Annotated in this window: 56 protein-coding genes and 2 tRNA genes (1 of these 58 only partly in view); 27 read left to right on the forward strand and 31 right to left on the reverse strand. The window is 67.6% G+C overall.

Annotated features, from left to right (window positions below; all coding sequences use genetic code 11):
• Positions 1-94: 94 nt before the first annotated feature.
• Together nirB and nirD are read left to right on the forward strand one after the other, a co-directional pair.
• Positions 95-2,611 (forward strand): nitrite reductase large subunit NirB, encoded by a 2,517-nt coding sequence (gene nirB / locus ACF8ME_RS01030; protein ID WP_392414946.1) that lies wholly within the window; start codon positions 95-97, stop codon positions 2,609-2,611.
• A 32-nt stretch (positions 2,612-2,643) separates the two neighbouring features.
• Positions 2,644-2,985: a nitrite reductase small subunit NirD gene (nirD, locus tag ACF8ME_RS01035; RefSeq protein ID WP_046987618.1), complete on the forward strand. Its 342-nt coding sequence runs from the start codon at positions 2,644-2,646 to the stop codon at positions 2,983-2,985.
• Positions 2,986-3,026: 41 nt separating this feature from the next.
• Here nirD and ACF8ME_RS01040 read toward each other — a convergent pair whose 3' ends face one another.
• Entirely contained in the window at positions 3,027-3,797 is a 771-nt protein-coding gene (locus tag ACF8ME_RS01040; RefSeq protein WP_392414947.1) for a hypothetical protein, read from the reverse strand.
• A 286-nt stretch (positions 3,798-4,083) separates the two neighbouring features.
• Positions 4,084-4,419 (reverse strand): hypothetical protein, encoded by a 336-nt coding sequence (locus ACF8ME_RS01045; protein ID WP_392414948.1) that lies wholly within the window; start codon positions 4,417-4,419, stop codon positions 4,084-4,086.
• Between ACF8ME_RS01045 and ACF8ME_RS01050 the strand changes: the two genes are divergently transcribed.
• The 3 genes from ACF8ME_RS01050 to ACF8ME_RS01060 all read left to right on the forward strand — a co-directional run bounded on the left by ACF8ME_RS01050 (position 4,418) and on the right by ACF8ME_RS01060 (position 6,598).
• Positions 4,418-4,882 carry a low molecular weight protein-tyrosine-phosphatase gene (locus ACF8ME_RS01050; protein ID WP_209803437.1) on the forward strand — a complete coding sequence of 155 codons (465 nt, stop codon included), beginning with the start codon at positions 4,418-4,420 and terminating at the stop codon, positions 4,880-4,882. The two genes, ACF8ME_RS01045 and ACF8ME_RS01050, sit on opposite strands and share 2 nt — an antisense overlap.
• Before the next feature lie 22 nt (positions 4,883-4,904).
• Positions 4,905-5,672 carry a hypothetical protein gene (locus tag ACF8ME_RS01055; RefSeq protein WP_046240903.1) on the forward strand — a complete coding sequence of 256 codons (768 nt, stop codon included), beginning with the start codon at positions 4,905-4,907 and terminating at the stop codon, positions 5,670-5,672.
• A 248-nt stretch (positions 5,673-5,920) separates the two neighbouring features.
• Positions 5,921-6,598 (forward strand): hypothetical protein, encoded by a 678-nt coding sequence (locus tag ACF8ME_RS01060; RefSeq protein ID WP_392414950.1) that lies wholly within the window; start codon positions 5,921-5,923, stop codon positions 6,596-6,598.
• A 181-nt stretch (positions 6,599-6,779) separates the two neighbouring features.
• Here the strand turns inward: ACF8ME_RS01060 and ACF8ME_RS01065 are convergent, their stop codons facing one another.
• The 4 genes from ACF8ME_RS01065 to ACF8ME_RS01080 form a co-directional block, all read right to left on the reverse strand.
• Entirely contained in the window at positions 6,780-8,618 is a 1,839-nt protein-coding gene (locus ACF8ME_RS01065) for a diguanylate cyclase domain-containing protein (RefSeq protein WP_047325975.1), read from the reverse strand.
• A gap of 226 nt (positions 8,619-8,844) precedes the next feature.
• Positions 8,845-9,510 (reverse strand): SCO family protein, encoded by a 666-nt coding sequence (locus tag ACF8ME_RS01070; RefSeq protein WP_034367807.1) that lies wholly within the window; start codon positions 9,508-9,510, stop codon positions 8,845-8,847.
• A 123-nt stretch (positions 9,511-9,633) separates the two neighbouring features.
• On the reverse strand, positions 9,634-10,002 hold the full coding sequence (locus tag ACF8ME_RS01075) for a DUF2946 family protein (protein ID WP_016450071.1): 369 nt from the start codon (positions 10,000-10,002) through the stop codon (positions 9,634-9,636).
• Between the two features lie 25 nt (positions 10,003-10,027).
• On the reverse strand, positions 10,028-10,765 hold the full coding sequence (locus tag ACF8ME_RS01080; protein WP_223275176.1) for a YafY family protein: 738 nt from the start codon (positions 10,763-10,765) through the stop codon (positions 10,028-10,030).
• 86 nt (positions 10,766-10,851) lie between these two features.
• Here ACF8ME_RS01080 and ACF8ME_RS01085 point away from each other — a divergent pair, with 86 nt between their 5' ends.
• The gene (locus ACF8ME_RS01085; RefSeq protein WP_026063043.1) at positions 10,852-11,472 is read left to right on the forward strand and encodes a hypothetical protein; all 621 of its coding nucleotides are present in this window, start codon (positions 10,852-10,854) and stop codon (positions 11,470-11,472) included.
• Between the two features lie 108 nt (positions 11,473-11,580).
• Positions 11,581-12,345, forward strand: a complete 765-nt coding sequence (locus ACF8ME_RS01090) for an alpha/beta fold hydrolase (protein WP_126312787.1) — start codon at positions 11,581-11,583, stop codon at positions 12,343-12,345.
• A 57-nt stretch (positions 12,346-12,402) separates the two neighbouring features.
• Here the strand turns inward: ACF8ME_RS01090 and ACF8ME_RS01095 are convergent, their stop codons facing one another.
• The 3 genes from ACF8ME_RS01095 to ACF8ME_RS01105 are packed head-to-tail and all read right to left on the reverse strand — an operon-like array spanning position 12,403 to position 15,881.
• Positions 12,403-14,094, reverse strand: coding sequence for a cobalt chelatase (locus ACF8ME_RS01095; protein ID WP_392414952.1), 1,692 nt, complete (start codon positions 14,092-14,094; stop codon positions 12,403-12,405).
• Positions 14,084-15,061, reverse strand: a complete 978-nt coding sequence (locus ACF8ME_RS01100) for an AAA family ATPase (protein WP_392414953.1) — start codon at positions 15,059-15,061, stop codon at positions 14,084-14,086. Before ACF8ME_RS01100 ends, ACF8ME_RS01095 begins: the two co-directional genes overlap by 11 nt.
• Positions 15,054-15,881, reverse strand: a complete 828-nt coding sequence (locus ACF8ME_RS01105; RefSeq protein ID WP_012203918.1) for an IclR family transcriptional regulator — start codon at positions 15,879-15,881, stop codon at positions 15,054-15,056. The genes ACF8ME_RS01100 and ACF8ME_RS01105 overlap by 8 nt, the downstream gene beginning before the upstream one ends.
• Positions 15,882-16,012: 131 nt before the next feature.
• On the opposite strand from ACF8ME_RS01105, the gene xsc reads away from it, so the two are divergent.
• The 4 genes from xsc to ACF8ME_RS01125 all read left to right on the forward strand — a co-directional run bounded on the left by xsc (position 16,013) and on the right by ACF8ME_RS01125 (position 20,497).
• Positions 16,013-17,824 carry a sulfoacetaldehyde acetyltransferase gene (gene xsc, locus ACF8ME_RS01110; protein WP_017407835.1) on the forward strand — a complete coding sequence of 604 codons (1,812 nt, stop codon included), beginning with the start codon at positions 16,013-16,015 and terminating at the stop codon, positions 17,822-17,824.
• A gap of 212 nt (positions 17,825-18,036) precedes the next feature.
• On the forward strand, positions 18,037-19,011 hold the full coding sequence (locus tag ACF8ME_RS01115; RefSeq protein ID WP_310043230.1) for a bifunctional enoyl-CoA hydratase/phosphate acetyltransferase: 975 nt from the start codon (positions 18,037-18,039) through the stop codon (positions 19,009-19,011).
• Positions 19,008-20,054, forward strand: coding sequence for a YeiH family protein (locus tag ACF8ME_RS01120; protein ID WP_016450079.1), 1,047 nt, complete (start codon positions 19,008-19,010; stop codon positions 20,052-20,054). Before ACF8ME_RS01115 ends, ACF8ME_RS01120 begins: the two co-directional genes overlap by 4 nt.
• 137 nt (positions 20,055-20,191) lie before the next feature.
• Entirely contained in the window at positions 20,192-20,497 is a 306-nt protein-coding gene (locus ACF8ME_RS01125) for a hypothetical protein (protein WP_016450080.1), read from the forward strand.
• Between the two features lie 27 nt (positions 20,498-20,524).
• Here the strand turns inward: ACF8ME_RS01125 and ACF8ME_RS01130 are convergent, their stop codons facing one another.
• Positions 20,525-21,418 carry a LysR family transcriptional regulator gene (locus ACF8ME_RS01130; RefSeq protein ID WP_074923663.1) on the reverse strand — a complete coding sequence of 298 codons (894 nt, stop codon included), beginning with the start codon at positions 21,416-21,418 and terminating at the stop codon, positions 20,525-20,527.
• 101 nt (positions 21,419-21,519) lie between these two features.
• Between ACF8ME_RS01130 and ACF8ME_RS01135 the strand changes: the two genes are divergently transcribed.
• A complete protein-coding gene (locus ACF8ME_RS01135; RefSeq protein ID WP_392414956.1) occupies positions 21,520-22,488 on the forward strand; it encodes an NAD-dependent epimerase/dehydratase family protein in 969 nt (322 codons plus the stop codon).
• Positions 22,489-22,550: 62 nt separating this feature from the next.
• Here the strand turns inward: ACF8ME_RS01135 and ACF8ME_RS01140 are convergent.
• The 5 genes from ACF8ME_RS01140 to ACF8ME_RS01160 all read right to left on the reverse strand — a co-directional run bounded on the left by ACF8ME_RS01140 (position 22,551) and on the right by ACF8ME_RS01160 (position 26,963).
• Positions 22,551-22,627, reverse strand: a tRNA-Gln gene (locus ACF8ME_RS01140).
• 77 nt (positions 22,628-22,704) lie between these two features.
• Positions 22,705-23,685 carry a CobW family GTP-binding protein gene (locus tag ACF8ME_RS01145; RefSeq protein ID WP_392414958.1) on the reverse strand — a complete coding sequence of 327 codons (981 nt, stop codon included), beginning with the start codon at positions 23,683-23,685 and terminating at the stop codon, positions 22,705-22,707.
• Complete coding sequence (locus tag ACF8ME_RS01150) at positions 23,682-25,346, reverse strand: amidohydrolase (RefSeq protein WP_392414960.1); 1,665 nt, start codon at positions 25,344-25,346, stop codon at positions 23,682-23,684. Before ACF8ME_RS01150 ends, ACF8ME_RS01145 begins: the two co-directional genes overlap by 4 nt.
• A gap of 14 nt (positions 25,347-25,360) precedes the next feature.
• Positions 25,361-26,743, reverse strand: a complete 1,383-nt coding sequence (locus ACF8ME_RS01155; RefSeq protein ID WP_016450085.1) for a sodium:solute symporter — start codon at positions 26,741-26,743, stop codon at positions 25,361-25,363.
• A gap of 13 nt (positions 26,744-26,756) precedes the next feature.
• Positions 26,757-26,963: a DUF3311 domain-containing protein gene (locus ACF8ME_RS01160; RefSeq protein WP_392414962.1), complete on the reverse strand. Its 207-nt coding sequence runs from the start codon at positions 26,961-26,963 to the stop codon at positions 26,757-26,759.
• Positions 26,964-27,105: 142 nt separating this feature from the next.
• On the opposite strand from ACF8ME_RS01160, the gene ACF8ME_RS01165 reads away from it, so the two are divergent.
• Positions 27,106-28,026 (forward strand): LysR family transcriptional regulator, encoded by a 921-nt coding sequence (locus ACF8ME_RS01165; protein ID WP_047219220.1) that lies wholly within the window; start codon positions 27,106-27,108, stop codon positions 28,024-28,026.
• A 7-nt stretch (positions 28,027-28,033) separates the two neighbouring features.
• Here the strand turns inward: ACF8ME_RS01165 and ACF8ME_RS01170 are convergent, their stop codons facing one another.
• Positions 28,034-28,966, reverse strand: a complete 933-nt coding sequence (locus tag ACF8ME_RS01170) for a LysR family transcriptional regulator (RefSeq protein WP_026063002.1) — start codon at positions 28,964-28,966, stop codon at positions 28,034-28,036.
• Between the two features lie 138 nt (positions 28,967-29,104).
• Between ACF8ME_RS01170 and pdxA the strand changes: the two genes are divergently transcribed.
• Positions 29,105-30,838, forward strand: coding sequence for a 4-hydroxythreonine-4-phosphate dehydrogenase PdxA (pdxA, locus tag ACF8ME_RS01175; RefSeq protein ID WP_392414963.1), 1,734 nt, complete (start codon positions 29,105-29,107; stop codon positions 30,836-30,838).
• Between the two features lie 97 nt (positions 30,839-30,935).
• Here pdxA and ACF8ME_RS01180 read toward each other — a convergent pair whose 3' ends face one another.
• Positions 30,936-31,286 carry a DUF1304 domain-containing protein gene (locus ACF8ME_RS01180; RefSeq protein ID WP_017407778.1) on the reverse strand — a complete coding sequence of 117 codons (351 nt, stop codon included), beginning with the start codon at positions 31,284-31,286 and terminating at the stop codon, positions 30,936-30,938.
• A 99-nt stretch (positions 31,287-31,385) separates the two neighbouring features.
• Positions 31,386-31,766 carry a hypothetical protein gene (locus ACF8ME_RS01185; protein ID WP_016450091.1) on the reverse strand — a complete coding sequence of 127 codons (381 nt, stop codon included), beginning with the start codon at positions 31,764-31,766 and terminating at the stop codon, positions 31,386-31,388.
• Positions 31,767-32,167: 401 nt separating this feature from the next.
• Between ACF8ME_RS01185 and ACF8ME_RS01190 the strand changes: the two genes are divergently transcribed.
• The 4 genes from ACF8ME_RS01190 (at position 32,168) to ACF8ME_RS01205 (ending at position 33,928) form a co-directional block, all read left to right on the forward strand.
• On the forward strand, positions 32,168-32,524 hold the full coding sequence (locus ACF8ME_RS01190) for a PRC-barrel domain-containing protein (protein WP_016450092.1): 357 nt from the start codon (positions 32,168-32,170) through the stop codon (positions 32,522-32,524).
• A 119-nt stretch (positions 32,525-32,643) separates the two neighbouring features.
• Positions 32,644-32,994 (forward strand): four-helix bundle copper-binding protein, encoded by a 351-nt coding sequence (locus ACF8ME_RS01195; RefSeq protein ID WP_313284365.1) that lies wholly within the window; start codon positions 32,644-32,646, stop codon positions 32,992-32,994.
• A gap of 152 nt (positions 32,995-33,146) precedes the next feature.
• Positions 33,147-33,506 carry a hypothetical protein gene (locus ACF8ME_RS01200; RefSeq protein ID WP_016450094.1) on the forward strand — a complete coding sequence of 120 codons (360 nt, stop codon included), beginning with the start codon at positions 33,147-33,149 and terminating at the stop codon, positions 33,504-33,506.
• A 140-nt stretch (positions 33,507-33,646) separates the two neighbouring features.
• The gene (locus tag ACF8ME_RS01205) at positions 33,647-33,928 is read left to right on the forward strand and encodes an H-NS family nucleoid-associated regulatory protein (RefSeq protein ID WP_392414965.1); all 282 of its coding nucleotides are present in this window, start codon (positions 33,647-33,649) and stop codon (positions 33,926-33,928) included.
• A 118-nt stretch (positions 33,929-34,046) separates the two neighbouring features.
• On the opposite strand, the gene ACF8ME_RS01210 is transcribed toward ACF8ME_RS01205, so the two are convergent.
• A tRNA-Ser gene (locus tag ACF8ME_RS01210) sits at positions 34,047-34,136 on the reverse strand.
• Positions 34,137-34,169: 33 nt separating this feature from the next.
• Complete coding sequence (gene serS, locus ACF8ME_RS01215; RefSeq protein ID WP_016450096.1) at positions 34,170-35,486, reverse strand: serine--tRNA ligase; 1,317 nt, start codon at positions 35,484-35,486, stop codon at positions 34,170-34,172.
• A 137-nt stretch (positions 35,487-35,623) separates the two neighbouring features.
• On the opposite strand from serS, the gene ACF8ME_RS01220 reads away from it, so the two are divergent.
• Complete coding sequence (locus ACF8ME_RS01220) at positions 35,624-36,322, forward strand: HPP family protein (protein ID WP_016450097.1); 699 nt, start codon at positions 35,624-35,626, stop codon at positions 36,320-36,322.
• Between the two features lie 76 nt (positions 36,323-36,398).
• Here the strand turns inward: ACF8ME_RS01220 and ispH are convergent, their stop codons facing one another.
• Together ispH and ACF8ME_RS01230 are read right to left on the reverse strand one after the other, a co-directional pair.
• Positions 36,399-37,397 carry a 4-hydroxy-3-methylbut-2-enyl diphosphate reductase gene (ispH, locus tag ACF8ME_RS01225; protein ID WP_016454293.1) on the reverse strand — a complete coding sequence of 333 codons (999 nt, stop codon included), beginning with the start codon at positions 37,395-37,397 and terminating at the stop codon, positions 36,399-36,401.
• Between the two features lies 1 nt (position 37,398).
• Positions 37,399-37,869 (reverse strand): peptidylprolyl isomerase, encoded by a 471-nt coding sequence (locus ACF8ME_RS01230; RefSeq protein ID WP_016450099.1) that lies wholly within the window; start codon positions 37,867-37,869, stop codon positions 37,399-37,401.
• Positions 37,870-37,966: 97 nt separating this feature from the next.
• On the opposite strand from ACF8ME_RS01230, the gene radC reads away from it, so the two are divergent.
• Entirely contained in the window at positions 37,967-38,647 is a 681-nt protein-coding gene (gene radC / locus ACF8ME_RS01235) for a DNA repair protein RadC (protein ID WP_016454292.1), read from the forward strand.
• Positions 38,648-38,709: 62 nt separating this feature from the next.
• Complete coding sequence (locus ACF8ME_RS01240; protein ID WP_013803859.1) at positions 38,710-39,369, forward strand: Smr/MutS family protein; 660 nt, start codon at positions 38,710-38,712, stop codon at positions 39,367-39,369.
• Positions 39,370-39,399: 30 nt separating this feature from the next.
• Here the strand turns inward: ACF8ME_RS01240 and ACF8ME_RS01245 are convergent, their stop codons facing one another.
• Positions 39,400-40,683, reverse strand: coding sequence for an MFS transporter (locus ACF8ME_RS01245; protein ID WP_043824820.1), 1,284 nt, complete (start codon positions 40,681-40,683; stop codon positions 39,400-39,402).
• A gap of 36 nt (positions 40,684-40,719) precedes the next feature.
• Entirely contained in the window at positions 40,720-41,193 is a 474-nt protein-coding gene (locus tag ACF8ME_RS01250; RefSeq protein ID WP_392414967.1) for a MarR family winged helix-turn-helix transcriptional regulator, read from the reverse strand.
• 105 nt (positions 41,194-41,298) lie between these two features.
• Between ACF8ME_RS01250 and ACF8ME_RS01255 the strand changes: the two genes are divergently transcribed.
• The gene (locus ACF8ME_RS01255; protein ID WP_017406748.1) at positions 41,299-41,907 is read left to right on the forward strand and encodes a PaaI family thioesterase; all 609 of its coding nucleotides are present in this window, start codon (positions 41,299-41,301) and stop codon (positions 41,905-41,907) included.
• A 72-nt stretch (positions 41,908-41,979) separates the two neighbouring features.
• On the opposite strand, the gene ACF8ME_RS01260 is transcribed toward ACF8ME_RS01255, so the two are convergent.
• Entirely contained in the window at positions 41,980-44,058 is a 2,079-nt protein-coding gene (locus ACF8ME_RS01260; RefSeq protein WP_392414969.1) for a bifunctional 2',3'-cyclic-nucleotide 2'-phosphodiesterase/3'-nucleotidase, read from the reverse strand.
• A gap of 310 nt (positions 44,059-44,368) precedes the next feature.
• Between ACF8ME_RS01260 and ACF8ME_RS01265 the strand changes: the two genes are divergently transcribed.
• On the forward strand, positions 44,369-44,629 hold the full coding sequence (locus ACF8ME_RS01265) for a hypothetical protein (protein WP_310043195.1): 261 nt from the start codon (positions 44,369-44,371) through the stop codon (positions 44,627-44,629).
• A gap of 60 nt (positions 44,630-44,689) precedes the next feature.
• Here ACF8ME_RS01265 and ACF8ME_RS01270 read toward each other — a convergent pair whose 3' ends face one another.
• The 4 genes from ACF8ME_RS01270 to ACF8ME_RS01285 all read right to left on the reverse strand — a co-directional run bounded on the left by ACF8ME_RS01270 (position 44,690) and on the right by ACF8ME_RS01285 (position 48,709).
• A complete protein-coding gene (locus ACF8ME_RS01270) occupies positions 44,690-45,067 on the reverse strand; it encodes a hypothetical protein (RefSeq protein WP_012203822.1) in 378 nt (125 codons plus the stop codon).
• A 244-nt stretch (positions 45,068-45,311) separates the two neighbouring features.
• Positions 45,312-46,202 carry a LysR substrate-binding domain-containing protein gene (locus ACF8ME_RS01275; protein ID WP_154835337.1) on the reverse strand — a complete coding sequence of 297 codons (891 nt, stop codon included), beginning with the start codon at positions 46,200-46,202 and terminating at the stop codon, positions 45,312-45,314.
• 64 nt (positions 46,203-46,266) lie between these two features.
• The gene (locus tag ACF8ME_RS01280; RefSeq protein WP_256974532.1) at positions 46,267-46,596 is read right to left on the reverse strand and encodes a hypothetical protein; all 330 of its coding nucleotides are present in this window, start codon (positions 46,594-46,596) and stop codon (positions 46,267-46,269) included.
• A 724-nt stretch (positions 46,597-47,320) separates the two neighbouring features.
• Complete coding sequence (locus ACF8ME_RS01285) at positions 47,321-48,709, reverse strand: hypothetical protein (RefSeq protein WP_392414971.1); 1,389 nt, start codon at positions 48,707-48,709, stop codon at positions 47,321-47,323.
• Between the two features lie 145 nt (positions 48,710-48,854).
• On the opposite strand from ACF8ME_RS01285, the gene ACF8ME_RS01290 reads away from it, so the two are divergent.
• Positions 48,855-49,784 (forward strand): LysR family transcriptional regulator, encoded by a 930-nt coding sequence (locus ACF8ME_RS01290; RefSeq protein WP_012203818.1) that lies wholly within the window; start codon positions 48,855-48,857, stop codon positions 49,782-49,784.
• A 3-nt stretch (positions 49,785-49,787) separates the two neighbouring features.
• Positions 49,788-50,717, forward strand: coding sequence for a tripartite tricarboxylate transporter substrate binding protein (locus ACF8ME_RS01295; RefSeq protein WP_392414973.1), 930 nt, complete (start codon positions 49,788-49,790; stop codon positions 50,715-50,717).
• A gap of 45 nt (positions 50,718-50,762) precedes the next feature.
• Here ACF8ME_RS01295 and ACF8ME_RS01300 read toward each other — a convergent pair whose 3' ends face one another.
• Positions 50,763-51,626: a DMT family transporter gene (locus tag ACF8ME_RS01300; protein WP_012203816.1), complete on the reverse strand. Its 864-nt coding sequence runs from the start codon at positions 51,624-51,626 to the stop codon at positions 50,763-50,765.
• A gap of 123 nt (positions 51,627-51,749) precedes the next feature.
• Here ACF8ME_RS01300 and ACF8ME_RS01305 point away from each other — a divergent pair, with 123 nt between their 5' ends.
• Complete coding sequence (locus ACF8ME_RS01305; RefSeq protein ID WP_071954537.1) at positions 51,750-53,129, forward strand: PLP-dependent aminotransferase family protein; 1,380 nt, start codon at positions 51,750-51,752, stop codon at positions 53,127-53,129.
• Here the strand turns inward: ACF8ME_RS01305 and ACF8ME_RS01310 are convergent.
• Entirely contained in the window at positions 53,126-53,713 is a 588-nt protein-coding gene (locus ACF8ME_RS01310; protein WP_267179198.1) for a TetR/AcrR family transcriptional regulator, read from the reverse strand. The genes ACF8ME_RS01305 and ACF8ME_RS01310 overlap by 4 nt on opposite strands.
• 95 nt (positions 53,714-53,808) lie before the next feature.
• Here ACF8ME_RS01310 and ACF8ME_RS01315 point away from each other — a divergent pair, with 95 nt between their 5' ends.
• Positions 53,809-54,027 carry the beginning of an MFS transporter gene (locus tag ACF8ME_RS01315; protein WP_392414975.1) on the forward strand. Its footprint extends 978 nt past the window's final position, so the window shows 219 of its 1,197 coding nt (coding positions 1-219); its start codon is at positions 53,809-53,811; its stop codon lies beyond the right edge, outside the window.

The following is a 54,027-nucleotide window of genomic DNA, read 5'->3' on the forward strand; positions in this document are numbered from 1 at the left end:
AGCGGTGCTGGCACGGCACTTGCATTGGCAGCCCTGACCCGCCGGCCCTGGCCTGCGGCCCGCAAAACACTGGATGCGCAACGCAGGACGCCAGATGAACATCGTTGTGATCGGCCACGGCATGGTGGGCCACAAATTTCTCGAGCAGCTGCATGCCCTGGGGGTGGCAGATGCGAACGTCACCGTGCTGTGCGAGGAGCCGCGCGCCGCCTACGACCGTGTTCACCTGTCGGAATTCTTCTCCGGCAAGAGCGCCGAGGACCTGAGCCTGGTGGCGCCCGGCTTCTTCGAGGCCAGCGGCTTCACGCTGCGCCTGGCGGCCAGGGCGGCAGCCGTGGAGCGGCGCGAGCGCACCGTGACCACGGCCGATGGCGAAGTCATCCCCTACGACCGGCTGGTGCTGGCCACGGGCTCGGCGCCCTTTGTGCCGCCCGTGCCGGGGCGCGACCGGCCGCACTGCTTTGTCTACCGCACCATCGAGGACCTGGAGGCCATGCAGGCCTCGGCCGCGAAATCACGCGTCGGCGTGGTGGTGGGCGGCGGCCTGCTGGGCCTGGAATGCGCCAAGGCCCTGCGCGACCTGGGCCTGGAGACCCATGTGGTCGAGTTCGCCCCGCGCCTGATGGCCGTGCAGGTGGACGACGGCGGCGGCCGCGTGCTGCGCAGCAAGATCGAGGACCTGGGCGTGCAGGTGCACACGGGCCGCAATACGCTGGAGATCACCGACGGCGCCACGGCACGCCACCGCATGGTGTTTGCCGACGGCACGCACCTGGAGACGGACATGATCGTCTTCTCCGCCGGCATCCGCCCGCGCGACGAGATCGCGCGCCAGTGCGCCCTGGCCATAGGCCCGCGCGGCGGCGTGGCCGTGGACGACCATTGCCGCACCAGCGACCGCAGCGTCTACGCCATTGGCGAATGCGCCTCCTGGCGCGAGCAGACCTTCGGCCTGGTGGCACCCGGCTACGACATGGCGCGCGTGGCGGCACGCCACATTGCGGGCGAGGCCGAGGCCGCCTTCGGCGGGGCCGATCTCAGCACCAAGCTCAAGCTCATGGGCGTGGATGTGGCCAGCATCGGCGACGCCCAGGGCAAGACGCCGCGCAGCCGCAACTACCAGTTCATCGACGAGCGCAAGCAGGTCTACAAGAAGATCGTGGTCAGCGAGGACGGCCGCCAGCTGCTGGGCGCCGTGCTGGTGGGCAATGCCGATGAGTACGGCACGCTGCTGCAGATGACGCTCAACAGCATCGCCCTGCCCGAGGAGCCCGAGTTCCTCATCCTGCCCTCCAGCGACGGCAAGGCCAGGCCCGGCCTGGGCGTGGACGCCCTGCCCGACACGGCGCAGATCTGCTCGTGCAACAACGTCACCAAGGCGCAGATCTGCGCGGCCGTGGGCGAAGGCGCCTGCACCATGGCCGAGCTCAAGTCCTGCACCCAGGCCGGCGCCACCTGCGGCGGCTGCGTGCCCCTGGCCACCCAGGTCATGAAGGCCGAGATGGCCCGGCGCGGCATGGCCGTCAACAACCATGTCTGCGAGCATTTCCCGCACTCTCGCCAGGAGCTGTACCACCTGGTGCGCGTGGGCGACATCAAGACCTTCGACGAGCTGCTGCACCGACACGGCAAGGGCCTGGGCTGCGATGTCTGCAAGCCGCTGGCGGCCAGCATCCTGGCCTCGTGCTGGAACGAGTTCGTGCTGCAGCCGCAGCTCGCCAGCCTGCAGGACAGCAACGACTACTACCTGGGCAACATCCAGAAGGACGGCAGCTACTCCGTGGTGCCGCGCATGCCCGGCGGCGAAGTCACGCCGGACGGCCTGATCGCCGTCGGCCAGGTGGCCAAGAAATACGGCCTGTACACCAAGCTCACGGGCGGCGCCCGCGTGGACCTGTTCGGCGCGCGCGTGGAGCAGCTGCCGCTGATCTGGGAGGAGCTGATCGCGGCCGGCTTCGAGTCCGGCCATGCCTACGGCAAGTCGCTGCGCACCGTCAAAAGCTGCGTGGGCTCCACCTGGTGCCGCTACGGCGTGGACGACAGCGTGGGCCTGGCCGTGCAGCTGGAAAACCGCTACAAGGGCCTGCGCGCGCCGCACAAGATCAAGTTCGGCGTCTCGGGCTGCACGCGCGAATGTGCCGAGGCCCAGGGCAAGGACGTGGGCGTGATCGCCACCGACAAGGGCTGGAACCTCTACGTCTGCGGCAACGGCGGCATGAAGCCGCGCCATGCCGAGCTGATCGCCTCCGACCTGTCCAAGGACAGGCTGCTGCAGCTCATCGACCGCTTCCTGATGTTCTACGTGCGCACGGCCGACCGCCTGCAGCGCACCAGCACCTGGCGCGAAAACCTGGAAGGCGGCCTGGACTACCTCAAGGACGTGGTGGTCAACGACAGCCTGGGCCTGGGCGCAGAACTCGAGGCCCAGATGCAGCATGTGGTGGACACCTACCAGTGCGAGTGGAAGACCGCCGTCACCACGCCCGAAGTGCGCCAGCGCTTTCGCAGCTTCATCAACAGCGACCAGCCCGACGAGCACATCGTCTTCGTGCAGGAGCGCGGCCAGATCCGCCCGGCGCGCGCCGAGGAGCGCAGCGAGGCCACGGCCTGACACCCCCTAGAGACCCGCGACAAGGACCCGCCATGGCACATGCCTCCCAAGAACACTGGCTGCCCGTTTGCGCCACCCAGGACATCGTCCCCGACACGGGCGTCTGCGCCCTCGTCCAGGGCCGCCATGTGGCGGTCTTTCGCATCGGCGACGACCGCTTCTACGCCATAGACAACGTGGACCCGCGCTGCGGCGCCAGCGTGCTCGCGCGCGGCCTGGTCGGCAGCCTGGGCGAGCGCGTCGTCGTCGCCTCGCCCATCTACAAGCACCACTTCGACCTGTCCACCGGCGAATGCCTGGAAGCGCCCGAGCACTCCGTGCGCGCGCATGCGGTGCGCAATGAGAACGGGCAGTTGATGGTGGCGCTGCATTGAGATTCGTGCGGAGCACAGCCGCGCAGGAAGGTCCTGCGTGCCTACCTTCCCACACCATCCCTGCGCCGTTGCCACGCTGCAAGACCGGCCACGCCGCCCATCAGCGCCAGCAGCGCAGGCCACCCCAGCAGCGGCACCGCCACCGGGCCGGGCTGCGGGGGAATGTAGGGTTGCATGCTCCAGCTGCCTTGGGCAGGCGAAAAAGTGAATCCTGTACCACCATCAAGCACCTGGCTGCACACATTGCCATTCAACAAGACGCATGTGGTGTCCGAATGGTCACCAGCGATGTCCCCCGAGCCTGAGGCGATATTGAAAACGTCCACCGGCTGGCCTGGGACATGGGGCGCAGCAGGTGAAACCATCGCCAGGTTCCAGGCAGTGATATTGCCGCTGCCATCGGTAGAAACCTTGAAGCGTGGCGGATCACCGATCGAAATACCAGCCATGATCTGCGCATTGGCCTGCGTATAGGTATTCACGCCGTCGCTGAACGACCAACTGCTGATCGGGTAGGACGTTCCCGGGCCGATGACGATGTCCGTCTGGCTGGCCGGCAGGGTCGCAGGCAGGACCATCGAGCCGCTGAGGCTCATGGCTGTGGTGTAAGGGGCATGGGCATCGTTGTAGTTGACGCCGGCATAGGTGTACTGGGTATCTGCCCATGCAGATCCAAGGCCTGAGAAGGAAAGGCATACGCTGGCAACTAAAGGTCTTATTCTCATCAATCTTTCCTTCAGTGGCTGAATGAAGATAAAAACAGAATCAATGAAGCAACTATTCCAATCCATTGTCTCGGGAAGAAACGTCAAAAATATATCGTGGAAATTTCAGGGATCTCAATTGATTTAATCAATAGAAATTCACAGCCAATTAATGACTGGCGAGCGTTTATGTCTGGAGCGTGTCGTCCACTTTTGCGTGCCCGAGACGTTCGGGCGTGCCGAGCCGGGAAAGCGGCCGCCCATGTTTGATGCCTCGCCTGCGCCGTGATCGAAGCATCCGCACTGGAATGCGAGATGGCGCTGCATTGGGTTCGTCAGCTGCCCATGGCGCGGACCCCTGACAACCGGCACGACGGTACCCGGGACTGCGGGCTCAGGCGTGAAAGGACAGCAACGCCAGGCACACGATGACCACGATGGCCGCCGTGATGACCATCACCCTGAAGCCGCCGTCGCTGCTGCGCAGCAACCGCAACTCCAGCAGGGCCGCACCCACCCGGGCCATCCAGAAACAAAGCAGTTCCACCATGGGCGCAGCATAAGCGGCCCGGCAGATCAGGTGCGGGGCGTGGAAAATGCCGGCGAGCACCTGGGCATCGCAGGCCATCCAGATGTCGTGAAGCCCGTTACCCACAGGGAGATTTATGGAACAGATTCGGGAACAGTCAGCTGGCAGCAGGCCAGCCACCAAGAGGAAAAGAATCCTCATGGTCTGCACAGGGAACATCTGCCGCAGCCCCACGGCCCACGGCGTGCTCGAGAAAATGGTGGCCGACGCGGGCCTGGCGGGCCGCATCGAAGTGGACTCCGCAGGCACGCACGGCTACCACGTGGGCGAGGCACCCGACCGCCGCTCCCAGGCCCATGCCGCGCGGCGCGGCTATGACCTTTCGCAGCAGCGCGCGCGGCAGCTGCGGGCCGAGGACTTCATGGCATTCGACCAGGTGCTGGTGATGGATGGCGCCAACGAATCTGCCGCGCGCAGGATCTGCCCCGAGTCCGAATGGCACCGCGTACAGCGGCTGACGGACTTCTGCACCGAGCACTCCGCACGCGAAGTGCCCGACCCCTATTACGGCGGCGACCGGGGTTTCGAGGACGTGCTGGACCTGGTGGAGGACGGCTGCAGGGGGCTGCTGGCCACGCTGGGCATGGCGCCGCAAAAGCGCTGACAAGCCACTGCACTGCGACGATATGCGGGCTCTCATCCTGGTTTTCGGCATCGTGGGCACGGTTCTGTTCGGATCGGCCTTCGTGCTCTCGTTTTCCTCGCCATTGCTGGTCGAGAACCTGGGCAAGGAGATCATCCGCATCGAGATCGAGCACAGGCTGGGCACCCAGCTGGACACGCTGACAGGCTCGCGCATGGCGGACCTGGCCCAGAAAGCGCTTGGCAGGACAGATAGCGAGATCGCCGCAGTGCGGCGCGAGATCGAGGCAGGCATCCCCGACAAGCTGGCTTCGGTCATGACCGACATGCGCCGCGCCGACTGCGAATGCCGCAAGCGCAATGCCGTCTACATGCAGCAGCGCCAAGCCACCCAGCTGGCATCGCTGATCCAGATGCGCGCCCGGCTGGTGGAATTCATCGAGTCGGCCTACCACCAGACCACGGCCAGCCTGCTGCGGGAGTTCAGGATCTTCACTGCGTCCAATGCGCTGGTGTTTCTGGCCCTGACCGGCGTGACGGCGCGACGCAGGCGGGCGGGGCTGCAGCTGGCCCTGCCCGCCATCGTGCTGGTGACCGCCTCAGCGGTGACTGCCATGCTGTATCTGTTCGCACAGGACTGGCTGCACACCATTGTGTTTGGCAGCTACATCGGCCTGGCCTACATGGCCTATCTGGCCTTTGCCATCGCGCTGCTGTGCGACATCGCATTCAACCGGGCACGCGTGTGCACACGGGCCATCAACGGCCTTGCGTCGTCTTTTGGCTCGGCATTCGAGGTCTTGCCTTGTTGAGCCCACGGCCCCACTTGCCCCGGCACCACGGCCTCCATAGCCCTCCCCACCCGCCACCACAATCCGCCCCTTGCCCGCACGCTTGGCCGCGTGGGCACCGAAGGTGCGCGCATGCTGCTGCAATGGATGCGCGCAGAGGCCGGGGAATCGCCAAGCCTGGATCTGGGTCATGAGCTGGTGGTGCGACAAAGCAATTGACTGGCTGATGCCTGGCTATCCATTCGCATATTGAGATAGAGTTCGGCGGCTTGGCCATTCCCGCCCAAGCCATTCTTCTCCACTGCACCTGTGCAATGGAGATTTTTCATTTCAATCCATCTTCAAAGAACATGAACACCATTGCATTGGGAGGACGCCTGCGACCGCAAGGCCCAATCCGGACTCGCCGGATCATGGCCGCCTTGCTGGCTGCGAGCGCTGTACTGTGTGTGCCGAACGGAGCATCGGCGGCCGAGAACGATGCACTATCTGCCTCTCTGGCTGCATTCGGTGATGCCGCTGCGGCAAGACGCCTGGAGGACCAGATCGCGGATCTTGTGAAAAAGCGCAATCAGGCGGGCATGACCAAGCTGGTGGGGCAGATCGCGCAGAACGATGGGGCTTTCATGGAAAAGATGGACAGCCTGACGCAGGCCAAAAATCGCGTTCCTGATCCTGAAATGACCAGGATTGCCATGGCCCTCGGCCCTTGCCACCATGCCGGTTTTCTTCTCAGGAAAATGGCCTTCGCCCTTGCCGATGGTCAGGCAAAGCCCATCATTCGCAATGGGGTGATCATGATTGACGGCACGCACATGGACGATATGTATGCCGAGCAAATGTCGCGCTGTGAAAGGCTGGCCAAGCAGCCCATGCGGAAAATCAAGATAGGTTCCATGTGCTCCGTCAATGGCTCGGGCTGCGACGAGGATCCGGATATGGATTGAAGAGGCCGAGCGCTGAAAAACGAAAGCAAGAAAAGAAAAGGCCGGGTCTGCCGCCCGGCCTTTGGTGACCGCCCCGGCGGTGACTTTTGGTTCGGCATTCAAGGCCTTGCCTTGTTGAGCCCACGGCCTCCCCCGCCCAGACAACTGCCGCAATCACAACGGCGGCATAGCCCCCAAGTCCCTACCCGCCCGCCACCACCACCCTCCCCTTGCCCGCGCGCTTGGCCGCATACATGGCCTCGTCGGCGCGCTGCAGCAGCTGGGTGGTGTTTTCCCGGGCGGCATTGAGGGCGATGCCGATGCTGGCGCCGACCTGGACGGTGGCACCGTTTTCCAGGCGGATGGGCTGGCAGATGGAGGCCAGGCAGCGCTGCATGGCCTGAAGGGCGTCGTTGGCCGAGGCCAGTTCGCCCAGCAGCAGCACGAATTCGTCTCCACCCATGCGGGCCACGCAGTCGGTTTCGCGGGCCTGGGTAGTGAGGCGGCGGGCGACGATGCGCAGCACTTCGTCGCCGGCATCGTGGCCTTCGGTATCGTTGATCTGCTTGAAGCCGTCCAGGTCCATGAAGCAGACGGCCAGTTGCCCCGGTCCGCAGGCCTGGGCCAGTTGGCGCTGCAGCCGGGCCTGCAGTGCGCGGCGGTTGGCCAGTCCGGTCAGCACGTCGTGCAGCGCCTGGTGCTGCGCGGCTTGCTCGTCACGCTTGAGCGCGTCTATGTCCACGAAGACCCAGATCGATTCGCCATCGGCCAGGCCTGCGCCGCTGACATCGACCCAGAGCAGGCTGCCATCGCTGGTCTTCAGCTGCATCTGGGCATGGCATTTGCCGCTGGAGCGCAGTGCGCCATAGGCCAGCTCGCCGGAGCGTTCATAGGTTTCCTCATCCGGGTAGAGGATGCGCGCCGAGGTGCCCTGCAGCTCGCCGGCCGGGCGCTTGAGCATGCGCTGCAGGGCCTGGTTGGTCCACAGCAGCCGGCGCTCGCGCAGGCGGGCGATGCCGATGAGGTCGTTGTCCATGAACAGTTCCTGCTGGCGCAGCAGCTCGGCAAGCCGGATGCGCGCCACGCGCTCGCGCTGCTGCAGCAGGTAGAGGCTGACCGAGCCCAGCGCGATCAGTGCCATGCTGAGACCCGTGAGTGCCCAGGCGCGCCAGGCCGATGCACGCCATGCGGCCAGGTAGCTTTGTGTGCCCAGGCCCGTGAAGACGGTCAGGGGATAGCCGGCCAGCCGCTGGTAGGCCGTGATGCGCTCCACGTCGTCCATCACCGTGGGCGTGATGTACCAGCCGCTGTCCCGGTTGCCGGCCAGGGCATGGTGGTACTCGCTGGAGACCGCAGAGCCGCCAATGCCGGCCACCGACCACGGATCGGCCGCCGAGTAGCGGGCCACCAGCAGGTCCTTGTCCGAGCGCAGCGCAATGGCGCTGTCGGGCCCGAAGGCCTGGCGACGAAACAGCGACTGGAAATGCGTGGCCGAGACCACGGCATAGACGATGCCCTTGAAATCCCCGTCCCCGGACTGCAGCCGGCGTGCCATCACGATGGCCCATTTGTTGAAGGAATGGCTGACCAGCGGATCGGAGATCACCATGCGGTCGGAGTGGCGCGCGCGCTCGAAGTAGCTGCGGTCGGCCACGGAAAACGGGGGCTCTTCCTCGTTGGCCGTCAGCAGCACCTGGCCCTTGGCGTCGGTAACGCGCAGCGCGGTGACGAAGGGCAGCAGGGCACGCTGCTCCTGCAGGATTTCATAGAGGGCGAGGGCCGCCACATCGTCGCCGTCCAGGCCCCGGCTGCGGTAGCGGCCTGCCACGGTGGCCAGTGCGTTGTCCACCAGCCGCATCTCGGCCGTCAGCTCCAGGCTCAGGCTGCGGGCCTGGTTCTGGGTGACAGCCACGCCCAGGTCCAAGTCGGCCTGGTGGTTGGCGCGCAGGCTCAGCCAGGTGGCCAGGCCCAGCAGGCCGGCGACCAGCAGGTTGCCAAGCACCAGGCGCCGCAGCACCTTGTCAGAAAGAAGCGTCTTCATGGCGCCGGGTGTCCCTTTCCGTCTGGCTGGATGAGCGTCCGGGTGGATGGAGCCGCACATTTTTAGCACAAGGACGGGACGATCCAGACAAGGTTTTGACCGATGGCAACGGCGCTCGCGCCGCTGGCGTACCTTCACCCCCGCAAGAATGGTCGCTGCCTGGGCCAGGGCGAGGGCCGCTGCGCAAAGGCCTGTTGCGCCGGCCTCCTGAGAAAGTGCAGAGCCGTCATGCAGCCTGCAGGATCTGCCGCAGGTCGGCTGCGCAGTCCTGTGCGTCCTGCTCATGGCGGAACGCCACGCGCAGCCGGCCCTCGGGATCGAAGACATAGGTGATGGCCGAGTGGTCCATGGTGTAGGACGCACCCGTGGGCACCTTCTTGTAGAAGACCTTGAATTCCCTGGCGACCTCGGCCGTCTGCGCCTCGTCACCGCGCAGCGCGACAAAGCCGGGATCGAAGGCGCCCACATAGGCCTTGAGCACCTCGGGCGTATCGCGCTCGGGGTCGATAGTGATGAAGGCCACGGCCAGGCGCTGGCCATCGGGCCCCAGCAGCTGGCGTATTTCCAGGGCGCGCGTCAGCGCCGTGGGGCAGACATCGGGGCATTGGGTGAAGCCGAAAAAGACCATCAGGGCCTGGCCTTTGAAGTCGGCCAGCGTGCGCTCGCGGCCATCGGCATCGCGCAGGCGGAAGTCCCGGCCGTACTGGGCGCCGGTCAGGTCTATGCCCTTGAACGGTACGGCGGCGGGCTTGCAGCCGGCCAGCAGCGCCAGTGCGGCCAGGCCGCCGCCAAGGCAGGCACGGCGAGACAGGGCGACGGAAGCAACGGATGGGAGGGTCGAAGAAAAATCGGCGGCGCGCTGCGGCGCCGCATGGCAATCGAAACGGAACATGGCATCCCTGCGTGGAATCTTGGCGAAGCCGCGCCGCCAAGGCTGCGCCCGGCCGGTGCGGCAATGTTCTGAGACAGGCCAGCGGCCAGACAGCGCGGGACAGCGCTGCAAGCAGCCAAGGGCTCAGGCGATCAACAGCAACAAGGGAGGCCCGCGCGGCGGCAGCGGCGCGCCGACCAGGGAGGCAATGCGGGCAGAGACGATGGGCTGCAGCGCGCGGCCCATCGGCTGCAGTTGCGCCCAGGAGGGAGGGACATGCGCCGGCGGCGGCGTCACCGCCAGGCACAGAGGGCAGTCCAGCGAATGCTGGGCAGACACCGCCTGTCCTTCTTCACCGTTGACCACGACCAGCCTGACGCTGCCGCCAGCCGTGCAGACCAGCTCCATGGCCTGGGGGTGCACCAGGGGCGATGCAATGGCCAGGCCCAGCGTCAGCGCGAACCACGCCATGACCAGGCGGGCCAGTGGGACGGAGTTGCGCAGGGCTTGCATGGCTGGGGATTATGGGGGCAGGCCGTCACAGGGCCACGCCGACCTCGTCGCAGGCGGCCCAAAACCGGGCCGGGTCGCGCACCTGAAAGCGCTGTCCGCCGCGACGCGCCTGCACGATGCGGTCCAGCCGGAAGGTGCGCACGCCCTCGCGCTCGCAGTCCCAGGCCAGCAGGTACCAGAACGGCCAGGCCAGCAGCAGACATTGCGGCTCCACCACGCGCTCGCTGCGGCGCTGGCGTCCGTCCAGGTAGGTCAAGGCCAGCATCCATTGCTGTGCAAATGCCTGGTAGACGCTGGCGCGCGCCTCCACGCCCTGCGCACGCTCGCGCAGCGAAGCCTGGACTTCGACGGACACCGGCGAGGCCACGCGGATGCGCTGGCGCAGTTGCGCGATATCTGCGCGATCGGCCGGCGCAAAGCAGCGCGCGAACTGGCGGCGCAGTTCGCCATGACGCCCCGCCAGCGACAGGCCCAGGGCTTCCGACAGCGCCAGGGACATCAGCAGCTCCAGTGCGTCGTCACCCCGTAGCGTCACGCGGCCGGAGGGCCAGCGATGGACCACGCGGACACCGCCGCCCCTGCCCGAGGAGCTGTCCAGCTCCCAGCCCTGCTGCCTGAGCAACGACAAGTCGCGCGCCAGCGTGCGCTGGCTGACGCCCAGTTCCTCGGACAGCGCCGCCACGCCGTGCACGGCGCCATCGGACAGGCGCTGGGAAAGGGCGTCAAGCCGGGACAGACGGGCGGGCAGCGTGCGCGGTTTCATGGCCGGCATCATGGCGCAATTGACCGCCATTGAATGGCAGCGATGCAGGGACCATGGGCGGCATGTTCAATCCACGGAGAAATGCCATGCAAGTCATCGAATGGGCAGCGTTCAGCCTGCTGCCCGGTGTGACGGAAAACACCCTGCTGCAAGCCGCCAGCGCCATGCAGCACCAGTTCCTGGATGTGCAGGGCGGATGCCTGTCACGCCATCTGGTCCAGCTGGGCCAGGGGCGCTATGCGGATGTCGTCACCTGGCAATCACAGGAGGCGGCCCGTGCCGCCCTGGCGCAGGCCGGCCGGTCGGCTGCCTGCGCGGCCTACTTCGGGCTGATGCGCGTGGAGCATCCTCCCTTGCTGGGCGCCAGCGTGTTCAGCCACGGCGGGGAACATGGGCTGCCGCAAGGCATGGAGTTCTCGTTGTTCCGGCTGCGCCCCGGCGCCGATTCCCATGCCTTGGCCGCCGCCGCGCACCGCATGGCCGATGGCCTGTACCGGAATGAGCCCGGCTTCACGGCCCATGGCGTGATGCGCAGCGCCCACGACCCCGGCCTGTATGCCGACGTGGTGCTGGCCGACAGCGCCGGCCGCGCCCACCAGCTGTGCAGCAAGTGGGGCCAGGGACCGTTCGATCCGGCCTGCCAGGACTATCTGGAACTGATCGCGCCGGGGTCGGCACAGCTGCAGTTCTGGGACAGGGTGGCCTGAGCGCTGCCATCGCCGCGCCTTGGCCGGATGCCGGATATGCGTGGTATCCGTATCCGCCAGCCTGCACCGGCCATCCCATAATCGCCTTTTCCCCAAGCAGTGACCGCCATGTCGAAACTCCATGTTGTGCAGCAGGGCCAAGGCCCGGCCCTCGTTCTGAGCCACGCGCTCGGTTGTGACCTCCAGATGTGGGACGGCGTGGCCCAGGCCCTGCAAGACCGCTTCACCGTGGTGCGCTACGACCACCGGGGCCATGGCCGCTCGCCCGCCATCGGCGAGGCCTTCGACATGAACGACCTGGCCGACGACGCAGCCGGCGTGATCGAGGCGCTGGGCCAGGGGCCGGTGCACTTCGTGGGCCTGTCCATGGGCGGCATGACGGCCCAGGCCCTGGCCGCGCGCCATCCGGCACTGGTGCGCAGCATCACCATCGCCAATTCGGCCAGCTACTACGACGAGGCCGCGCGCGCAGGCTGGCAGGCGCGCATTGCCACGGTGCGCGCCCAGGGCGTGGCCGCGATTGCCGATGGCGCCATGCAGCGCTGGTTCACGCCCGAATTCCGCGCCGGGCAGGCCGCCCGAGTGGCAGCCTTGCGCGCCGGGCTGGAGGCCACGGCGGCCGCGCCCTATGCGGCGGCCTGTGCGGCCGTGGGCGGCATCGATCTGCGCGAGAGCAACCGGCGCATCGCCTGCCCCGCGCTGGTCATTGCAGGCAGCCGCGACGAGGCCACGCCCCCTTCCCTGTCCGAAGACATGCAGGCGCAGATTCCGGGCGCGCAGCTGGTGTCGCTGCCCGCCGCGCATTTGAGTGCCGTGGAAATGCCGGTGGAATTTGCGCAGTTGGTGAGCGACTTTGTCGCGCAGATCCGCTAGATCTGCCGCCCTGCCCGGACGGAATGGTCGCTGAGCGACGCCGCTAGCAGGCCGGCATCACGGCCGGCAGATCAACTCCGCCACGTCCATCAGCAAGGCCTCATCGATCTGCTCGCGCAGGTCCACGGCCAGCCTGCGCCGGTAGAACACGCCCAGGTCCAGGCCCACGCCCAGCGCGCGGATCTGAACATCGCCCGCGCGCTCGTGCCGGGCGATGACCTGGCGCAGGTGCTGGTCCAGGTAGTGCTCGTCGTTGGCCTGGTGCGTGGCCGTGTCCATGGGGCAGCCGTCCGAGATGACGAGCAGGATGCGGCGCTGCGCGGGCCGCGCCAGCAGCCGCTCGCAGGCCCATTCCACGGCCTCGCCGTCCACGCCCTCGCGAAAGAGGTCGGGCCTGCGCAGCGCGGCAACGCCGTGGCGGGCGTGGCGCCAGGGTCTGGCGGCATCCTTGAAGACGATGTGCAGCCGCTCGTTGAGCCGGCCCGGGATGTGGGGCTGGCCCGCGCGCTGCCAGTCGCGGCGGGCGCGGCCGCCGTTCCAGGCCTGGGTGGAAAAGCCCAGCACGTCCACCGGCACGCCGGCCATGGACAGCGCGCGGCCCAGCAGGTCCACCAGCAGGGACAGCGGGCGCGCATGCGCCTTCATCGAGCCCGAGCAGTCCAGCAAGATGGCCACGGCCGCATCGCTGACGGGGTGCGGCAGCTCGTTCCTGAAGATGGCGCGCTGCTGCGGATCACTGACCAGTTGCGCCAGCCGGCTTGCATCCAGGTGTCCATCCTCCAGGCCGAACTGCCAGCCGTCGTGGCGCGGCACGGCCAGGCGCTGCTGCAGGTGGCGGGCCAGCCGGCCCGCGTGCAAGCCGCTGCGCGCCAGTTCCTCATCCATCTGCTCGCGGAACTCGGCCAGTTGCGCTGCGCGGATCAGCTCGGTGGCCTGCGCCTCGCGGTCATAGGCGCGCGTGAACACGCGGTAGCTGTGGGCCGAGCCGGCCCAGGCGCGGCTGTCGCCGCTGAGCGCCACGGGCGGCGCATCCAGGCTTTGCGATTCAAAGTGCAGCGGCAGCGCGAAGCTGCCCCGCCGGCGCGGCCCGCCAGCGCCGCGCGGCGCCTCCTCCTGGGCTGACCGCACGGCCTGGCCCACCCAGCGGCTGATGGCCAGGGCCGGCGCAATGAAGGCCTGCTGGTCCTGCCGGTGGCGGCGCAGCAGGGCCCACTGCGCGCCCAGTTGGCCCGACAGGCCGGCGCGCGTGGCCTCGGCCAGGTCGGCCAGGGCATCGGGCGGCTCATGGCCGCTCAGGCGGCTCCAGGCGGTCAGCGCCACGGTGAACAGCAGGATGCCCAGGCTGCTTTCGGTCAGGCCCGAATCGGCAAAGGCCTGGCTCCAGTGCACAAAGCGCGCATGCAGGTTGGCGCGTGCACCGGGCCATTCCTCGGGCGCCAGGCTTTCCACGCGCAACTGCTCCAGCAGTTCGAACACCAGCCGCTCGACCGGGTCGCCGGGCAGGTGGCGCGCGTGCAGCGCGGCATCGCTCAGGCGCAGGCGCAGGCTGGCACCGTCGAGCAGGCCGCGCTGGTCGGCCAATCGGGCCGGCACATCGGATTGGTGGGCGGCAGCCAGCACCACGGGCGCCGTGCCCCGGTACAGCGTCTGCCCGCTCCATTGCAGCGAGGCATCGCCCGCCATGGCGCGCAGCAGCGCCCCGCCCCAGGCCTCCATGCGGGCCAGCGAGGGGGATGCCTCAGCAGGCATGGACGGGCTCGTCGCGCAGCGCCAGTTCCTGGCCGAAGCAGCGCTGGAAGTACTCGGCCACGATGGCCCGCTCGGCCGGCTCGCACTTGTTGAGGAAGGACAGCTCGAAGGCCAGCCGCAGGTCATGGAAGATCTGCGCGTTCTCGGCCCAGGTGATGACGGTGCGCGGCGACATCAGCAGCGACAGGTCGCCCACCGCAAAGCCCTTGCGCGTGAGCGCGGCCAGCGCCACCATGGCGGCCACCTGTTCGCGCCCCTGCGGCGTGGCCAACTGCGGCACGCGTGCCAGCACGATGGCGGCTTCCTCGGCCGGCGCCAGGTAGTCCAGGCTGGTGACCAGGTTCCAGCGGTCCAGCTGGGCGTGGTTGAGCATCTGCGTGCCGTGGTACAGGCCGATGAGGTTGCCCTGGCCGAGGGTGTTCATGGTGGCGAAGAGGCGGAACTGCGCATGCGGCTGGAGCACGCGCTTTTGGTCCAGCAGGGTGAAGCTGCCCTCGCGTTCGAGCACGCGCTGGATGACGAACATCACGTCGGGCCGGCCCGCGTCGTATTCATCGAAGACCAGGGCCACGGGCCGCTGCAGCGCCCAGGGCAGGATGCCTTCCTGGAACTGCGTGACCTGGCGGCCCTCCTGCAGCACGATGGCGTCCTTGCCCACCAGGTCCAGCCGGCTGATGTGCCCGTCGAGGTTGACGCGCACGCAGGGCCAGTTCAGCCGCGCCGCCACCTGCTCGATATGGGTGGACTTGCCCGTGCCGTGCAGCCCCTGGATGACCACGCGCCGGTTGTGCGCAAAGCCCGCCAGGATGGCCAGCGTGGCCTGCGGGTTGAAGCGGTAGGCCGGGTCCACGGCCGGCACATGCTCGCTGCGTTCGGCAAAGGCCGGCACCTGCATGTCGGTGTCCAGGCCGAAGGTCTCGCGCACGCCAAGCGTGCGCGTGGGATGCATCAGGGTCAGCTCAGTCATCGTCAGGGGCTCCCGGGGGGACTTCGTCGTTGATGCGCGCAATCGCCTCGGCCGCCGCGCGCAGTTGGGGAAGAAAGGACAGCGCCCGCTCGCGCGTGAAACGCATGATGGGCGCCTGCACGGCCAGCCCCATGTTCGAGGGGCCGCCCTGGATGGAGGGCACGAGCACGCCCAGGCACAGCAGGCCGGGCAGGAATTCCTCGTTGTCGAAGGCATGGCCCTGGGCGCGCACCTGGTCCAGTTCGGCGTCCAGCGCGTCGAAGGCCGTCAACGTATTGGCCGTGAAGCCTTCCAGCGGCACGGCCGACAGCAGCCGCCTGCGCTGCGCGGGCGCCATCTGGCTCAGGAACAGCTTGCCCGTGGCCGAGCAATGGGCCGGCACGCGCGAGCCCGGGTGCAGATAAAAGCGCAGCGGCGCGGGCGTCTCCACGCGGTCCAGGTAGAGCACCTCGCTGCCCGAGAAGGCGGTGATGTTGCAGCTCTCGCCGATGTCGCGCACCAGTTGCGCCAGCACCGCGTGGCGCGCGCCATGCGTGGTGTTGTTGAGCAGCACGCTTTCGGCCAGCCGCATCAGGCGCCGGCCCGTGCCGTAGTGCCGGCCATTGCCCTCGCGCTGCAGGATGCCCGCGCCCTCGAGCTGCTGGAGCATGCGGTGCATGGTGGGCTTGGGCAGGCCTGTCTCCTCGACCATGGTCTGCAGCGTGAAGGGCTCGTTCTTCTGGGCAATGGCCTCCAGCAGGGCGAACAGCCGCAGGTTGGGCGTGTCGCCATCGATACGGGCAGGGATGGGGTCACGGGTGTTCATGGTGTTGGTCATCATATGTTTTTCAATTTTTCGAGTCAATTTGTTCCGAAAAAAGAAATTTGTTTGACATCCAGGCGAAGTCAGTCCTAGACTTGCGCCGTAATTTCTTTTTTCGGAACATTAAGTTCCATTTTCAAGGAGACAACATGACTGCAGCCAACAATCGTACGGTGGTCGAAGGCGTCCAGAAGATGACCCCTTCCGAAGCCTTTGTGGAGACCTGCGTGGCCAACGGCGTCACGGAGATGTTCGGCATCATGGGCTCGGCTTTCATGGATGCCATGGACATCTTCGCGCCCGCCGGCATCCGCCTGATCCCCGTGGTGCACGAGCAGGGCGCGGCCCACATGGCCGACGGCTATGCGCGCGTCTCGGGCCGCCACGGCGTGGTGATCGGCCAGAACGGCCCCGGCATCAGCAACTGCGTGACCGCCATCGCCGCCGCCTACTGGGCCCACAGCCCCGTGGTCATGATCACGCCCGAGACCGGCACCATGGGCATGGGCCTGGGGGGCTTCCAGGAAGCCAACCAGCTGCCCATGTTCCAGGAGTTCACCAAGTACCAGGGCCATGTCTGCAACCCCAAGCGCATGGCCGAGTTCACGGCCCGCTGCTTTGACCGCGCCATCTCCGAGATGGGCCCCACCCAGCTGAACATTCCGCGCGACTACTTCTATGGCGAAGTGCAGTGCGAAATCCCCAAGCCCATGCGCGTGGAACGCGGCTCGGGCGGCGAAAACAGCCTGCAGGCCGCCACGGAACTGCTGGCCACGGCCAAGTTCCCCGTGATCCTGGCCGGCGGCGGCGTGGTCATGGGCGATGCGGTCGAGGAGTGCAGGCAGCTGGCCGAGCGCCTGGGCGCACCCGTGGTCACGGGCTATCTGCGCAATGACGCCTTCCCCGCCAAGCACCCGCTGTGGGCCGGCCCGCTGGGCTACCAGGGCTCAAAGGCCGCGATGAAGCTCATCGCCCAGGCCGACGTGGTGATCGCGCTGGGCTCGCGCATGGGCCCCTTCGGCACCCTGCCCCAGCACGGCATGGACTACTGGCCCAAGAACGCCAAGATCATCCAGGTCGAGGCCGACCACACCAACCTGGGCCTGGTCAAGAAGATTTCGGTGGGCATCCACGGCGACGCCAAGGCCGTGGCACGCGAGCTGGGCCGCCGCCTGCAGGGCCAGACCCTGGCCTGCGACGCCACCAAGGCCGCGCGCGCCGACACCATCGCCACCGAGAAGGCGGCCTGGGAGAAGGAGCTGGACGAGTGGACGCATGAGCGCGACCCCTACAGCCTGGACATGATCGAAGAGGCCAAGGGCGAGCGCACGCCCACGGGCGGCCAGTACTTGCATCCGCGCCAGGTGCTGCGCGAGCTGGAAAAGGCCATGCCGCCGCGCGTGATGGTCTCCACCGACATCGGCAACATCAACTCCGTGGCCAACAGCTACCTGCGCTTCGACGAGCCGCGCAGCTTCTTCGCGCCCATGAGCTTCGGCAACTGCGGCTATGCCCTGCCCACCATCATCGGTGCCAAGTGCGCGGCGCCCGACCGCCCGGCCATCGCCTACGCCGGCGACGGCGCCTGGGGCATGAGCATGGTGGAGATCATGACCGCCGTGCGCCATGACATTCCCGTCACGGCCGTGGTCTTCCACAACCGCCAGTGGGGCGCCGAGAAGAAGAACCAGGTGGACTTCTACAACCGCCGCTTCGTGGCCGGCGAGCTGGAAAGCGAGAGCTTCGCAGCCATTGCCAGCGCCATGGGCGCCGAGAGCATCGTGGTCGACCAGATCGAGGACGTGGGCCCGGCGCTGAAGAAGGCCATCGACCTGCAGATGAACCACGGCAAGACCTGCGTGATCGAGGTGATGTGCACGCGCGAACTGGGTGACCCGTTCCGCCGCGATGCGCTCTCCAAGCCCGTGCGCTTCCTCGAAAAGTACAAGGACTTTGTCTAACCCCCTGAGGCGCTGACGCGCCTTCCCCCTCTCTACCCGCTGCGCGGGGGAGGGGGACGACACCCTCGGTGCGGGGCGGCCCTTCCTCGGTGTCCCTGGGATGGGCCGCGCCGGTTTCATGCGCCTGGGTGAAGCGCAAGGCCCTCGAAAGCCGATTCCCAGATTCCCTGCGTTGCTCGCGCCGGGCCCTGTACTTTCCCGCAGGAGCTTTCATGGTCCCCCCACTTTCACTTGCCGTGGCCGCCGATGATGCGCCCGCCACGCCCCGTCCCCATCTCCAGCACTTGCTCGACCAGGCCAAGGCGCAAGGCCCCATTCCCGTGGCCGTGGCCTATCCCTGTGATGCGGGCTCGCTGCAGGCCGCCATGCAGGCCACGCAGGCGGGCCTGATCACGCCGCTGCTGGTCGGCCCCGAGGCACGCATCCGGGCGGCGGCCCAGGCGGCCGGGCTGGACCTGGCGGGCGCATCCATCCACTCCACAGCCGACGATCCACGCGCGGCGGCTGCCCAGGCGGCGGCGCTGTGCGGCAGCGGCCAGGCGCGCGCGCTGATGAAGGGCAGCCTGCACAGCGACGAGTTGCTGGGCGCCGCCGTGGCGCGCGAGGCCGGCCTGCGCGGCAGCCGCCGCGCCAGCCATGTGTTCGTGATGGACCTGCCGGGCTTCGAGCGCCCGCTGCTGATGACCGATTGCGTGGTCAACATCTTCCCCACGCTGATGGACAAGCGCGACATTGCGCAGAACGCCATCGACCTGGCCCGTGCCATCGGCATTGCCCGGCCGCGCGTGGCCGTGCTCTCGGCGGTGGAGACGGTCAACCCCGCCATTCCCGGCACCATCGACGCGGCCGCGCTGTGCAAGATGGCCGACCGGGGGCAGATCAGCGGCGCCATCCTCGACGGGCCGCTGGCCTATGACAACGCCATCTCGCTGCGCTCGGCGCATCACAAGGGCATCGTCTCCGATGTGGCCGGCCAGCCCGACGTGCTGCTGGTGCCCAGCCTGGAGGCCGGCAACATGATCTACAAGCAGCTGGTCTACATGGCCGACGCCGAATGCGCGGGCCTGGTGCTGGGCATGCGCGTGCCCATCGTGCTGACCAGCCGTTCGGACTCGGTGGCCAGCCGCATTGCGTCCTGCGCGCTGGCCGTGCTGGCCAGCGCGGCGGGCGGCAAGGAGCAGTCATGAGCCAGGTCCAAGCACAGGTGGCTGCGCAGGCGCCCGTGCCGCGCATGCTGCAGTGGCTCAGGCTCCTGCCCGGCACGGGCCTGTCGGGCGTGATCGCGCTGGCGGCGACCTTCGTCTCCACGCTGCATGGCGGGCCGCAGCTGCTGTTCGCGCTGTTCTTCGGCGTGGCCTTCCACTTCCTGAGCCAGGACGCGCGCGCCAAGCCCGGCATCGAGTTCTGCGCGCGCGGCGTGCTGCGCCTGGGCGTGGGCCTGCTGGGTGCGCGCATCACGGCCACGCAGATCGCGGGCCTGGGCTGGACCACGGCGCTGATCGTTATCGCCGCCGTGGTCACCACGCTGCTGTGCGGCACGCTGCTGGGCCGGCGCCTGGGCCTGACGCGCCCGCAGGGCGTGCTGTCGGGCGGCGCGGTGGCCATCTGCGGCGCCTCGGCGGCGCTGGCCATCTCGTCGGTGCTGCCGCGCGACAAGGACAGCGACCGCTTCACGCTGACCGTGGTGGTCACGGTCACCGTGCTGTCCACGGCCGCCATGGTGCTGTACCCGCTGGTGGCGCGCGCCTTGCATCTGCCGCCCGAGCTGGCGGGCCTGTTCATCGGCGGCACCATCCACGACGTGGCCCAGGTGGTGGGCGCGGGCTACACCATCGACCAGGCCACGGGCGACTACGCCACCATCGTCAAGCTGTTCCGCGTGTCCATGCTGGCCGTGGTGGTGGTCATGGTCTCGGCCCTGTTCAAGCGCCAGCGCGAGGCGGCGGCCGAGCAGCACCACGGCAAGAAGCCGGGCCTGGTGCCCTGGTTCCTGTGGGTGTTCGTCGCGCTGGTGGCCATCAACTCGCTGGGCTGGGTACCGCCGGGCCTGCAGCACCAGTTGAGCGACCTGTCGCGCAACTGTCTGGTGCTGGCCATTGCGGCACTGGGCCTGAAGACCTCGTTCCAGCAACTGGCCCAGGCAGGCTGGCGACCCTTTGCGCTGCTGGTGGTGGAGACGCTGTGGATGGCGGCCTTCGTGCTGATCGCCATCGAGATCGAGATGCGCTGACGCCTGCACAGGCATTGCCGCAAGAGGCCCGCCCTGCGCGGGCCTTTGTCATGGCGCCACACATCGCTTGATGGGCATGCACCAAGATGATACATTTGCACACAAATTTTTGATCCACATCAACGCCCTACCGCGCCGTGAACGTTTTTCGCAAGCAAGCCGGCAGATTCCGCAGGCTGACCGCCACCCAAGTCCTCACCCTGCTGCGCAATCAGCAACCCCGGCAAGCCGCCCTGCTGCGGCTGCTGCCCTGCCTGTCGATGCTGGCCGTGTGCGCGGTGCTGCTCGATTCCCTGCTGCCCATTCCGCTGTGGGCCATCGCCAGCCTGACCGTGGTCATGGCCGCCTACATCGCCCACAACTGCCAGTCCTTTGTCGCCACCCAGCGCAGAAAGTCCACGCTGCGCCATCTCGCGCGCTCCTGCCTGCTGCACGCCGGCTGAAGCACAAGTGCCCCTGGGTGCCGGGCGTCAGGCACCGCCTCTGGCATAGGCCGTCAGCGCCTGGGCCACGGCCTTGAAGACCACGGCGCAGCGCTCGCTCTTGCGCAGGTCCTCGTGCATGGCCACCCAGGTATCGAGCTTCCATGAAAACGCCTGGGGCAGCACCCGCACCAGGTCCGGCTCCCGGGCCGCCAATGCCGACTGGCACACGCCAATGCCAAAGCCCGCGCGGATGGCGCCCAGCTGGGCCAGGTCGCTGTCAGAGCGCAGCGCCATGCCTTCGCGCGTGAGCATGGGAAACTGCTGCTGCATCTTTCGGATCAGGGCGCTTTCATGGTCGAAGCCGATGAGCGAATGCCCGGCCAGGTCCTCCAGCGATTCCGGCACGCCGCGTGCGGACAGATAGCTTTCATGGGCATGCAACCCCAGCTCGATGGCGCCGATATGGCGTGCCACCAGCGCCTCCTGCTGCGGCCGGAACATGCGCACGGCCACGTCGGCCTCGCGGCGCAACAGGTCATCCACCGCGTTGGACAGCACCAGCTCGATGCCCAGTTCAGGGTGTGCCGCGCGCAATTGCGCAAGCACAGGCGGCAGCACCTCCACGCCCACCACCTCGCTGGCCGTCAGCCGTACCGTGCCGCGCACGCCCGAGCCATGGCTGGCCGCCACGCGGCGCAGCGCGGCCGCCGTCGCGGCCATGCTGGCTGCATAGGGCTGAAGCTCGTAGGCCGCCTCCGTGGGCGCGAAGCCATCGGATGAGCGGGTGAACAGTTGCAGGCCCAGCGCCGACTCCAGCCCGTCGATGTGGCGGCCCACGGTCGGCTGCGCCACACCCATGGCCCGGCCCGCCGCTGACAGCGACCCGGACTCCAGCACCTGCAAAAAACTGCGATACCACTCCCAGTGGGGTTCCGACATCACTCATCCATTCATTTATGCATGGACACCAGAGAATTCTAGGCAATTTTCTTTTTGCAGCGGGTTGCTGACACTGAGGCTGTCACCACAGGACCCAGCCCATGCCATCCATTGCACTCTTCGGCGCCGCAGGCGCCATCGGCCAGAGCCTGGCCACCGCGCTCAGACAACAGGGCCGCGCCTACCGCGTGGTCGGCCGCAGCGAAGCCAGCCTGCGCCAGACCTTCGGCGCCGACCCGCTGGCCGAGATCGTCCCCTGGAACCCGGACAGCACCGGCTCCGTCGAGGCTGCCGCCCACGGCGTGGACACGCTGGTCTACCTGGTGGGCGTGAACTACTGGCAGTTCGCATTGCATCCCGAGCTCATGCGCAGGACGCTGGACGGCGCCATTGCCGCCGGCGTGCGCCGCATCGTACTGATCGGCACCGTCTATCCCTATGGAAAGGCGCAGGCCCATGCCGTGAAGGAAGACCATCCACGCAACCCGCATACCTTCAAGGGCCGCATGCGCAAGGCGCAGGAAGACCTGCTGCTGCAGGCCCACGCACAGGGCCGCATCGAGGCCGCCGTACTGCGCCTGCCCGACTTCTACGGCCCGGGCGTGCACAACAGCCTGCTGCACGGAGCCTTCGAGGCGGCGGCCCGTGGCGGCCGGGCCGACATGGTCGGCCCGCTGGACCGGCCGCATGAGTTTGTCTATGTGCCCGATGTGGGCCCCGTCGTGGCGCGCCTGATCGGCACGCCGCAGGCTTTCGGCAAGGTCTGGCACCTCGCCGGCGCGGGGGCGATCACGCAGCGCGACGTCGTCTCGGAGATCGAACGCCTGACCGGCAGGCCGTTGAAGCTGCGCGTTGCAGGAAAGACCGCGCTGCGCCTGGCCGGCCTGTTCAACCCCTTCATGCGCGAGCTGGCCGAGATGCACTACCTGCTGACCGATCCGCTGATCATGGAGGACTCCGCCCTGCACGCCCTGCTGGGCCCCATCGCCAAGACGCCCTATGCGCAGGGCATATGCGCAACGCTCAACGCCGCCATGGCAAGTGCCGACTCACACTTGGCCGCGGCCTGAGCCTGGCCTGCAGCCCGAAAAAAAAAGCCCTGACAGCAAAACTGTCAGGGCCTTTGTCTACCTGGCAGGGGAGGAAGGACTCGAACCCTCGCATGCCGGAATCAAAATCCGGTGCCTTTACCAACTTGGCGACTCCCCTAGAAGACTTAAATTCTAATACGTTTTTTTGGCCCGAAATCCAAAATTCCAAAAATTTCGACACCGCCAAAGTTGTCTTCATGGCGCGGCCAGGGCTCCCTCAAGACAGCGGAGTATCGCCTCCCGCCCCATCGCCGTGAAACAGCCAATGAAGACAAACACGGACTCCGAGACCCTGGCCCCATGCAGGCTGGCAATGCGCAAGCGCCCACCCACCACGTGGACTTCCTGGACGCTGTCCTGCCCGCCCAGCCGCACGATGCCCTTGGCCCGCAACAGGGGGACAGGCAGCGTACGCAGCGCCTGCCGCAACCGCTGCCGGTCAAAGCAGCGGCGCGTTGCGTAGGAAAAGCTGCCCACTTCGGCCATGCCGGCCATGTTCCCGGCCTGGCTTTTCCAGGAGCCGCCCGCTTGCAGCAGGCCTTGCGGGCGGCGTGGCGAGGCAGCCGCATCAATGAACACGGCCAGCGGTATCTCGCCATGTCGGGCAGCCAGCACCACGGCACCGGGCGCCATGCCGGCCACGCGCGCGGCCACCTTTTCGGTGGCACATGCGCCGGCCAGATCGGCCTTGGTCAGCACCAGCGCCGTCGCGCCCGAGATCTGGCGGCGGACCATGTCGCCGACCAGCGGGTCGCGCAGTTGCTCATCGACGTCCTGGACATCCACCACCACCAGGATGGCGTTGAGCTGCAGAGCGGGGTCGAGCATGCCGACCTGGGCGATGCGCACGGGGTCGGAGACGCCGCTGGCCTCGATGACCAGCAGGTCCGGTCGGTCAGGCCGCGCGCCCACGGCGGCCAGGGCCTCGGCCAGCCGGCCGCCGATGGAGCAGCAGATGCAGCCGTTTTCCAGCTGCAGCACGTCGCTGCTGCGTGTGCGGATCAGGGCGGCGTCGATGTTGATCTCGCCGAAGTCGTTGACCAGCACGGCCACGCGCAGGCCATCGGCACGCTCCAGCAGCCGGTTGAGCAAGGTGGTCTTGCCCGCGCCCAGATAGCCGCCCACGACGACCATGGGAACGGGCGCCCGCTGCGCCGCGGCGGCCGGCGTGCTCATGGCGCTGACCCGGGCGCGGGGAAGATGCGGCCGCCCAGCACGGTGCCCCAGACCTTCACGTCCTTGAGGGCCGCTGGCGCCACCGCGCGGGGATCGTCCTCCAGCACGGCGAAGTCCGCCAGCTTGCCGGGCTCGATGCTGCCCACGCGCTGCTCCAGCTTCAGGGTGCGGGCCGCGCCCATGGTGATGGCATGCAGGGCATCGTCCACCGACAGGCGCTCGGCCTCGCCCAGCACGCGGCCTGAAGCGGTTTCGCGCTGCACCGCGCACCAGGCGGTGAACAGGGGGTGGATAGGGGTGATGGGCGCATCGGAATGCATGGCGAAATCCATGCCCAGGCGCCGCGCCGTGCCCGCTGCATTCATGCGCGAGGCCCACTGCATGCCCACGGTCTGCTCGGCGTGGGCATCGCCCCAGTAGTAGAGATGGTTGGAGAAGAAGTTGACACACATTCCCAGGCGCGCGGCGCGCTGCAGCTGGGCGCTGCTGGCCAGCTGGCAGTGCTGCAGGGTGTGGCGATGGTCGGCGCGCGGGTGCCTGGCCAGCAGGTCCTCGATCACATCCAGCACCACCTCGGTGGCCTCGTCTCCGTTGGTGTGGATGTGCAGTTGCAGACCGGCCAGGTGGAAGGGCTCGAACAGCGCGGGCAGCTGCGACGGGGGAATCAGCCACAGGCCGTTGGGCTGCCCGCCCGCGTAGCCGGGAGCGCGCAGGCGCGCGGTGAAGCCCTGGATGGAGCCGTCCACGATGAACTTGACGGGGCCGAACTGCAGCTTGTCGCTGGCCGAGGACGCCGCTGCAGCATGCACGCGCGCGGCACCGCCTTCCGGGTTGCGCTGCGGCGCGAAGGCCGGGACGATGCGCAGCGGATAGGCCGCGTCGCCCGTTACCTCGCGCAGCGCGGCCAGGCCATGGGGCGAGAGATCGCTGACCAGGTCGGTGGCCGTGGTCACGCCCGCGAGCTGGGCCACGCGGCCGAACTTCCAGATCGCCTCGCGCTGCTCGGCGGCGGCCAGCGACAGCGCGCTGCCGATCACCTTCTGCACCGGATACATGGCGGCGAATTCCTGCAGCTCGCCCGTGGGCTGGCCCTCGGCATCCTTGTGGATGCCGTCGATGTCGGTGTCCTCGTCGATGCCGGCCAGCGCCAGCATGGCCGAGTTCACATTCATCAGGTGCACGCTGGCGTGCAGGATGACGATGGGCCGCGTGGCGGAGACACGGTCCAGCTCGCGCACCGACAGCCGGCTGCTGCCGAAGAGGATGGGATCGAAGCCCCAGGCCAGCAGCGTGGCCTGCGCATCGGGCAGAGCACGCTCGGCCTCGGCCAGGCGCGCCAGCACGGCGTCCAGCGTGCGCAGGCCGGGCCACAGGCGGCCCTCGGGATCGCGCCGATCGAAGTAGCCCAGGTACACGGCCTCCCACATGGCGCCTTCCATCAGGTGGCTGTGCGCCTCGATCAGGCCGGGCATGAGGACCTTGTCGCACAGGCGGTCGATGCGCTCGGCCTCGGGCCAGGCAGCCATGTCGGCCTCCTGGCCAACGGCCAAGATGCGGCCGCCCTGCACGGCCACATGGGTGGCCTGCGGCTGGGCCGGGTTCATGGTGAGGATGGTGCGCGCCACAAAGACCTGCGTGCGCGCGTTCTCGTCGTGGTTCATGGTGGTGGTCTTTTTCAGGCGGCCTTGACGCGCGCGGCACCGGGCAGATAGTGGACGATGGCCGTGACCAGCAGGTTCAGCGCCAGGCTGATGAAGCCCAGGTTGATGCCACCGAAATCCGGCTGCTGGATGTACAGCGCAATGGCCAGCGCCTGGCCGCAGGCAATGCCCAGGGCAACGGCCATGGGCCGGATGCGCCAGCCAAACAGGATGGCCATCATTCCCGGGAAGAACTGCGTCACGCCGTAGTAGGTGGTGTTGATCAGCGTCAGCATCAGATTGGGCGTGAGCAGCGTCATCACGATGGACAGCACCAGGTAAATGACGATCACCACCTTGGCGCCCTGCTTTTGCTTGGCCTCGGGTAGGCCGGGCAGCAGGTTGCGGGCCACGATGGGGCCGATGGCCAGGCAGATGCCCGCCAGCACCAGCAAGCCCGACAGCGCGGCGCCTGCGGCCACCAGGCCCAGCAGCCAGTCGGGCAGCAGTCGCACGGCAGCCGCGAAGAAGGCCTCGTTGGGCGATGCCAGCTGCAGGTTCTGGCTGATGGCGTAGTACGAGGCCAGCACCAGGAAGGGGTACATCAGCATGTACAGCGGCATGGCGATCTGCGTGCGGCGGATGGTGTGCGAACTCTTGGCCGTGAAGAAGTTCTGAACCGCGAACGGCATCATGTAGAAGCCCAGCGCCTGGAACAGCATGGTGCTCATGGAAAAGCGCAGCTGCGTATCGGTCATGTGGTTGCTGACCTTGGCGCTGGCGGCGGTGAACACATCGCCCACGCCCGCATGCCAGCCCACGGCCACGCCCGTGGCGATGATGGCCACCACCATGAGGATGTCCTTGAGGATGGCGATATAGGCCGAGGCGCGCACCCCCGAGATGGCGATGTAGGTGAAGGCCAGGCCCGCAGAGATCAGCAGCAGGTGCAGCGGCTGGAAATTCCATCCCAGGCCCTTGAGCGCGGCCACCAGCCCCGTGAACTGCAGCTGGCCCCAGGGCAGCAGGAACAGGATGGCCGAGCCGGCCACGATCAGCTCCAGCGCACGGCTGCCGAAGTGGCCCTTGAACAGGTCCGGCAGCGTGATGGCGTTGTGCCGCAGCCCCGCCTTCCAGATCATGGGGCCGAGGAAGTAGCCCAGCGGATAGGCCAGCAGGATGTAGCCCAGGAACCAGACGCCATATGTCGGCCCCTTGGCGTAGATGCCGCCCGGAAAGCCGACCATGGTGCCGATGCTGTAGATCTCGCCAGCGGCCAGGAAGAACACCAGGTAGGCGCCGAACTGGCGGGAGGCGACGAAGAAGTCATGCACGCTTTGCGCACCCTTGCCCGTGCGCGAGCGGATGGCCAGGTACAGGGACAGCGCGATGAAGCCCAGAAAGACTGCGGTGGTCATGGCGGTGCTCCCTTCAGGCGGACTGCGCGTCGTCGGCTTCGTGGCGGTCGAACATCAGCCAGCACACGAGCATGCACAGCGACGTCAGCACGAACCACATGAAGATCCACAGGTAGATGAAGGGCACGCCGAACACGAAGCGATTGACGGACGCGACCCAGGGAAGCAGGCCGATCACCGCGATGTACGGGATGCCTATGCCGATGAACAGCTTGAGCATGGTTTGTCTCCTTTTGCTCCGATGAAAGAGTTGGCGGTTGTGGCCGCTCTATAGAACATTTCAATGTCCCTGGATGCGATCTTAGGAAGCGCCTACCTATAATTCAAATGAAAAATTTGCCAACAAACCATGAGGACTCCGCATGGATACACAGAAGCTGCGGCACCTGCTGGCCATCGTCGAGCACGGCACCTTTTCCGACGCAGCGCGCGCCGTACACCTCACCCAGCCGGCGCTCAGCCGCAGCATCCGCGCGCTGGAAGATGAACTCAGGGCGCAGCTGTTCGACCGGGGCGCGCGGCGCGCCCGGCTGACAGTGTTTGGCGAGCTCGTGGCCGAGCGTGCACGCCGCATGCGGCTGGAGGAAACCCAGTTGCGGCGTGACCTGGAGCTGCTGCGCGGCGGCCAGGAAGGCGCGCTCGCCATTGGCGTGGCGCCCGCGCCCGCGGCGCTGCTGCTCAAGCCCTTTCTGATCCACATGGCGCAGGCGCATCCGCGCGTGAAGGTGCGCGCCGAAATGGGTGCCACCAGCGCATTGCTGCAGCTGCTGCGCAACGAATCCATCGATGCCATCGTCGGCGACGCCTACGTGCTGCGCGCCGCCGATGACGTGGAGATGGAACTGCTGGGCGAGCTGCCGGCCGGCCTGGTCTGCCGCGCGGGCCACCCCGTGCTGCAAAACCCCGGCATGGACGAGATCCGCCGCTACCCGCTGGCCACCACCACGTTGAGCACGGCCATGGCGCGGCAGCTGGCCGAGCTGTGGGGCGAAGGCGCCGAGCCCGACAAGCTGTTCACCCTGCACTGCAACGACCTGGACCTGCTGCGCGGCGTGACCCTGGCCACGGACACCTTGCTGTTCGGCGTGCTGTCCATCACCCGCAAGGAGCGCGCCAGCGGCGCCATGGCCGAAGTGCCCCTGCCCGCCGATCCCCGCCGATGCGGCCGCTACGGCATGGCGCGCATGGCCGCGCGCACCCTGTCACCGGCGCTGGACACGGCCTACGCCTTCACACGCACGCACTGGCGCGAGCTGTCGGAGCACGATCAGGAGCCCGGTTGATCGACGCTCAGCCGGCCGCCGGGGCCTGTGCATGTGCCTGTGCATGCGCCAGGCCCAGCGGCAAGGTCTGCGCGCGCAGCCAGTCCAGCACCAGGGCGAAGCTGGCCTCGTCCTGCACCGGCCGGGGCGACATAAGCACGTAGTGCGAGCCATCGGCCACGAAGCCGCGCGGCGCGCACAGCGTGCCGCTGGCCAGGTCATCGGCCACCAGTGCCAGCGGGCCGATGGCGACGCCGGCCCCGGCCACGGCGGCCTGCAGGCTCAGGTAGAAATGCTCGAAGCGCACCTCGCGACCGGCCCGCAGCGGCACGCCGGTCAGTTCGCTCCAATGCCGCCATGCGTCCGGCCGCGACTGCGTATGCAGCAGCACCCCGCCCAGCGGCCCTGAGCGTGCCAGCGCCTTGGCAAGCGCGGGCTTGCAGACGGGCCCCACGCGCTCTTGCAGAAAGGGCTCGGCCACCACATCGGCGCCCATGTCGAAATCCGCGCGGCGTATGGCCAGATCAATGCCCTCGCGCGCAAAGGGCACGGAGCCGCCGGCCGATACCAGGCGCAGCTCGCGCTGCGTGCCGATCGCTTCCTGCAAACCGCCCAGACGCGGAATCAGCCAGCGCATCAAAAACGTGGGCTCGCACGACAGCACCAGCGGCCGGTCCGGCCCTGCCGCCTGCCGCGCGCGGCCCAGCGCGCCGCGCAGGCGCTCCAGCGCCAGGGCCACCTCCTCGGCCAGCACGCGGGCCGTGGGCGTGGCAATGATGCTGCGGTTGCTGCGCTGGAACAGCGCAAAGCCCAGCGCCTCCTCCATGTCGCGCACGGCACGGCTCACGGCGCCATCGGTCAGGTGCAGCTCGCGCGCGGCCTTGGAGACACTGCCATGGCGCACCGTGGCCTCGAAGGCGCGCAGGGCAGACAGCGGCGGCATGTGGACGGGTGCGGGCATGGCAATGGCGGCTCTAGACAGGTGGAACAGCGGACTTTCAGTTGAACATTGCTCAATTGAATGATGAGTCTATATCGATTTATTACTGGAGCATCTTCATGCAAAGTAAGCCCATCGATTGAGGTTTCAGCAAGAACCATGAAGCACTCCAGCCCCAACTCCGCCAACCCCTCGGCCAGCACCCCGGCCAGCGCGCCCCTGGCCATCACCATGGGCGATCCATTGGGCATCGGGCCCGAGATCATCGTCAAGCTGGCAATGGACCCTGCGCGGCCCTGCACGCCGTTTCTCGTCATCGGCGACATCGCCCGGCTGCAGCGGGCGGCCGATGGGCTGGGCGTCCATCCGCAGATCCGGGCCATCGAGACACCGGCCCAGGTCCCTGCCCTGGTGCCGCCCGCCACGCTCTTCGTGCTGCAGACCGGCGAGGACCTGCCGCCGGACCTGCCCTGGGGCTGCGTCGATGCACGCGCCGGCGCGGCCTGTCATGCCTATATCCAGCGCGGCATCGACCTGGCCCTGGCTGGCGACGTCTCGGGCCTGGTGACCGCCCCCATCCACAAGGAAGCGCTGCGCGCGGCAGGCTGCCTGCATCCGGGCCATACCGAGATGCTGGCCGAGCGTTCCGGCACACGCGACTTCGCCATGATGCTCGCCAATGATGAGCTGCGGGTGCTGCTGGTCTCCATCCATGTGCCGCTGCAGCAGGCCATCGCCTCCGTGACCATGGACAACGAGCTGCGCGCCATTCGCCTCGCGCACCAGGCCTGCCGCGCGTTCGGCATCCCCCGGCCCCGGGTGGCCGTGGCAGGGCTCAATCCGCATGCCGGTGAAAACGGTCTGTTCGGGGACGAGGACCGCTCGGTGATCATCCCCGCCATTGCCGCCGCGCGCGCCGAAGGCATCGACGCCAGCGGCCCCTGGCCCGGCGACACGGTCTTCATGCGGGCGCGCCGGGGCGAGTTCGACGTGGTGGTCGCCCAGTTCCATGACCAGGGGCTGATTCCCGTGAAATACCTGGGTGTGGAGCAAGGCGTGAACATCACCGTGGGCCTGCCCTTTGTGCGCACCTCGGTGGACCATGGCACGGCCTTCGACATCGCGGGCACGGGCCGCGCCGACCACGCCAGCCTGGCCTGCGCGCTGCGCCAGGCGGCAGCCATGGTGCAGGCCACCCGTACCGGTACCAGTGCACGAACGCAACGCCCGGACTTCATCTTCATGCTCACGCAGCAGGACAGGACCATTGCCGATGCGCGCGAGCGGCTGCGCGAGGTGCTGGCCCAGGGCGTTCGCCATGTGGGCTTCAAGGACATCGGCCTGCCCCTGCCCGAGCTGCATGCCCTGGCCCGGGACATCCGTGCGGGCGGCGCCAGGGTCTATCTGGAGGTTGTCAGCCTCGACGAGGCCAGCGAAGTGGCCTCCGCCCGCGCGGCGGTCGACATCGGGGTGGACGTGCTCATGGGTGGCACACGGCCCGAGGCGGTGCTGCCCGTGCTGCGCGGCAGCGGCATTGCGTACTACCCGTTTCCCGGCAAGGTGAGCGGGCATCCGAGCGTGCTTTCAGGCCCGGTACAGGACATCGTGGCCAGCGCCCGCCGCATGGCGGGGCTGGACGGCGTGCATGGCCTGGACCTGCTGGCCTACCGCTTCCACGGCGATGTGCCGGCCCTGATCAAGGCCGTCTGCGATGCGGTGGACAAACCCGTGGTCGTGGCCGGCTCCATTGATCGCAGTGAACGCATCGCGGCCGTGCTGGCCGGCGGCGCAGCGGGCTTCACGATAGGCACTGCCGCCTTCGAGGAGACTTTTCCGGCCGCGCGGCCTGGGCTGGCGGCGCAATTGCAGGCCATACAGGCGCTGGTGGACTGACGCCGGCCATGCCGGCTATGCCGGCCCGCGCCTCGCACGCCGGGGTCACGGTCCAGCAGCAGCTGCAGCGGTTTCGCCCACCGGTGCCCGGGCGTTCTCACAGCCCCAGGTACAGGGCCAGCAGCGAAACGGCGGCCGGCACGGCCTGCACCCAGAGGATCTTGCGGCTGGCGGTGGCGGCGCCATACAGGCCTGCCACCAGCACGCACAGGAGAAAAAAGTACTTGAACGCCAGGCCGTCGGCGCCCTGCGCCAGCCCCCAGATCAGCCCTGCGGCGAGAAAGCCGTTGTAAAGCCCCTGGTTGGCGGCCAGCGTCCTGGTCTGCTGCGCAAATTCCGGCGTCAGCCCAAAGGCCTTCCTGCCAGCCGGCCGGTCCCAGAGAAACATCTCCAGCACGAGGATGTAGACATGGATTGCGGCGACGATGCCTATGAGAACGTTGGCCATCTGGGTGGATAGGAAAGTGGACAGGCCCCTGTATACGGGATGCATCCGCCGCCGTCCATGCCCGCCGCGCCACACATGGCCTGCAACGGCCTGCCCGTGTCACCCGGAAGACTTGCTGCCGGGTGGCACGGGCTTTTCCACTGGCTTTTGCGCACTCTCTGCCGGCGCCACGGCACCTGCGGCCGCACCGCCCAGCGCACCGGCCACGCTGCCTACCGTGCCGCCCACCACCACACCCACCGGGCCTGCAATGACCGCACCGGCGGCAGCGCCGGCAGCGGCTCCGGCCAGTACGCCGCCGCCGATGAACACCGAGCGTGACTCGCGCTGCGCATCCTGCGGCGACAGCTGGTACTGGGCAGCTGCCTCGGGGTCCTGGGAAGGTACGCCGTGGCCCGGTCGTGCCTGTTCGGCCAGGTCTTCGTCCTCCACCGCATCTGCAGACACCGGCGGGATGGATGGCTTGTTGCTTGCATTCATGGGAATCTCCTTCGGGGATGGACCGTGGACGCGGGACTGCATCCGCTGCATCCCTCTTGCAGTTTTCGTTGTACGCCTGTGCCCGCCAGGCCGACGCCGGCCCAGGCTGCGCTGCCGCGTCAGCAAAGGGCCGCAGCTGCGCAGACCTTGACTACAAGGGCTCGTAGGACCTGGCCTCCGGCACCCAAGGACCCTCCTACGCCGGTCGCGGCGCACCGACTACCCGGAGCACTTCATTGCGGTCCTAAGCTGGAACCCAGAAGCACACAGGCTTCGACTTCGCCAGGCGATGCACGGGCTTTGAAGGGGCCGCCTCCCGCGCCTTTTCCCATGCCGCATCGCCCAGCCGCCAGATGCACAGCGTCGGCGTGCCAGCACCAACCCACTCAATGGAGAGCCTCATGGTCACACCCAACACCGTATCGAGCGTCATTTCTTCCGAAACCGTCAGCGGCACCAATGTCTACAACCCCGCAGGCGACAAGCTGGGCAGCATAGACACGCTGATGATCGACAAGCTGTCCGGCAAGGTGCGCTACGCCGTGATGGAATTCGGCGGCTTCCTGGGCATCGGCACGGACCGCTATCCGCTGCCCTGGGAATCCCTCAAGTACGAGCCCGACATGAACGGCTACGTGGTGTCGCTCACGCGCGAGCAGCTGGACAACGCGCCCCGCTATGAGCGCGACACGGCACCGGCCTACACCGATGAATATGGACGCCGCGTGAACGATTACTACGGCGTGCCCTACCTGTAAATCCCGACCCTTGCGGTCTTTGACACAGCCCCGTTCGCGGGGCGTTTTCTTTGGTGCGGATAGCTGGCCAAGGAAGAACGCCCTGCGCGACTTCACTCCCTCATTCCAGGAGAACTCCCATGAATACCACCCCACCGGCCATCGACTACAAGGCCTGCATGGATGCCTGCCAGGCCTGCATCATTGCCTGCAATACCTGTGCCGCCGCCTGCCTGAAGGAAACAGACGTCCAGATGATGGCCGCCTGCATTGCCCAGGATCTTGAATGCGCGCAGGTCTGCGAACTGGCCGTGGCCTCAATGGCGCGCCAAAGTCCGCATGTCTCAGACATCTGCCGCCTGTGCGCCCGGATCTGCCAGGCCTGCGCCGACGAATGCAGCAAGCATTCCCACGACCATTGCCAGACCTGCGCGGCAGCCTGCCAGCAATGCGCCATGTCGTGCAATCTCATGGGCATGCAGTCGCACTGACGCCGCTGGCCTTTGTCACGACAGCCGGCCAGGCACCCATCCTGCAAACCGGCAGGAAAAAAAGCCACCGGCGCTGTCGTCATCCGCCCTATATCGGCAGCCTTCGGCGCTGCCTACACTTTGATGCATATCCACGCACAAAGGAGATGGGCATGGCACTGAACATCAGCATAGAACAGCGGTTCCTTACCCTCCTGGGCCAGTTGAAGCACATGCCTCCCTGCTCATCCCGCCAGGAAGCGCACGACATGCTCCTGCTGCTGTGGATGCGCATCTGCGAAGGCGCAGGCGCGCGCAGGCAATTGCTCAACAGCATGCGCCAGCGCACGCTGTGCGCAGAGCACGGCTGGAAAAACCTCGACAAAAGCCCCTGCTACTGGGATTCGGAGACCACGCCGGGCATCCGAATCTATCTGCATGCCAATGGCACCATCGTCATTCAAAGACAGGGCGGAGCGCAGGATTCCGAAATCCTGCACTTCAGCAGCCACCGGGAGTTTGTCGAGGCGTAGACAAAGGCCTCGCGCTCAATCCCGAACAATGGCGGAATATTGAAAAACCTAGGTGCAAACACCGACGATGTCCCACATGCGACATCGACCCTGTCTCCATAAAATGCGTCATTGTGTAGCACACTATCCATGAGGAACATATGACAGCAGATTACAAAACCCTGCTCAAGCAAAAGAGCGAGCTTGAGGCACGGATTGCCGAAACGCTGAAGGCGGAGAAAGGCGGAGTCATCGCCAAGGTCCGAGAACTCGTCCATGAGTTCGGATTGACCCACGACGACATCTTCAGCGCCCGCAAAACCAAGTCCGCCAACATTGGCGTGCCGAAATACCGGGACCCCGCCACCGGAGCCACCTGGACGGGACGGGGCAAGCCGCCGCGCTGGATCGAAGGCAAGGACCGCAAGGCCCTCGAGATCTGAGCATGGCCCGCCAACGCGGGCATTTTTTATGGCGGCCCCAATCGCCCGGACTCTCGCCAGGCAATGCCAGAAACAGAAAAACCCAGTGCTATTCACATAGCACTGGGTTTCATGTTTCTGGCGGAGAGGGAGGGATTCGAACCCTCGGTACGTTCGCACGTACGCCTGATTTCGAGTCAGGTACAATCGACCACTCTGCCACCTCTCCGCAGCGTCGAAGCTGAAATTATAGCCTAAAAATTCAGGCCTTCAGCAAAGTCTGTCCGCCCATGTAAGGGCGCAGCGCTTCGGGAATGGTCACGGAACCGTCGGCGTTCTGGTAGTTCTCCAGCACCGCCACCAGCGTGCGGCCCACGGCCAAGCCGGAACCGTTGAGCGTGTGCACCAGCTCGTTCTTGCCCTGGGCATTCTTGAAGCGCGCCTGCAGGCGGCGCGCCTGGAAGGCCTCGCAGTTGGAGACCGAGCTGATCTCGCGGTAAGTGTTCTGCGCAGGCAGCCAGACTTCCAGGTCATAGGTCTTGGCCGAGCCAAAGCCCATGTCGCCCGTGCACAGGCTCATCACGCGGTAGGGCAGGCCCAGCTTCTGCAGCACGGCCTCGGCGTGGCCGGTCATTTCTTCCAGCGCCTCGTAGCTCTTTTCCGGATGCACGATCTGCACCATCTCGACCTTGTCGAACTGGTGCTGGCGGATCATGCCGCGCGTGTCGCGGCCGTAGCTGCCGGCCTCGGAACGGAAGCAGGGGCTGTGGGCCGTGAGCTTGATGGGCAGCTGGTCCTCGGCCACGACCACGTCGCGCACGAAGTTGGTCAGCGGCACCTCGGCCGTGGGAATCAGGTAGAGCGCCGCGTTGTCGGGCACGGGCTCGCCATCCTGGCCGCCCTTCTTGGCGGCGAACAGGTCGCCCTCGAACTTGGGCAACTGGCCCGTGCCCTTGAGCGAGTCGGCATTGACGGCGTAGGGCACATAGCACTCGGTGTAGCCATGCGAGTCGGTCTGCAGGTCGATCATGAACTGCGCCAGGGCGCGGTGCAGGCGGGCGATGGGGCCCTTCATCACGGTGAAGCGCGAGCCCGACAGCTTGACGCCCATGTCGAAATCCAGGCCCAGCGGCTGGCCCACGTCCACATGGTCCTTGACCTCGAAATCAAAGGTCTTGGGCGTGCCCCAGCGGCGCGCCTCCACATTGCCGCTTTCGTCCGCACCGACGGGCACGCTTTCGTGCGGAAGGTTGGGCACGGCCAGCAGCATGGCGTGCAGCTCGCCCTGGATCTGCTCCAGGCGCGTGGCCGACTGGTCCAGCTCGGTCTTGAGGCTGCCGACTTCGGCCTTGGCGGCCTCGGCAGCGTCCTTCTCGCCCTTGCCCATCAGCATGCCGATCTGCTTGGACAGCTGGTTGCGCTTGGACTGCAGCTCCTCGGTCCGTGTCTGCAGGGACTTGCGCTCTGCTTCCAGGGACTGGAAGGCCTCCACGTTCAGGAAGGCCTGGGGCTTTTTGCGGGTCTCCAGCCGTGCGACGGCCGAGTCAAGGTCTTTGCGAAGAAGAAGGATATCGAGCATAGCCGGCAATTTTAGGCGGTATCGCCATGGCAGCGCCCGCCCCTGGGCGTTGGGGGTCTTGCCGCTACAGAAATCCCGAGCCGGCGCCGATACTTCCAATATGCCGCCCACAGCGGTTTGCGCACCCGGGAGCACCCATGTTTTTTGTCTTCGGTCCCAACGGACAGATGTTTCGCGGTCCCGCCGAGCGGCTGGGCCAGGTGGCGCCCGTGCGCCGCGTACAACGCCCGCAGGCCCTGCGCACGCGCTCGGCCGATGTGATGGCGGGCGATGCAGCCGCCTCGTTCCCCGCAATCCTGGCCGACCTCGCGGGCCAGCCTGCCGGCGCGCCGGAGCCCGCTCCGCGCAGCCGTGGCGCGGTCGATGCCTACCTTTCCACGGAAAAAGGCCCCAGCCAGCCACGCCAGCCCCTGCAGACCGTGGCCGACGTGATGAGCCACGAGGCCGTGACGGTGTCGCCCGAGGCCGGTGTCAACGACGCCTGGCGCGTGCTGGCCGAGCACGGCGTGGCCCAGGCCCCCGTGCTGGATGCCGGTGGCCGCGTGGTCGGGCTGCTGCTGCGTGCCGACATGGCGCCGCTGGACCTGCTGCCCGAGCCCGGTGCGATCAAGGACGCCATTGCCCTGGCGCGCCGGCCCGTGAACGAGGTCATGATCTCCCCCATACCCACGGTGGCCACCACCACCGACCTGCGCCGCGTGGCCGGCGTGCTGCTGGAGACCGGCCTGCCGGGCCTGCCCGTGACCGATGAGCAGGGCCTGCTGGCCGGCTTCATCAGCCGCACCGACATCCTGCGCGCCGTGGCCTCCGATCCGCCGCTGGATCTGTGGAGCTGAGGCTTTCGGCCCCACCATGCAAAACGGGCGCCAGGCGCCCGTTTGCTTTTTGGCCAATGTCCGCTGCGCCTGCGGTTCAGCCGCCCGTCTCGGGCTGCTTGCCCACGGAGATCTCCAGCCCCGTGGCCGCGTCGATCTTCAGACCCTTGGGCAGCGGGAACTTCACGGTCTCCTCGATGCCATCCATCTTGCGCACCGACAGCGCGCCCAGCTGGCGCAGGCGCTGGATGACCTCGTCCACCAGCACCTCGGGGGCGGAGGCGCCGGCCGTCAGGCCCACGCGCCCGGCATTGGCAAACCATTCCTCGCACAGCTCGCCCGCGTTGTCCACCATGTAGGCGGGCGTTCCCAGGCGCGCGGCCAGCTCGCGCAGGCGGTTGCTGTTGGAACTGGTGGGGCTGCCCACGACGATGAGCACATCCACCTGCGGCGCCAGCACCTTGACGGCGTCCTGGCGGTTTTGCGTGGCATAGCAGATGTCCTGCTGCTTGGGCTCGCGCACCTGCGGAAAGCGCGCGCGGATGGCCGCCGTGATGCCGGCGGCATCGTCCACCGACAGCGTGGTCTGCGTGACCACGGCCAGCTTCTCGGTCTGGCGGGGAGTGACACGTGCCACATCGGCCTCGTCCTCGACCAGGTGGATGCCCTCGGACAGCTGGCCCATGGTGCCCTCGACCTCGGGATGCCCCTTGTGGCCGATCATCAGGAACTCGTAGCCTTCCTTGGCCAGCTTGGCCACTTCCACATGCACCTTGGTCACCAGCGGGCAGGTGGCGTCGAAGATGGAGAAACCGCGCCGCCGCGCCTCTTCCTGCACCGCCCGGCTCACGCCGTGGGCGCTGAACACCAGGGTGGCGCCGGGCGGCACGTCGTCCAGCTCCTCGATGAAGATCGCTCCCTTGGCCTTGAGATCGTTGACCACGAAGGTGTTGTGCACGATCTCGTGGCGCACGTAGATGGGCGCGCCGAACTTGGCCAGCGCACGCTCCACGATCTCGATGGCGCGGTCCACGCCGGCACAGAAGCCCCGGGGCTCGGCCAGCAGGATTTCCTGGGGCGAGGTCGTATCCGGCACCTCAGAGCACCCCGATGATCTGCACTTCGAAGGTCACCGGCTGGCCGGCCAGCGGGTGGTTGAAGTCGAACAGCACGGCGCCGTCCTCGCGCACCTGCACCACGGCGCCCGCGTAGCTGCCCAGGCCGTCGGGCGTGGGAAACTGCACCACGTCGCCGGGCGCGTACTGCTCGTGCGGGTCGCCCAGCTCGTTCATCAGCTTGCGCGCCACCCACTGCATCATGTCGCCGTTGCGCTCGCCGAAGGCTTCGCCGGCCGGCATCTCGAACGTGGTGCGCGTGCCTTCGGCCAGGCCCAGCAGGCGCTGCTCGACGGCGGGCGACAGCTCGCCCGCGCCCAGGGACAGCGTGGCGGGCTTGTCGTTGAAGGTGTTGATCACATCGCCTGCAGGCCCGGACAGGCGGTAGTGCAGCGTGAGGAACGAGCCGGCCTGGACCGTGGGGTGGGCCGGGGAAGAAGCGCTAGAGGTCATGGAAGTCCCGATAAACTGGCCCGTATTGTAGAAAAACATCCATGTCCCCACGCTCCGTGCAACGGTGCCCCTGCGGCGCCCCTCACCTGGCTGAACCATGGCTCTCAAAGACCTGCCCGCCCAGGCCCAGCCGCGCGAAAGGCTCGCGGCACACGGCCCCTCGGCGCTTTCCGACATCGAACTGCTGGCCATCGTGCTGCGCACCGGCATGGCCGGCAAGGGCGTGCTGCAGCTGGCCCAGGAACTGCTGCAGCTGCCCGGCCGGCCCGGCCTGTCCGGGCTGCTGCAGGCCGGGCACGCCGACCTGAAGGCCATCAAGGGGCTGGGGCCTTCCAAGTGCGCACAACTCCTGGCCGTGCTCGAACTGGCGCGCCGCGCCACGGCCGAGCAACTGCGCGAGCGCCCTGCCCTGGCCTCGCCCGAGGCCGTGGCGCGCTACCTGCAGCTGCACCTGGCAGCACGCCAGCACGAGGTGTTCGCCGTGCTGTTCCTGGACAGCCAGCACCGGCTGATCGCGCTGGAGGAGATGTTCCGCGGCACGCTCACGCGCACCAGCGTCTACCCCCGGGAAGTGGTGCTGCGCGCCCTGCACCACCACGCGGGTGCCGTCATCCTGGCCCACAACCACCCCAGCGGCCATGTCCAGGCCAGCGCTGCGGACAGGGCCGTCACGCAGAGCCTGCAGGCTGCCCTGGGCCTGATGGACATCCAGGTGCTGGACCATGTGATCGTCGCGCCGGGCGCCGCGCTGTCCATGGCGGGCCAGGGGATGCTGTAGGACCCCGGCTGGGCCCGCCATGGCCGCCGGGGTGCCGAAATTGCGGTACAACCGGCGTCACCATGACTTTGAAAGCCACCAGCCTGCAGGACCTCGCGCCAGTGCGCCGCGCACTGGCCGAAGCCGCCGCCCAAGAGGCCCTGCTCCAGCAGCAGCGCGCCGAGGCGGCGCGCCGCCTCCTGGCCGAGCAAAAGCTGTTCGAAAACACCGTGGGCCCGGTGCATGCGCTCAAGTCCGCGCACGCCCGCCACCTCCACGCCCCCGAGCCCCCCGAGCCGCTGCCCCTGCAGCTGGAGCTGGACGAGCAGCGCGTGCTGCAGGAGGCCATGAGCGACGAGTTCGACGTCAGCACCCTGCTGGACACCGACGACCAGCTCAGCTTCCGGCGCCCCGGCATCGGCCTGGACGTGACCCACAAGCTGCGCGCCGGGCAGTGGAGCATCCAGCGCCAGCTGGACCTGCACGGCCTGCGCGTGGACGAGGCGCGCGAGGCGCTGGGCCAGTTCATCCGCCTGTCCCACCGCACCGGCATACGCTGCGTGCGCGTGGTGCACGGCAAGGGCCTGGGCTCGCCGGGCAAGACCCCCGTGCTCAAGGGCCGCGTGCTGCGCTGGCTGGTGCAGAAAAAGGAAGTGCTGGCCTTTGTGCAGGCCCGCCCGGCCGAAGGTGGCGCAGGCGCCCTCGTCGTCCTGCTGCAGCCAGGCAAGCGCCAGCTGTACTGAAGGCGTGGATGGCGTGAACGGTGATGGGGCTCAGGCCGCGGCCACCGCCGCCGCCTTGCGCGCCCGCCCTATCACCAGCGCCATCACCGCCGCCACCAGGCAGGCCAGGCCGGCCGCATACAGCGCGGGCGTATAGGTCAGCAGCAACGTGCGCGTCAGGCCCGCGCCCCAGGCAGCGGTGGCCGCGCCCAGCTGGTGGGCCGCGAAGATCCAGCCGAACACCAGCCCCACCTTCTGCGGCCCGAAATGCTGGGCCGTGAGCTTGACCGTGGGCGGCACCGTGGCGATCCAGTCCAGCCCGTAGAACATGGCGAACAGGCCCAGGCCGTAGAAGGTGAACTCCGAATGCGGCAGCCAGAACAGCGACAGGCCGCGCAGCCCGTAGTACCAGAACAGCAGCTTGCGGTTGTCGTAGCGGTCCGACAGCCAGCCCGACAGCACGGTGCCCACGAAGTCGAAGGCCCCCATCATGGCCAGCACCGACGCGGCGGGCACCGCGCCCATGCCGTTGTCGCCGCACAGCGAGATGAAGTGCGTCTGCACCAGGCCGTTGGTGGACAGGCCGCAGATGAAGAAGGTGCCCGCCAGCAGCCAGAAGGTGCGGTTGCGCGCGGCCTCGGCCAGCACCTTGAAGGGCGTGCCGAAGTTCATGGCCATGGCCGGTGGCGGCGGGGCCGAGGCATCGCCGCCAAAGGGCACCAGGCCCAGGTCCGAAGGCCGGTCCCGCACGAACAGCAGGGCCAGCACGGCAATCAAGGCGCTGGCCACGAACACCGGCACCGTGGCCGAGCGCCAGCCCCAGTGCTCGATCATCCAGGCGGCCAGCGGCAGGAAGGCCAGCTGCCCCGTCGCCGCACTGGCCGTGAGCACGCCGATGACCAGGCCGCGCCGCGCCGCAAACCAGCGGTTGGCCACCACGGCGCCCAGCACCAGCGCCGTCAGGCCCGTGCCCATGCCCAGCAGCAGGCTCCACAGCAAAAACAGATGCCACAGCTGCGTGGCCTGCGTCACCATCGCCATGGCGCCGCCCACCAGGGCCAGGCCCATGCACATCACGGCACGCAGGCCGAAGCGCTCCATCATCACGGCCGCAAACGGCCCCAGCAGGCCGAACAGCGCAAAGCGCAGCGCCAGGCTGCTCGAAATCTGCTCCGTACTCCAGCCGAACTCGCGCGACAGCGGCTGCAGCATGGCGCCCGGCAGGCCCAGCGCCGCCGACATGGTCAGCATGGTGAGGAAAGTGATGGCCGCGACCAGCCAGCCGTAGTGGATGCCGCGCCGCTGCAGCCAGCGCGCCGTGGAGTTGGAGAGCATGGGAGTCTCTTCGGGGGGTTGGGAATTCGGTAGGGCCTACGCCTGCGGGCCGTCTGCAGCGTGGCCATCGCCATCGAGCAGCACCAGGCATTCGTCGATCAGCGCATGCAGGGCCGCCACGCGCTCCAGGCCCACGCGGGCGTTGAGTTCGTTCTGTGCGGTCTTCCAGCTTTGCTTGGCCTCTTCGCGCTTGGCCTGGCCCGCGTCGGTGATGTGCACCAGGCGGCTGCGCTGGTCCTCGCCCTGGCCCATGGACACCCAGCCGGCGTCGATCAGCGGCTTGAGGTTGCGCGTCAGCGTCGAGGCGTCCATGCGCATGCGCCGCGCCAGGTCCGAGGGCCGCACCGGACTGGCGGCCAGCACGTGGCTGAGCAGCGAGTACTGCGTGATGCGCAGCCCCGTCTCGTTCAGATGGGCGTCGTACACCTGGCCCACGCTGCGCATGAGCTGGCGCACGCGGTGGTTGGTGCAGCCCTGGGGCACGGCGAGGATGTCTGGATTCACTGGCATGGCGCATATTATTGCATATACAACTGTTGTATATACAATAATATCCACGCCGCCATCCCAGACAGCCTGGCGCCCGCACTTTTCCCAATGAAAGAGAGACATTCCATGGACACCCGCACCCACTCCCCGGAGCAGGCCGCCCACAGCCTCACCTCCAGCGCCACCACCGGTGCCATCTCCCCTGCCCTGCAAGCCTGGCTGGACGAGGAACAGGCGGTCACCCTCCGGCTGGACGCCGGCCCCGGCGCAGGCGTGTCGCGCCCCGACCAGGTCGCAGGCCGCAGCGGGCTGGAGCTGATGCAGGCCATGCTGCGCGGCGAACTGCCCTACCCGCCCATTGCACGCACGCTGGACTTCATGCTGATTTCCGTGGGCGAAGGCAGCGCCGTCTTCCAGGGCCGCCCCGGCGCCAACCATCTCAACCCCATGGGCACGGTGCACGGCGGCTGGTTCGCCACCCTGCTGGACTCGGCGCTGGGCTGCGCCGTCCACACCTGCATGCCGCCGGGCCGGGGCTACACCACGGCCGAGCTGGGGGTGAACCTGGTCAAGGCACTGACCCCGCGCGTGCCGCGCGTGCGCGCCGAAGGCCGCGTGCTGCACTGCGGCCGCCAGCTGGCCACGGCCGAGGCGCGCCTGGTCGGCCCCGACGGCACGCTCTACGCCCACGCCACCACCACCTGCCTGGTGTTCGAGCTGCCGCCTGCGCGCTGAAGCCCGTTCGGCACAAGCAAAAAAGCCCCGTGCCGGATGCACGGGGCTTTTTTGTTGCTTGCCTGCCGGAACTTACTTCGACAGATCCAGGCGGTACTTGGACGTGCCCTTGCCCGAGCCGTCATCGGCCGCCACCAGCGAGATGTTGGCCAGGCCCGCCGCCTGCGCCACCGGCAGCGCGTTGGCGCCGGAGCTGAACACCACGTTGGCCGAGGTGGCCACCTTGGTGAAGCGCCAGCTCTTGGCCGCGCCATTGGCGGCGCGCGTGATGCTGCCGTTCTTGCGCACGTAGCCGATCACCACGTCGCGGTTGGCGTCCGGCGAGGCCCAGATGGCGCTGGAGCCGTCGAGCTTGGCGATGAAGCTCTTGCCGCTGGTGGCGCGGTAGTTGTTCGTGGCGATCACGAACTCCTGCGCCGGGTCGATGGCCTTGCCCAGGTACTGCAGGTTCCTGATGCGGCTGCCCACGGGCTGGGTCACGTCGATCTCGTACTGCACATCGGCCGTGGTGAACATGTCGAAGTTGTAGCCCGGGAAGGTGCTGATCAGCTGCTGCTCACCCGTCTTGGCCGGATCGATCTGGTTGAAGCGCTTGGCAGCGGCCTCCAGCCAGTCCTTGATGTCGGCGCCATTCACCTTCACCGCATACACGGTGTTGGGGTACAGGTACAGGTCGGCCGCGTTGTAGATGGCCAGCGGGCCCACGGCCACGTCGGTGTAGTCGGCGCCGCCCTGGAAGCCCGACTTGAACGGCGCGCTCACCGACAGCACGGGCAGCTGCGCGTACTGCGGCAGGCTGGCCTTCACATAGTCGGCCACATAGTCGCGCTGCGCCTGGTTGACGATCTGGATGGCGCCCGGGTCGCCCACATCGGCGAACAGCGTGCTCATGCGGAAGTCCGTGCTGCCGATGGGCGTCTTCACGTACTGGATGGCGGCCTGGTGCTGGCTCTCGATCAGCGGCGCCACCGTCGGGTCCACGGCCACGTAGGTGGCCTTGCCTGCGGCGTCCTTGCCGGTCTGGATATTGCGCAGCTCGCTCTTGCCCGCGCTCTTGTCCACGCTCCACTGCTTGCCGTCCCACTTCAGCGCCAGCTGGATCACGCCCAGCGCCTTGCCCCAGGAACTGGCCATCACCGACTGCACGCCGTTGATGGTGCCCGCCTTGTTGTCCACGCCCGCCTGCGTGAACGCCGGCGTGGCCGCCGTATCGGGGAACACGCTGTGCTGGTGGCCCATGACCATGGCGTCGATGCCGGGGACCTTGCTCAGGTGCAGGCCGGGGTTCTCCATCGTCGGCGAGTAGGCCGCGCCATCCAGGCCGCCGTGCAGCATGGCCACCACCACGTCGGCGCCCTTGGCGCGCATCTCGGGCAGGTACTTCTGGGCGGACTCCACGGCGCCTTCCGTGTAGAGCTTGCCCTCCAGATAGCGCTTGTCCCAGTTCATGATGCCCGGCGTGGTGAAGCCGATCACGCCGATCTTGATGGGCAGCTCCACCGCCTTGCCATCCTTGTCCTTGGCCGCGATCTTGCGCTCCAGAATCACGTAGGGCTGCACCAGCGGCTGCTTGGTCTTGCTGCTGTAGACATTCGACAGCGCCATGGGAAAGCCATTGCCCGCGCACTTGACCGACTTGTCCACGCCGTCCACGTCCAGGCCGCCGCCCAGCACCTGGTTCAGGAAGGGCAGGCCGTAGTTGAACTCATGGTTGCCCAGCGTGCCCGCATCGAAGCCCAGCGCGCCCATGGCCTTGTACATGGACAGCTGCTGCGTGCAGGGGATCTTGGCCACCTCGGCCTCGTAATCGGCCAGGGCCGTGCCCTGGATGGTGTCGCCGTTGTCCACCAGCAGCGTATTGGCAAACTCCTTGCGCGCCGCGCGCACCAGCGTGGCCGTGCGCTCGAAGCCGTAGGAGGCATCCTCGGCCAGCTTGAAATAGTCATAGCTGCGCACATTGAAGTGCAGATCCGTGGTCTCCAGCACGGCCAGCGTGGCCGTCGCGGGCTGGCTGGCCACCGGGGGCGTCGTGCTGTCGTTGCTGTCGCTGCCACCGCAGGCGGCCACCAGCGCGGCGCTGGCCAGGACGCTCAGCGCCAGGCGGCGGGACAGGAGCAGGGATTGCAATGTGGGGAGTTTGCTCAGCGGCATGTGGTTTTTGTGGGGGTGGTGAAGGGGGGGAGTTTGTTGGTGGGGGTTTACAGGGGTGTGACAGGTGGCGACCCGGCCTTCCCTTGCCATGCCAGGGTGCAGGCCCCAGGAAGCCAGACGAAGCCATGCGACCCGCAACGCTTGCGACGAACTTCCTGCCAAGGCCGGTGTTCGGCGGTGATGCCTGCACGGACAGGGCTGCTACATTTCTCCCATGCGTGTCCATCTCTTTGCCCTCGCTCTGATCGCAACCACCATGCAGGCCTGTGCGCCCCGTGCCGAGCAGCTGCCCCCTGAATGCGTGGATGCCATGCAGAAGATGGAAAAGCTGGGCGGCACTCTCAAAGCCAACGGCTCCATACCGGACGACTACATCAAGGCCCAGGAAAAGGACTACGCCACGCTCAAGGCCAACGCGCCCAAGGTGGATGCCACACAGCGGCCGGGCTTTTGCCGCTTCTATGGCAGAGGGGCCGAAAGGGTTCAGCAAATTCTGGATCGGGATAGCCGAGGGATGGACCAGGAAATCCGGGAGATGAAGGACAAGGGCTTTTTGAAGGGGCCCATGTAAAAAAAGCGGGCCCCACGATGGAGCCCGCTCGATCCAGCACGGCGATCTACCGCCAAGCCTTTACATCATCGATGCTTCGATCAGCGCGTTCTGGACATGCGTGCGATTGGCGGCCTTGGCCGTATTGACGCAGATCTTGTAGCGCGAAGAGCCGAGCAGGACGTCAATCCAGTCGGCCCCCGTCTTGGACACTTCCTCGCGGGCGGCGGCCAGCAGGGCCTTCCACGAACTGTACGTCGTGCCGTAGAAGATCGAGAACACCGCATCGATGCCAATCATCGCCTTGGAGCATTCACGGATCGATGTAAGCGCCACATCGACTTTTTCGATCACATCGTCATTGATGTTGTCGATGGTGTTCTGTGGGATGACGCCAACGCCCCAGATGGCGTTGATGACATTGACATAGTCTTGCTTTTCTTGAGTGGTTGCAGGCATGGACTTCCTTGAAATCGGAGGGTTGAGGGAGGCCACTGCGCAATGGACAATTTCCATTCTTCAGGAAACGGGCGACTTCCGAAATCGATGCTGGAAGTGCATGGCAATCACACAGAAACCACCGGTTCAAACCGCCCAAATGACAGTCGGCCCACACACTGAGCGACGGTGTTACGGCTCTGTTGCCGGGCGTTCACTCCGGTCCAAAGAGCCGGTGCCGCGCTCGACCCTCTGAGTTCTTGTTTCAGCGGCCCAGGCTGGTTCGCGTGGCGGGTGCCAGCTGCGCCGCGAACTCGCGTGCCGCTGCGCTGTAGCTCGCACCGCGACGCCACAGCAGGCCTGCCGTGCGGATGAGCTGGGGGGCGACCAAGTGGATGGCCACCATGTCCGTGGCCTGCTGGGCAGCGCGCTCGGGGACGATGGTGGCCATGTCGCCCCAGCGGCACAGCGCGATCAGCGATTCCACCGAGCCCATTTCCGCGCGCAGCAAGGGCGTGACGCCTGCGGTGCGCAGCCCGTCCTCGATCAGGCTGCGCGTGTAGAACGTGCGCGGCAGCAGGGCCAAGGGCACGCCGGCCAGCGACTTGACGGACAGCGTGCGGCGCCCGGCCAGCGGATGCGATGGGTTGACCAGCAGCATCATGCGTTCGTCGAACAGCGGCAGCGCGTCCAGCTCGGCGCGCTGGGGCGGGTGAAAGCTCACGCCCAGGTCCAGGCTGCCGTCCAGCAATCCCTGCTCCACGGGCGGGGCCAGCAACTCGATCACCACCACGTTGACCTTGGGATAGGCGCGCATGAAAGCCGCCACGGCCGGGGCCACCAGGGTGTTGAGGAAGGTGGGAATCACGCCGATGGTCAGCGTGCCGGTCTGCAGCTCGCTGAGGTCGGCCAGGGCCATGCGCCCGGCCTCCACCTCATGCAGCGCACGCTCCGCATAGTTGCGGAACACCACGCCGGCCTGCGACAGCTTCAGCCCCCGGCCAATGCGTTCGAACAGCGCCATGCCCAGCTCCTCTTCCAGCTGGCGCAGCCCATGCGAGAGCGTGGACTGCGTGACATAGAGGTTCCTGGCCGATGTCGTCAGGTGCTCGGTCTTGGCGATATCGACAAAGTAGCGCAGCTGGCGCAGTTCCATGGGTGAAGGCAAGGGGGTGTTCGGCGGGCCAGTTTCTCACAGAGATACGGGCGCGCCGCACAGTTCACTCGCCGTCGTCCTGGTCCACGAACTCCACCAGCTCCGGCAGCATCTCCAGCTGCTGGATGGCGTCCTTGAGCCGCAGGCCAAAGCGTGATTCCGGCCGCCCGAAAGCGCCCTGCGCCAGCCGCAGCGCCGCCGTTGCCTTGATCCACTCCACCTCGAAGGCATAGCGGTCCGCATGCTGCTGGGCACTCATGCGCTTGATGTGCTCCAGCGCCAGCTCCACGGCGCAGTCCACATCGACTTCGCTGTCGTCCCTGTCGGGATCGTCGACCATCAGTTCAATCAACTGCTGCAGCGTGCTCTGCACCAGGCCCAGCGAGGCGTGCATTGCCTGCCGCCAAGTGGGAAGAAAAGGTGGTTGGGGAGAAGACGCCTGTGCGGCGGTGAGAGGGTGCATGTCTTGGTTCCTGTATGAATCAAGAGAACCACACGCCACCGTACGACGGGCAACGGGTGGACGGGATGTTCGTAACACGTATACAGACGTGCGGCCATCCTTGCGGGTAAGCCCATCCCGTCCAAAACCGTTGGAGACGGACGCGCGATGACGCATCTGCCCCATGAATCTGGACATGACAAAGCCCCCTTCAAGGTGGGGGCCGCACCTCTGTATTGGTGTTACGACACACCAAGCCTTTCGGCCTGCCGCAAGTTTAACGGCTGCGTATCAAAAAACCTGGCCGAGCGCAGCGAAGGCCCGAGCAAACTCCCCGTATGTCAGCGCCTGCGTCGGGCCGCCTGCGGGGTTGCAGTCCTGCCGAAGGACAGGACTGCTTCGTGATCTGACTCGCTGCGGTTGTCTGAGCGGAGTTCACGCAGTGAACGCAGCGAGTTCCGCAGCGAACCCCGCAGGTGGCCCGACGCAGGTTGCCCCGCAGCGAAGCGAAGGGGTCGCGGACATCCGGGTCGTCTTTCTTTGGCCTACCTTTCTTCGGCCGGCGTACCGGTGACGAATCAAAGAAAGGTAGGTCGGCTGCCGGGCCGAGACCCGGCCTCGAAAAACCACCACCCGGCAGGGTCAAAAACTAACCCGTTGCAGGGAAAAACCCAGCTCACTGCAAAGAAGGCCGCGCCCTCTCAGGCACCCGAGCCCCCAACGCAGCCGGCACATAAGCCGCATCAAAACTACACCCCACCCCAAACTTGGCCTCATTAGCAGAACAAGCAGCAGCAATCCCGGCAGCAGTCGGCTTCACCCCCGCCTCCACCCACTGCATCAACGCAGTCATCAAGGTGGGATAGGTTGCATCGCTGATATAGCTGTGCGTCCCCTGCCGCGTGAAGGTCTGCACCAGCCGGTCCCCACTGCCGCCTTGCTGCATCACCGCACGAAACCGCGCATCCAGCTCCACGAAGGCCGTGGGGTCGCTGATCCACTTGGCCGAGAGGACCGGCACGCCAATCTTGCCCACGGGGTCGGTGTCATCGGCGAACTTGCGGTAGGCCGCAGGGTCGGCGCGGTAGCGCAGCACGCCGGCATTGAGCGCGGCATCGTCGGCCGAGCCGGCATAGACCGCACCCTCGTTGCCGAAGGGGCTGGCGCCGCCCGTGCGTTTGGCCGAGATGTCCTGGAAGTGCATGGTTCCCCAGTTCATGTGCGACTGGATGGCGCTTTCGGGGATCTTGATGACCTTGGTGATGGTGTCGATCTTCGCCTGCTGCGCGGCCGTGCGCTGGGCGGCGGGCTTGTCCAGCGCCAGGCATTCGTTCACGCGCAGGGCCACGTCGGCCTGGCGCATCTTGGCGTCAGCGGGCAGGCCCAGGTTGAGCGCGTACTGCGGCTCATTGGGGCGCGGGTGGTTGCCGCACAGGTACTGGTAGACCACGCGCAGGTCGGTGCGGAAGTCATAGGCATGGGTGCCGCCGCCCAGCACGCCGCTGGTGAGCAGCACGCCGTCGTAGGGGCGCTCGCCCACGGTCTGCTCGTTGAACATTTCCGCGCCCTTGGCCGCCACGCCCGCACCCCAGGACTGGCCGTGCAGGATGGTGCGCTGCGGCTTGGCCACATGCTGGCGGAAGATGCCGCGCAGGCGCTCGGTGTCCTCGGCGGCGGCGCGCACTTCCACGCCGCCCTGGCGGTAGGTGGAGCCAGCCCAGGCGTAGCCTGCGCGCACCATGATGGACCAGCGCACCAGGTCTTCGGCCGCACGGTCGGCGGTGGGCGCGGCCAGGTCCGGGCCGCCGTGGGCGTGCAGCACCAGGGTGCCGTTCCACTGCGCGGGCTTGGCGATCAGGTAGTAGGCGCCCTTGGAGTCCTGCCCGGCCCAGCAGCTGATGCCCGCAGGAATCTCGGCGGGGCAGGCCGTGCTCTTGGGCGCGGTCTCGATGGAGGTGACCGGCCCGTGCAGCACGGCCGAGCCGCCGCCGCAGCCGGCCAGGGCGAGCGCGGCCAGCAGCGAGGCGCTGGCGGGACGCAGGGGGAAATACGCGGATGCTTGCATGTCTTGTCTCCTGTCTTGGCTTCTTGTTGGAAGTCACCTGCCGCGCCGCGTCAAGCGGTCGCATCGGTGACTGGATCGGATTCTGTAGAGGCTTGTCCAATATTTCAAAGATTTTTAGGATATCGGCTGGATACTTTTCACATATATGGAACTGCGCCATCTCCGTTACTTCCTGGCCGTGGCCGATACCGGCCACATCACGCGCGCGGCCGAGCTGCTGGGCATGCAGCAGCCGCCGCTGTCGCAGCAGATCCGCGCGCTGGAGGAGGAGCTGGGCATTGCCCTGTTCCGGCGCCACCCCAAGGGCGTGGACCTGACCGACGCGGGCCTGGAGCTGCAGGGCGAGGCCACGCGGCTGCTGGCCGACTTCACCGCCATGCGCGACCGCATGCAGGCCTTTGCGCGCGGCGAGCGCGGGCGCATCCATGTGGGCTTCACCAGCTCGGCGGCGGCCCATGCCTTCACGCCCGAGGTGCTGCGCCTGTGCCGTGGCCGCCATCCCGACATTGCGCTGGATGTGAGCGAGAACAATGCCGCCGAGATCACCGAGGCCGTGCAGGCCGGGCGCATGCACTGCGGCTTTCTGCGCGTGCCGGTGGCCCGGCCCGAAGGCCTGGTGTTCGAGACGCTGCTGCAGGAGCCCGCGCTGCTGGCCATTCCCGTGGACCACCGGCTGGCGCGCGATGCATCGCGGCCCGTGGCGCTCAGGCAGCTCGATGGCGAGCGCCTGATCCTTGTGCGGCGCACGGGCGCGCCAGGGCTGTATGCGAACCTGCTGGCGCTGTGCGCCCGGCACAAGGTACAGGTGGAGGTGGCCGCCGAGGTGGAACGCATGATGACCAATGTGAACCTGGTGGCGGCGGGCGTGGGCCTGTCCATCGTGCCGGCCTCGGTGCGCGGCGCCCATCCCGAGGCCGTGGTCTACCGCGCCTTCGAGCCCGCCGTGCGGCTGAGCGCCCCGCTCACCCTGGTGCACCGCGAGGCCGGCACGGAAACCGGTGGCGCAGGACCCGCGGCCACCTTCATCGCCCTGGCGCGCGAGCTGGCGCAGCGCCACCAGGCGCCGGGCGGCTGAGGCATGCGGGCACCGCAAGGCACCGATACCGGCCGGCGCGCCCTGCTGGCGGCCGCTGCCTGCGCGCTGGCCTGGCCCGCCCAGGCATTGCCGGCCCGGCCCGCCTGGCCGGGCGCCAGCGTGCGGATCGTGGTGGCCTACCCCGCAGGCGGTGTCAGCGACATGGTGGCCCGCGCCCTGGCCGAGCAACTGGCGCAGCAATGGGGCACGCCCGTGATCGTGGACAACCGCCCCGGCGCCAGCGGCACCGTGGCGCTGGAGCTGCTGGCGCGCAGCGCGCCCGACGGCCGCACCCTGGTCTTTGCCGCCGCCACCGCCGTGGGCCTGGCCGCAGCCTCCGTGACGCCCGTGGCCGGCGTGATGCGCACGCCCATGCTGCTGGTGGGAACATCGGCGCTGAAGGCTGCAGATTTCGAAGGCATGCTGGCCGAGGCACGCGGCATGCCCGGCGGCATACGCTGGGCCACCACGGGCGAGGGCACGACGGGCCACGCCGTGCTGCAGCGCATAGAGCAGGCCACGCGCATTCCCATCGTGCATGTGCCCTACAAGGGCGGGGGCCAGCAGCTCAACGATGCGCTGGCCGGGCATTTCGAGCTGCTGTCCACCAATGTGGCGCCGCTGCAGCTGCAGGCGCTGCGCGCGGGCCGCCTCAAGGCCCTGGCCGTGGGCGCGCCGCAGCGGCTGGCAGCCCTGCCCGATGTGCCCACGCTGGCGCAGCTGGGCCATGCGCAGGCCAACCTGGATTCGCTGTTCGGCCTGTTCGCGCCGCCGCAGATGGCACCAGCGCTGGCCCAGCGCATCAATGCCGCGGTGGCCCAGGCGCTGCGCGCGCCGGCCATCCGCAGCCGGCTGGAGGCGGCCAGCAACCAGCCGTTCGAGGGTTCGGCCGCAGAGTTCGCGCAGCAGGTGATGCGCGAGGCCGGGCGCTGACCGCCCCGCCCCGCTCCCCCGCACCACGCCCCGCACCGGACTGGCTCAGCGCGCGTACTTCTTGGCCCCGGCCACGCAGACCACGGCGGCCATGGTGACCAGCACCATGCCCCAGCTCACCTGCTCGTGCAGCAGCAGGGCCGCCAGGCCCAGGCCCATGAAGGGCTGCAGCAGCTGGATCTGGCCCACGGCCGCAATGCCGCCCTGGGCCAGGCCCCGGTACCAGAACACAAAGCCGATGAGCATGCTGAACAGCGAGACATAGGCCAGGCCCAACCATGCGGGCCGGCCCACATCGGCCAGCGATGCCGGCATGCTGAGCAGGGCGGCCGGCAGCATGACGGGCAGGGCCAGCACCAGCGACCAGCTGATGACCTGCCAGCCGCCCAGCGTGCGCGACAGGCGCGCGCCCTCGGCATAGCCCAGGCCGCAGACGATGATGGCGGCCAGCATCAGCAGATCGCCGCGCAGCGAGCCCCCGGCCCCGCCCACGGCCGCATAGCCGGCCACGAAGGCCGCGCCCGCCAGCGAGAACAGCCAGAACGCCGGGCGCGGGCGCTCGCCGCCGCGCAGCACGGCGAACACGGCCGTGGACAGGGGCAGCAGGCCCACGAAGACAATGGAATGCGCCGAGGTGACGTACTGCAGCGCCAGCGCGGTCAGCAGCGGAAAACCCACCACACCGCCCAGCGCACTCAGCGCCAGCGAAGGCATGTCGGCACGCGCGGGCCGGGGCTGGCGCAGCGCCAGCAGCATGGCCAGGGCCAGCAATGCCGCGATGCTGGCGCGCGCACAGGTCAGGAAGGTGGGGTCCAGGTCGGCGACCGCCACGCGGGTGGCCGGCAGCGATCCCGCAAAGATCGCCACGCCGATGAATCCGTTGATCCACCCGCTGCTTGTCTTGTCCATCAAAAAGCTCCTTGGTTTGCAGCAGGCAGTGGGCCATTGCACGGCCGGATCTTCCATAGACAGTCCAATACAATTCAAAAGAACTGTTATGCACACAAATCCACTACAGAAGAGAGAGCAGCCATGCGCAGCGGCACACGCATCCAGGCGGTGATGGAAGAGATCCAGTCGCGCATCGCCGCGCGCACCTACCTGCCCGGCACGCGCCTGCCCTCGGTGCGCGCGCAGGCGCAGGCCATGCAGGTGTCGGTGTCCACGGTGGTGGAGGCCTATGAGCGGCTGGCGGCCGAGGGGGTGATCGCCTCGCGCCCGGGCTCGGGCTTTTATGTGGCGGGGCCGGTGGCGCCGCTGGCGCTGGGCGGTATCGGGCCGCGCGTGGACAGGCAGGTCGACCCCCTGTGGCTGGCCCGCCAGTCGCTGCAGGCAGATGCCCACGCGCTCAAGCCGGGCTGCGGCTGGCTGCCTCCTTCATGGCTGTACGAGGAAGGCGTGCGCCGCGCGCTGCGCTCCCTGGCGCGCTCGGGCACGCTGGAGCTGACGGAGTACGCAACGCCGCTGGGCCACCCGGCACTGCGCCGCCTGCTGGCGCGGCGCATGGCCGCCATGGGGCTGGAGACCTCGCCCGAGCAGATCCTGCTGACGGAGTCGGGCACGCACTCCATCGACCTGGTCTGCCGTTTCCTGCTGGAGCCCGGCGATACGGTGCTGATCGACGACCCCTGCTATTTCAATTTCCATGCGCTGCTCAAGGCGCACCGCGTGCAGGCCGTGAGCGTGCCCTACACGCCGCAGGGGCCCGACGTGGCCCGGTTCGCCGACGCGCTGCAGGCACATTCGCCACGCCTGTACATCACCAATTCGGCCATCCACAACCCGACGGGCGCCACGCTGTCGCCACTGGTGGCGCACCGCATCCTGAAGCTGGCCGACAGCTCGGACCTGGTGATCGTGGAGGACGACATCTTCTGCGACCTGGAGACCCATGCGGCGCCCCGGCTGGCGGCCTTCGACGGCCTGTCGCGCGTGATCCAGATCGGCAGCTTCTCCAAGACGGTGTCGGCCTCGCTGCGCTGCGGCTTCATCGCGGCGCGGCCCGACTGGACGCAGGACCTGGCGGACCTGAAGATCGCCACCAACTTCGGCGGCGGGCGCATGGCCGCCGACATCGTGCTGCGCACGCTGACCGACAGCGGCTACCGCAGGCACATGGAGTCCGTGCGGCTGCGGCTGGCGCAGGAGATGGAACGCACGGCCGCGCGGCTGCAGGCCCTGGGCATGAAGCCCTGGCTGGTGCCGCAGGCCGGCATGTTCCTGTGGTGCCAGTTGCCCGGGGGCATGGATGCCACGGCGCTTGCGCGCACCTGCCTGGAAGATGGCGTGGTGCTGGCGCCCGGCAATGCCTTCAGCCAGTCGCAGAGCGCAGGCGATTTCCTGCGCTTCAATGTGGCGCAGTGCTCGGATGCGCGGATCTTCGAGGTGCTGGCGCGGGCGCTGAAGGGCTAGCCCGTTTCAGCCTGCAGCAGGCCGCGCACCCGTGCCTGCACGTGTTCCAGGGACGGCGGCAGGTCGAACAGCACGCGGTAGACGATGGGCGCGGCCAGCGCGTCGATCAGGGTGTCCGCAGCGGGCATCGCCTCGCCACGCCGCGCTGCGCGCTCGCCGATCTGCGCCAGTTGCCCGCGCAGGATTTCCACGCAGGCGCAGGGCGTGTGCTCGTTGCCCGCTGCGGCGGCCATGTCGCGCAGCATGGTGCGGCCCAGCGGCGAGGCCGATTCCTCCAGGAACTGCTCGGCCCAGGCCAGCAGGTCGCCCTCCAGCGTGCCCGTGTCCAGCGGCGGCGCCGTGGGCCGGATGATTTCCACGGCCACATCGGCCAGCAGCTGCTGTATGTCGCCCCAGCGCCGGTAGAGGGTGGACGGCGTCACGCCCGCCTGGGCGGCGATGAGCGGAAAGCTCAGTTCCTCGCGCGGCATGGTTTCCAGCAGGCCCTTGACGGTCTGGTAGACCGTGGCCTGGATGCGCGCGCTGCGTCCGCCGGGACGGGCGGGACCGCCTGTTTTGGAAAGGGATGGGACTTGCGTGCTCATGGTTATTAAAGCTAAAAATTTGCGTTAACAGCGCACAAGCGCAGAATTCGCTAACGCAAAAACTTTGCATTAATTGTGCAGCAGGGCTCTTAACCATGTCGGTACTGCAACCATCCAACTCCACTCCCGCTGCCCGGCCCGGCCGCAGCCTGGCCGTCCTGGCCTTCGGCCTGGGCAGCTTCTTCGCGGCCTCCAGCGCGCCCACGCCGCTGTACCGCCTCTACCAGCATGACTGGGGCTTTTCCTCCGGCATGCTGACCCTGGTCTTCGCGGTCTATGCGCTGAGCCTGCTGCTGGCCCTGCTCACCACGGGC

It is taken from the genome of Delftia sp. WSY_7, from assembly GCF_043104845.1.
Taxonomy (GTDB): Bacteria; Pseudomonadota; Gammaproteobacteria; order Burkholderiales; family Burkholderiaceae_C; genus Comamonas; species Comamonas tsuruhatensis.

Coding starts and splice junctions, on each gene's coding strand:
- nirD (WP_046987618.1), top strand. CDS start 2,644: ATGGCACATGCCTCCCAAGAACACTGGCTGCCCGTTTGCGCCACCCAG.
- ACF8ME_RS01240 (WP_013803859.1), top strand. CDS start 38,710: ATGACTTTGAAAGCCACCAGCCTGCAGGACCTCGCGCCAGTGCGCCGC.
- ACF8ME_RS01310 (WP_267179198.1), bottom strand. CDS start 53,713: ATGAGCACGCAAGTCCCATCCCTTTCCAAAACAGGCGGTCCCGCCCGT.
- ACF8ME_RS01055 (WP_046240903.1), top strand. CDS start 4,905: ATGCGGGCTCTCATCCTGGTTTTCGGCATCGTGGGCACGGTTCTGTTC.
- ACF8ME_RS01280 (WP_256974532.1), bottom strand. CDS start 46,596: ATGCACGCCTCGCTGGGCCTGGTGCAGAGCACGCTGCAGCAGTTGATT.
- ACF8ME_RS01290 (WP_012203818.1), top strand. CDS start 48,855: ATGGAACTGCGCCATCTCCGTTACTTCCTGGCCGTGGCCGATACCGGC.
- ACF8ME_RS01160 (WP_392414962.1), bottom strand. CDS start 26,963: ATGCTCAAGCTGTTCATCGGCATAGGCATCCCGTACATCGCGGTGATC.
- ACF8ME_RS01260 (WP_392414969.1), bottom strand. CDS start 44,058: ATGCCGCTGAGCAAACTCCCCACATTGCAATCCCTGCTCCTGTCCCGC.
- ACF8ME_RS01095 (WP_392414952.1), bottom strand. CDS start 14,094: ATGCCTGCTGAGGCATCCCCCTCGCTGGCCCGCATGGAGGCCTGGGGC.
- ACF8ME_RS01150 (WP_392414960.1), bottom strand. CDS start 25,346: ATGAACCACGACGAGAACGCGCGCACGCAGGTCTTTGTGGCGCGCACC.
- ACF8ME_RS01265 (WP_310043195.1), top strand. CDS start 44,369: ATGCAGAAGATGGAAAAGCTGGGCGGCACTCTCAAAGCCAACGGCTCC.
- ACF8ME_RS01115 (WP_310043230.1), top strand. CDS start 18,037: ATGGTCCCCCCACTTTCACTTGCCGTGGCCGCCGATGATGCGCCCGCC.
- ACF8ME_RS01200 (WP_016450094.1), top strand. CDS start 33,147: ATGGCACTGAACATCAGCATAGAACAGCGGTTCCTTACCCTCCTGGGC.
- nirB (WP_392414946.1), top strand. CDS start 95: ATGAACATCGTTGTGATCGGCCACGGCATGGTGGGCCACAAATTTCTC.
- ACF8ME_RS01170 (WP_026063002.1), bottom strand. CDS start 28,966: ATGCCCGCACCCGTCCACATGCCGCCGCTGTCTGCCCTGCGCGCCTTC.
- ACF8ME_RS01070 (WP_034367807.1), bottom strand. CDS start 9,510: ATGTTCCGTTTCGATTGCCATGCGGCGCCGCAGCGCGCCGCCGATTTT.
- ACF8ME_RS01220 (WP_016450097.1), top strand. CDS start 35,624: ATGTTTTTTGTCTTCGGTCCCAACGGACAGATGTTTCGCGGTCCCGCC.
- ACF8ME_RS01275 (WP_154835337.1), bottom strand. CDS start 46,202: ATGGAACTGCGCCAGCTGCGCTACTTTGTCGATATCGCCAAGACCGAG.
- ACF8ME_RS01305 (WP_071954537.1), top strand. CDS start 51,750: ATGCGCAGCGGCACACGCATCCAGGCGGTGATGGAAGAGATCCAGTCG.
- ACF8ME_RS01300 (WP_012203816.1), bottom strand. CDS start 51,626: ATGGACAAGACAAGCAGCGGGTGGATCAACGGATTCATCGGCGTGGCG.
- ACF8ME_RS01045 (WP_392414948.1), bottom strand. CDS start 4,419: ATGAGGATTCTTTTCCTCTTGGTGGCTGGCCTGCTGCCAGCTGACTGT.
- ACF8ME_RS01295 (WP_392414973.1), top strand. CDS start 49,788: ATGCGGGCACCGCAAGGCACCGATACCGGCCGGCGCGCCCTGCTGGCG.
- pdxA (WP_392414963.1), top strand. CDS start 29,105: ATGAAGCACTCCAGCCCCAACTCCGCCAACCCCTCGGCCAGCACCCCG.
- ACF8ME_RS01165 (WP_047219220.1), top strand. CDS start 27,106: ATGGATACACAGAAGCTGCGGCACCTGCTGGCCATCGTCGAGCACGGC.
- ACF8ME_RS01050 (WP_209803437.1), top strand. CDS start 4,418: ATGGTCTGCACAGGGAACATCTGCCGCAGCCCCACGGCCCACGGCGTG.
- ACF8ME_RS01155 (WP_016450085.1), bottom strand. CDS start 26,743: ATGACCACCGCAGTCTTTCTGGGCTTCATCGCGCTGTCCCTGTACCTG.
- ACF8ME_RS01180 (WP_017407778.1), bottom strand. CDS start 31,286: ATGGCCAACGTTCTCATAGGCATCGTCGCCGCAATCCATGTCTACATC.
- ACF8ME_RS01135 (WP_392414956.1), top strand. CDS start 21,520: ATGCCATCCATTGCACTCTTCGGCGCCGCAGGCGCCATCGGCCAGAGC.
- ACF8ME_RS01085 (WP_026063043.1), top strand. CDS start 10,852: ATGCAAGTCATCGAATGGGCAGCGTTCAGCCTGCTGCCCGGTGTGACG.
- ACF8ME_RS01255 (WP_017406748.1), top strand. CDS start 41,299: ATGGACACCCGCACCCACTCCCCGGAGCAGGCCGCCCACAGCCTCACC.
- ACF8ME_RS01185 (WP_016450091.1), bottom strand. CDS start 31,766: ATGAATGCAAGCAACAAGCCATCCATCCCGCCGGTGTCTGCAGATGCG.
- ACF8ME_RS01065 (WP_047325975.1), bottom strand. CDS start 8,618: ATGAAGACGCTTCTTTCTGACAAGGTGCTGCGGCGCCTGGTGCTTGGC.
- ACF8ME_RS01105 (WP_012203918.1), bottom strand. CDS start 15,881: ATGATGACCAACACCATGAACACCCGTGACCCCATCCCTGCCCGTATC.
- ACF8ME_RS01245 (WP_043824820.1), bottom strand. CDS start 40,683: ATGCTCTCCAACTCCACGGCGCGCTGGCTGCAGCGGCGCGGCATCCAC.
- ACF8ME_RS01195 (WP_313284365.1), top strand. CDS start 32,644: ATGAATACCACCCCACCGGCCATCGACTACAAGGCCTGCATGGATGCC.
- ACF8ME_RS01130 (WP_074923663.1), bottom strand. CDS start 21,418: ATGTCGGAACCCCACTGGGAGTGGTATCGCAGTTTTTTGCAGGTGCTG.
- ACF8ME_RS01285 (WP_392414971.1), bottom strand. CDS start 48,709: ATGCAAGCATCCGCGTATTTCCCCCTGCGTCCCGCCAGCGCCTCGCTG.
- ACF8ME_RS01120 (WP_016450079.1), top strand. CDS start 19,008: ATGAGCCAGGTCCAAGCACAGGTGGCTGCGCAGGCGCCCGTGCCGCGC.
- ACF8ME_RS01190 (WP_016450092.1), top strand. CDS start 32,168: ATGGTCACACCCAACACCGTATCGAGCGTCATTTCTTCCGAAACCGTC.
- ACF8ME_RS01080 (WP_223275176.1), bottom strand. CDS start 10,765: ATGAAACCGCGCACGCTGCCCGCCCGTCTGTCCCGGCTTGACGCCCTT.
- ACF8ME_RS01145 (WP_392414958.1), bottom strand. CDS start 23,685: ATGAGCACGCCGGCCGCCGCGGCGCAGCGGGCGCCCGTTCCCATGGTC.
- ACF8ME_RS01250 (WP_392414967.1), bottom strand. CDS start 41,193: ATGCCAGTGAATCCAGACATCCTCGCCGTGCCCCAGGGCTGCACCAAC.
- ACF8ME_RS01090 (WP_126312787.1), top strand. CDS start 11,581: ATGTCGAAACTCCATGTTGTGCAGCAGGGCCAAGGCCCGGCCCTCGTT.
- ACF8ME_RS01230 (WP_016450099.1), bottom strand. CDS start 37,869: ATGACCTCTAGCGCTTCTTCCCCGGCCCACCCCACGGTCCAGGCCGGC.
- radC (WP_016454292.1), top strand. CDS start 37,967: ATGGCTCTCAAAGACCTGCCCGCCCAGGCCCAGCCGCGCGAAAGGCTC.
- serS (WP_016450096.1), bottom strand. CDS start 35,486: ATGCTCGATATCCTTCTTCTTCGCAAAGACCTTGACTCGGCCGTCGCA.
- xsc (WP_017407835.1), top strand. CDS start 16,013: ATGACTGCAGCCAACAATCGTACGGTGGTCGAAGGCGTCCAGAAGATG.
- ACF8ME_RS01270 (WP_012203822.1), bottom strand. CDS start 45,067: ATGCCTGCAACCACTCAAGAAAAGCAAGACTATGTCAATGTCATCAAC.
- ACF8ME_RS01205 (WP_392414965.1), top strand. CDS start 33,647: ATGACAGCAGATTACAAAACCCTGCTCAAGCAAAAGAGCGAGCTTGAG.
- ACF8ME_RS01075 (WP_016450071.1), bottom strand. CDS start 10,002: ATGCAAGCCCTGCGCAACTCCGTCCCACTGGCCCGCCTGGTCATGGCG.
- ACF8ME_RS01100 (WP_392414953.1), bottom strand. CDS start 15,061: ATGACTGAGCTGACCCTGATGCATCCCACGCGCACGCTTGGCGTGCGC.